This is a genomic window from Glutamicibacter sp. AGC84 (assembly GCF_053543575.1).
Map to the genome: position 1 here is coordinate 63662 of NZ_JBLVOC010000011.1, position 57671 is coordinate 121332.

Annotated in this window: 50 protein-coding genes, 1 tRNA gene and 1 other RNA gene (1 of these 52 cut by a window edge); 19 read left to right on the top strand and 33 right to left on the bottom strand. The window is 60.6% G+C overall.

The features are described 5' to 3' along the window. Positions 1-47: 47 nt before the first annotated feature. The 4 genes from thrC to argS are packed head-to-tail and all read right to left on the bottom strand — an operon-like array spanning position 48 to position 5508. Positions 48-1148 (bottom strand): threonine synthase, encoded by a 1101-nt coding sequence (gene thrC, locus ACNPN0_RS07190; protein ID WP_448938262.1) that lies wholly within the window; start codon positions 1146-1148, stop codon positions 48-50. A gap of 1 nt (position 1149) precedes the next feature. Then, positions 1150-2436: a homoserine dehydrogenase gene (locus ACNPN0_RS07195; protein ID WP_105662581.1), complete on the bottom strand. Its 1287-nt coding sequence runs from the start codon at positions 2434-2436 to the stop codon at positions 1150-1152. Continuing rightward, on the bottom strand, positions 2437-3858 hold the full coding sequence (gene lysA, locus ACNPN0_RS07200; RefSeq protein ID WP_133834471.1) for a diaminopimelate decarboxylase: 1422 nt from the start codon (positions 3856-3858) through the stop codon (positions 2437-2439). Positions 3859-3864: 6 nt separating this feature from the next. Then, entirely contained in the window at positions 3865-5508 is a 1644-nt protein-coding gene (argS, locus tag ACNPN0_RS07205) for an arginine--tRNA ligase (protein WP_105662579.1), read from the bottom strand. 166 nt (positions 5509-5674) lie between these two features. On the opposite strand from argS, the gene ACNPN0_RS07210 reads away from it, so the two are divergent. The 3 genes from ACNPN0_RS07210 to ACNPN0_RS07220 all read left to right on the top strand — a co-directional run bounded on the left by ACNPN0_RS07210 (position 5675) and on the right by ACNPN0_RS07220 (position 7529). Beyond that, positions 5675-5750, top strand: a tRNA-Arg gene (locus tag ACNPN0_RS07210). Positions 5751-5933: 183 nt separating this feature from the next. Then, a complete protein-coding gene (locus ACNPN0_RS07215) occupies positions 5934-6770 on the top strand; it encodes an SDR family NAD(P)-dependent oxidoreductase (protein ID WP_133834472.1) in 837 nt (278 codons plus the stop codon). Positions 6771-7046: 276 nt separating this feature from the next. After that, complete coding sequence (locus ACNPN0_RS07220) at positions 7047-7529, top strand: hypothetical protein (protein WP_332487234.1); 483 nt, start codon at positions 7047-7049, stop codon at positions 7527-7529. 1214 nt (positions 7530-8743) lie between these two features. Here the strand turns inward: ACNPN0_RS07220 and ACNPN0_RS07225 are convergent. From ACNPN0_RS07225 to ACNPN0_RS07235, 3 genes are all read right to left on the bottom strand, one after another. After that, positions 8744-9535, bottom strand: a complete 792-nt coding sequence (locus tag ACNPN0_RS07225) for an ABC transporter ATP-binding protein (protein WP_133834474.1) — start codon at positions 9533-9535, stop codon at positions 8744-8746. Then, positions 9528-10445, bottom strand: coding sequence for an ABC transporter permease (locus tag ACNPN0_RS07230; protein WP_105658396.1), 918 nt, complete (start codon positions 10443-10445; stop codon positions 9528-9530). Before ACNPN0_RS07230 ends, ACNPN0_RS07225 begins: the two co-directional genes overlap by 8 nt. Before the next feature lie 99 nt (positions 10446-10544). Beyond that, on the bottom strand, positions 10545-11540 hold the full coding sequence (locus ACNPN0_RS07235) for an ABC transporter substrate-binding protein (RefSeq protein ID WP_105658395.1): 996 nt from the start codon (positions 11538-11540) through the stop codon (positions 10545-10547). A 398-nt stretch (positions 11541-11938) separates the two neighbouring features. On the opposite strand from ACNPN0_RS07235, the gene hrpA reads away from it, so the two are divergent. Then, positions 11939-15898: an ATP-dependent RNA helicase HrpA gene (gene hrpA, locus ACNPN0_RS07240; RefSeq protein ID WP_448938263.1), complete on the top strand. Its 3960-nt coding sequence runs from the start codon at positions 11939-11941 to the stop codon at positions 15896-15898. Here the strand turns inward: hrpA and ACNPN0_RS07245 are convergent. Next, positions 15893-16216 (bottom strand): branched-chain amino acid transporter permease, encoded by a 324-nt coding sequence (locus ACNPN0_RS07245; protein WP_105658393.1) that lies wholly within the window; start codon positions 16214-16216, stop codon positions 15893-15895. The genes hrpA and ACNPN0_RS07245 overlap by 6 nt on opposite strands. A gap of 194 nt (positions 16217-16410) precedes the next feature. Here ACNPN0_RS07245 and ACNPN0_RS07250 point away from each other — a divergent pair, with 194 nt between their 5' ends. Continuing rightward, positions 16411-17322, top strand: coding sequence for a DUF4238 domain-containing protein (locus ACNPN0_RS07250; protein WP_448938264.1), 912 nt, complete (start codon positions 16411-16413; stop codon positions 17320-17322). 482 nt (positions 17323-17804) lie between these two features. Continuing rightward, positions 17805-21680 (top strand): YobI family P-loop NTPase, encoded by a 3876-nt coding sequence (locus ACNPN0_RS07255; protein WP_448938265.1) that lies wholly within the window; start codon positions 17805-17807, stop codon positions 21678-21680. A gap of 485 nt (positions 21681-22165) precedes the next feature. Here ACNPN0_RS07255 and ACNPN0_RS07260 read toward each other — a convergent pair whose 3' ends face one another. Genes ACNPN0_RS07260 through ACNPN0_RS07275 form a run of 4 tightly spaced genes read right to left on the bottom strand, consistent with a single transcriptional unit; the run spans position 22166 to position 24761 of the window. Continuing rightward, positions 22166-22762, bottom strand: a complete 597-nt coding sequence (locus ACNPN0_RS07260; protein ID WP_448938266.1) for a hypothetical protein — start codon at positions 22760-22762, stop codon at positions 22166-22168. Positions 22763-22765: 3 nt separating this feature from the next. Beyond that, positions 22766-23194 (bottom strand): HIT family protein, encoded by a 429-nt coding sequence (locus ACNPN0_RS07265; protein WP_105658389.1) that lies wholly within the window; start codon positions 23192-23194, stop codon positions 22766-22768. A gap of 29 nt (positions 23195-23223) precedes the next feature. Next, the gene (locus ACNPN0_RS07270) at positions 23224-24060 is read right to left on the bottom strand and encodes a sulfurtransferase (RefSeq protein WP_448938267.1); all 837 of its coding nucleotides are present in this window, start codon (positions 24058-24060) and stop codon (positions 23224-23226) included. Beyond that, positions 24057-24761 (bottom strand): MBL fold metallo-hydrolase, encoded by a 705-nt coding sequence (locus ACNPN0_RS07275; RefSeq protein ID WP_448938268.1) that lies wholly within the window; start codon positions 24759-24761, stop codon positions 24057-24059. Before ACNPN0_RS07275 ends, ACNPN0_RS07270 begins: the two co-directional genes overlap by 4 nt. A gap of 152 nt (positions 24762-24913) precedes the next feature. Here ACNPN0_RS07275 and ACNPN0_RS07280 point away from each other — a divergent pair, with 152 nt between their 5' ends. Then, the gene (locus ACNPN0_RS07280) at positions 24914-25339 is read left to right on the top strand and encodes a Fur family transcriptional regulator (RefSeq protein ID WP_105658386.1); all 426 of its coding nucleotides are present in this window, start codon (positions 24914-24916) and stop codon (positions 25337-25339) included. A gap of 114 nt (positions 25340-25453) precedes the next feature. Beyond that, positions 25454-26914 (top strand): HNH endonuclease, encoded by a 1461-nt coding sequence (locus tag ACNPN0_RS07285; protein ID WP_448938269.1) that lies wholly within the window; start codon positions 25454-25456, stop codon positions 26912-26914. A 45-nt stretch (positions 26915-26959) separates the two neighbouring features. Here the strand turns inward: ACNPN0_RS07285 and ACNPN0_RS07290 are convergent, their stop codons facing one another. From ACNPN0_RS07290 to ACNPN0_RS07310, 5 genes are all read right to left on the bottom strand, one after another. Beyond that, positions 26960-27589, bottom strand: coding sequence for a maleylpyruvate isomerase family mycothiol-dependent enzyme (locus ACNPN0_RS07290; RefSeq protein WP_448938270.1), 630 nt, complete (start codon positions 27587-27589; stop codon positions 26960-26962). 78 nt (positions 27590-27667) lie between these two features. After that, on the bottom strand, positions 27668-28525 hold the full coding sequence (locus tag ACNPN0_RS07295) for a metal ABC transporter permease (protein ID WP_448938271.1): 858 nt from the start codon (positions 28523-28525) through the stop codon (positions 27668-27670). Between the two features lie 9 nt (positions 28526-28534). After that, positions 28535-29368 (bottom strand): metal ABC transporter ATP-binding protein, encoded by an 834-nt coding sequence (locus tag ACNPN0_RS07300; RefSeq protein WP_105662569.1) that lies wholly within the window; start codon positions 29366-29368, stop codon positions 28535-28537. A 130-nt stretch (positions 29369-29498) separates the two neighbouring features. Next, on the bottom strand, positions 29499-30572 hold the full coding sequence (locus ACNPN0_RS07305) for a hemolysin family protein (RefSeq protein ID WP_332594812.1): 1074 nt from the start codon (positions 30570-30572) through the stop codon (positions 29499-29501). Next, the gene (locus ACNPN0_RS07310; RefSeq protein ID WP_448938272.1) at positions 30565-31881 is read right to left on the bottom strand and encodes a hemolysin family protein; all 1317 of its coding nucleotides are present in this window, start codon (positions 31879-31881) and stop codon (positions 30565-30567) included. Before ACNPN0_RS07310 ends, ACNPN0_RS07305 begins: the two co-directional genes overlap by 8 nt. A 429-nt stretch (positions 31882-32310) precedes the next feature. On the opposite strand from ACNPN0_RS07310, the gene ACNPN0_RS07315 reads away from it, so the two are divergent. The 3 genes from ACNPN0_RS07315 to ACNPN0_RS07325 all read left to right on the top strand — a co-directional run bounded on the left by ACNPN0_RS07315 (position 32311) and on the right by ACNPN0_RS07325 (position 37063). After that, on the top strand, positions 32311-36069 hold the full coding sequence (locus tag ACNPN0_RS07315; protein ID WP_448938273.1) for a multifunctional oxoglutarate decarboxylase/oxoglutarate dehydrogenase thiamine pyrophosphate-binding subunit/dihydrolipoyllysine-residue succinyltransferase subunit: 3759 nt from the start codon (positions 32311-32313) through the stop codon (positions 36067-36069). 215 nt (positions 36070-36284) lie between these two features. Beyond that, positions 36285-36890 carry a GDSL-type esterase/lipase family protein gene (locus ACNPN0_RS07320; RefSeq protein ID WP_105662568.1) on the top strand — a complete coding sequence of 202 codons (606 nt, stop codon included), beginning with the start codon at positions 36285-36287 and terminating at the stop codon, positions 36888-36890. 98 nt (positions 36891-36988) lie between these two features. Next, a complete protein-coding gene (locus ACNPN0_RS07325) occupies positions 36989-37063 on the top strand; it encodes a 50S ribosomal protein bL37 (protein ID WP_369299107.1) in 75 nt (24 codons plus the stop codon). Positions 37064-37136: 73 nt separating this feature from the next. Here the strand turns inward: ACNPN0_RS07325 and rsrA are convergent, their stop codons facing one another. Together rsrA and ACNPN0_RS07335 are read right to left on the bottom strand one after the other, a co-directional pair. After that, on the bottom strand, positions 37137-37397 hold the full coding sequence (gene rsrA, locus ACNPN0_RS07330) for a mycothiol system anti-sigma-R factor (RefSeq protein ID WP_105658379.1): 261 nt from the start codon (positions 37395-37397) through the stop codon (positions 37137-37139). A gap of 1 nt (position 37398) precedes the next feature. Next, entirely contained in the window at positions 37399-38052 is a 654-nt protein-coding gene (locus ACNPN0_RS07335; RefSeq protein WP_166650812.1) for a sigma-70 family RNA polymerase sigma factor, read from the bottom strand. 295 nt (positions 38053-38347) lie between these two features. On the opposite strand from ACNPN0_RS07335, the gene aroA reads away from it, so the two are divergent. The 7 genes from aroA to crcB all read left to right on the top strand — a co-directional run bounded on the left by aroA (position 38348) and on the right by crcB (position 43618). Continuing rightward, positions 38348-39664 (top strand): 3-phosphoshikimate 1-carboxyvinyltransferase, encoded by a 1317-nt coding sequence (aroA, locus tag ACNPN0_RS07340; protein ID WP_448938302.1) that lies wholly within the window; start codon positions 38348-38350, stop codon positions 39662-39664. Further along, on the top strand, positions 39664-40755 hold the full coding sequence (gene rsgA, locus ACNPN0_RS07345) for a ribosome small subunit-dependent GTPase A (protein ID WP_448938274.1): 1092 nt from the start codon (positions 39664-39666) through the stop codon (positions 40753-40755). The genes aroA and rsgA overlap by 1 nt, the downstream gene beginning before the upstream one ends. A 14-nt stretch (positions 40756-40769) precedes the next feature. After that, entirely contained in the window at positions 40770-41576 is an 807-nt protein-coding gene (locus tag ACNPN0_RS07350; RefSeq protein ID WP_434693318.1) for an inositol monophosphatase family protein, read from the top strand. Between the two features lie 14 nt (positions 41577-41590). Next, positions 41591-42220, top strand: coding sequence for a metal-dependent transcriptional regulator (locus tag ACNPN0_RS07355; RefSeq protein WP_448938275.1), 630 nt, complete (start codon positions 41591-41593; stop codon positions 42218-42220). Positions 42221-42294: 74 nt separating this feature from the next. After that, positions 42295-42780: a universal stress protein gene (locus tag ACNPN0_RS07360; protein ID WP_448938276.1), complete on the top strand. Its 486-nt coding sequence runs from the start codon at positions 42295-42297 to the stop codon at positions 42778-42780. Next, positions 42777-43238 (top strand): CrcB family protein, encoded by a 462-nt coding sequence (locus tag ACNPN0_RS07365; RefSeq protein ID WP_448938277.1) that lies wholly within the window; start codon positions 42777-42779, stop codon positions 43236-43238. The genes ACNPN0_RS07360 and ACNPN0_RS07365 overlap by 4 nt, the downstream gene beginning before the upstream one ends. Then, positions 43238-43618 carry a fluoride efflux transporter CrcB gene (gene crcB / locus ACNPN0_RS07370; protein ID WP_448938278.1) on the top strand — a complete coding sequence of 127 codons (381 nt, stop codon included), beginning with the start codon at positions 43238-43240 and terminating at the stop codon, positions 43616-43618. The genes ACNPN0_RS07365 and crcB overlap by 1 nt, the downstream gene beginning before the upstream one ends. 48 nt (positions 43619-43666) lie before the next feature. Here the strand turns inward: crcB and ACNPN0_RS07375 are convergent, their stop codons facing one another. The 14 genes from ACNPN0_RS07375 to ACNPN0_RS07440 all read right to left on the bottom strand — a co-directional run bounded on the left by ACNPN0_RS07375 (position 43667) and on the right by ACNPN0_RS07440 (position 54969). Next, on the bottom strand, positions 43667-44140 hold the full coding sequence (locus ACNPN0_RS07375; protein WP_166650814.1) for a DUF2568 domain-containing protein: 474 nt from the start codon (positions 44138-44140) through the stop codon (positions 43667-43669). A 177-nt stretch (positions 44141-44317) separates the two neighbouring features. Further along, positions 44318-44686, bottom strand: a transfer-messenger RNA (tmRNA) gene (gene ssrA, locus ACNPN0_RS07380). A gap of 113 nt (positions 44687-44799) precedes the next feature. Further along, positions 44800-45279 (bottom strand): SsrA-binding protein SmpB, encoded by a 480-nt coding sequence (smpB, locus tag ACNPN0_RS07385; protein WP_105658370.1) that lies wholly within the window; start codon positions 45277-45279, stop codon positions 44800-44802. 54 nt (positions 45280-45333) lie between these two features. Next, a complete protein-coding gene (locus tag ACNPN0_RS07390) occupies positions 45334-46797 on the bottom strand; it encodes a peptidoglycan DD-metalloendopeptidase family protein (protein WP_434693306.1) in 1464 nt (487 codons plus the stop codon). A gap of 52 nt (positions 46798-46849) precedes the next feature. Further along, positions 46850-47764: a permease-like cell division protein FtsX gene (ftsX, locus tag ACNPN0_RS07395; RefSeq protein WP_448938279.1), complete on the bottom strand. Its 915-nt coding sequence runs from the start codon at positions 47762-47764 to the stop codon at positions 46850-46852. Next, complete coding sequence (gene ftsE, locus ACNPN0_RS07400) at positions 47761-48558, bottom strand: cell division ATP-binding protein FtsE (RefSeq protein ID WP_105658367.1); 798 nt, start codon at positions 48556-48558, stop codon at positions 47761-47763. Before ftsE ends, ftsX begins: the two co-directional genes overlap by 4 nt. Positions 48559-48838: 280 nt before the next feature. Further along, positions 48839-49954 carry a peptide chain release factor 2 gene (prfB, locus tag ACNPN0_RS07405; protein ID WP_105658366.1) on the bottom strand — a complete coding sequence of 372 codons (1116 nt, stop codon included), beginning with the start codon at positions 49952-49954 and terminating at the stop codon, positions 48839-48841. A gap of 392 nt (positions 49955-50346) precedes the next feature. Continuing rightward, positions 50347-50745, bottom strand: a complete 399-nt coding sequence (locus ACNPN0_RS07410; RefSeq protein ID WP_332487271.1) for a hypothetical protein — start codon at positions 50743-50745, stop codon at positions 50347-50349. Positions 50746-50794: 49 nt separating this feature from the next. Beyond that, positions 50795-51241, bottom strand: coding sequence for a hypothetical protein (locus ACNPN0_RS07415; RefSeq protein WP_105658364.1), 447 nt, complete (start codon positions 51239-51241; stop codon positions 50795-50797). Continuing rightward, entirely contained in the window at positions 51234-51653 is a 420-nt protein-coding gene (locus ACNPN0_RS07420) for a TadE family protein (protein ID WP_448938280.1), read from the bottom strand. Before ACNPN0_RS07420 ends, ACNPN0_RS07415 begins: the two co-directional genes overlap by 8 nt. Before the next feature lie 6 nt (positions 51654-51659). After that, entirely contained in the window at positions 51660-51893 is a 234-nt protein-coding gene (locus ACNPN0_RS07425) for a hypothetical protein (protein ID WP_448938281.1), read from the bottom strand. Positions 51894-51956: 63 nt separating this feature from the next. Further along, a complete protein-coding gene (locus tag ACNPN0_RS07430) occupies positions 51957-52898 on the bottom strand; it encodes a type II secretion system F family protein (RefSeq protein WP_332502648.1) in 942 nt (313 codons plus the stop codon). After that, the gene (locus tag ACNPN0_RS07435) at positions 52895-53746 is read right to left on the bottom strand and encodes a type II secretion system F family protein (RefSeq protein ID WP_434693295.1); all 852 of its coding nucleotides are present in this window, start codon (positions 53744-53746) and stop codon (positions 52895-52897) included. The genes ACNPN0_RS07430 and ACNPN0_RS07435 overlap by 4 nt, the downstream gene beginning before the upstream one ends. 2 nt (positions 53747-53748) lie before the next feature. Continuing rightward, a complete protein-coding gene (locus ACNPN0_RS07440; protein WP_105662564.1) occupies positions 53749-54969 on the bottom strand; it encodes a CpaF family protein in 1221 nt (406 codons plus the stop codon). Positions 54970-55218: 249 nt separating this feature from the next. Here ACNPN0_RS07440 and ACNPN0_RS07445 point away from each other — a divergent pair, with 249 nt between their 5' ends. Beyond that, positions 55219-57671 carry the 5' portion of an FtsK/SpoIIIE domain-containing protein gene (locus tag ACNPN0_RS07445; protein WP_448938282.1) on the top strand. Its footprint extends 1357 nt past the window's final position, so the window shows 2453 of its 3810 coding nt (coding positions 1-2453); the start codon lies at positions 55219-55221; its stop codon lies beyond the right edge, outside the window.

Below are 57671 nucleotides of genomic sequence, written 5' to 3' on the forward strand. Positions count from 1 at the left end.
TGACGCGGCGGCCCGTCGTGCTGCCGGCGGCTGGCCGGCGAAAGCTGCTAGGCCAGGCCCAGCGCGCCGGCGACCTCGACCACGTCGAAGGCCACCTTCTTCGGCGCAACTTCCGAGCCGTCGGCCTGCTTCAGGGCCCAGTCCGGGTCCTTCAGGCCGTGGCCGGTCACGGTGATCACGATCTTCTTGCCGGTCGGCGCAGTGCCGGCGGCGTGGTGCTTGAGCAGGCCGGCCACGCCGGCTGCCGAAGCTGGCTCCACGAAGACGCCTTCGCGGCTTGAAAGCCAGCGGTGGGCTTCGAGGATCTGCTCGTCGGTGACCGAGTCGATCTGCCCGCCGGACTCGTCGCGGGCGGCTTCGGCCTGTTCCCAGGATGCCGGATTGCCGATGCGGATGGCGGTGGCGATGGTATCCGGTTCGGTGATCGGGTGGCCGGCCACGATCGGGGCGGCCCCGGCGGCCTGGAAGCCCCACATGACCGGGGTCTTGGTGGAGACCGGCTCCAGTTCCTTGCCCGCTTCATTGGTCCACTTGGAGGAATACTCCTTGTAGCCCTTCCAGTACGCGGTGATGTTGCCCGCGTTGCCTACCGGCAGCAGGTGGTAATCCGGGGCGTCGCCCAGGAAGTCGACGATCTCGAAGGCGCCGGTCTTCTGGCCCTGGATGCGGGCCGGGTTCACCGAATTCACCAGGAACACCGGGTAGTTCTCGCTGAGCTTGCGCGCCACTTCCAGGCAGTTGTCGAAGTTGCCGTCGATCTGGATGATGTCCGCACCGTGGGCGATCGCCTGGGACATCTTGCCCATGGAGATCTTGCCATCGGGCACCAGCACCGCGCACTTCAGCCCGGCCTGGGTAGCGTAGGCGGCGGCCGAAGCGGAGGTGTTGCCGGTGGAGGCGCACACCACGGCCTTGGCGCCGGCAGCCACCGCGGCGGTCATCGCCATGGTCATGCCGCGGTCCTTGAAGGAACCGGTCGGGTTCATGCCCTCGACCTTCAGGTACACCTCGTTGCCGGTCAGCGCCGACAGCGCCGGGGCGTAGACCAGCGGGGTGCCGCCCTCGCCCAGGGTGATGACCTTGGTGTTTTCGTCTACTGGCAGGCGATCGGCATATTCGCGGATCACTCCGCGCCACTGGTGAGCCACGTTAATTTCCTTCAACTCGCATAACGGATAGAACAGAGTGCACCGCGTCCAGCGCGGTCAGCGCCTCGACGGTGCTGGCCAGGGCCGCTTCGGTGCCCTGGTGGGTCAGGATGCGCAGCTGCGCGCCGGCTTCGGCGTCCACCTGCTGGCTCATCGACTCGATGGAGACCCCGTGCTCGCCGAAGACGGTGGCGATGGCTGCCAGCACGCCGGACTGGTCCTTGACCGACAGGCCAATCCAGTAGCGGGTGTCGATGGCCTCGAAGTCCAGCATCCGTGGCGCCTGGTTGACCGAGCCGTTGGGCAGCGGGGCTCCGGCAGCGATCTGGCGGGCCACGGCAACGACGTCGCCCATGACCGCCGACGCGGTCGGGTTGCCGCCGGCTCCAGCCCCGTAGAACATCAGGTCGCCGGCGTTCTGCGCTTCGACGAACACGGCGTTGAACGCGCCATGCACGGTAGCCAGCGGGTGGCTGCGGCGCACCAGGGCCGGGTAGACGCGCACCGAAATCCCGGCTTCGGCCTGCTCGGCGATGGCCAGCAGCTTGATCACGTAGCCGGCGGCAGCCGCGGCCGCGACATCGGCGGCGCTGACTTCGGTGATGCCCTGGGTCCAGACCTGGTCCGAGGACACGGTGGTGTGGAAGGCCAGCGAGGCCAGGATCGCGGCCTTCGCGGCGGCATCGTGCCCGCCCACGTCGGCGGTTGGATCGGCTTCCGCATAGCCCAGCGCCTGGGCTTCGGCCAGCACGTCGTCGAACGCGGCACCGGTGGTGTCCATGGCGTCGAGGATGAAGTTGGTGGTGCCGTTGACGATGCCCATCACCTTGGTGATGTGGTCCCCGGCCAGCGAGTCCGCAATCGGGCGCAGGATCGGGATGGCCCCGGCCACCGCGGCCTCGTAGCGCAGCTGGGCGCCGTTGCCGGCAGCGATCGCGTTCAGTTCGGCGCCCTTGAGCGCAATCAGCGCCTTGTTGCCGGTGATGACGCTGGCACCCTTGGCAAGGGCGGCGGCGATGTATTCGCCGGCCGGCTCCATGCCGCCGAGCAGTTCGATGACCACATCGGCCTGGGCGATCAGCCCGTGGGCGTCGGTGGTGAAAAGCTCCTGGGGCAGCACTGCATCGCGCTTGGCATCCGGGTTGCGCACGGCAATGCCGATCAGTTGCAGGCCGGCGCCCGAGCGGGCAGCCAGTTCGTTTGCATCTTCCAGCAGGATCCGGGCCACCTGGGCTCCGACCGTGCCGCAACCCAGCAGGGCTACCTTCAGGTTCTTTTCGCCGCTCAATTAAACTCCCATGTCACGGGCCAACAAGTCTGTTTCCGTTTCCCTGCGCACGATCAGACGGGCTTGGCCATCGCGTACCGCTACCACCGCGGGGCGGGTGAGGTAGTTGTAGTTGCTCGACAGCGCCCAGCAGTAGGCGCCGGTGGCCGGAACGGCGATCAAATCGCCGGCCGCCACGTCATCGGGCAGGTAAACGTCCTTCACGACTATGTCACCTGACTCGCAATGTTTCCCAACTACACGAGAAATAATTGCGTCGTTTTGCGTCATACGGCTAGCCAGCACGGCGGTATATTGCGCGTCATAGAGCACCGGGCGCGGGTTGTCGCTCATCCCGCCGTCCACTGAAATGTAGCGGCGCGGGTGCAGGGCTCCGGCCTCGTCTTCCACCTGGACGTCCTTGCGCACGCCGGCCTCGTAGAGGGTGAAGGTGCTCGGGCCGGCGATGGCGCGGCCCGGCTCGATGGAAATGCGCGGGCATTCCAGCTCGAGTTCGGCGCAGGTCGCCGAGACCACTTCGGCCATCTGCCCGGCCAGCTTGGCCGGGGTGGAGGGGTGGTCCTCGGAGGTGTAGGCAATGCCGTAGCCGCCGCCCAGATCCAGCTCGGGCAGGGAAACACCATGAATCGAGCGGATCTTGGCCAGCAGGCCGAGCATGGTGCGGGCGACCATTGCGAAGCCTTCGGCCTCGAAGATCTGCGAGCCGATGTGGGTGTGCAGGCCCAGCAGGTTGATGTTCTGCGCCTCGATCGCCTGGGCGACCGCACGCAGCGCAGGAGAAGTGCCGGAGGCATCGTCCAGGATGGACAGCCCGAACTTCTGGTCCTCGTGCGCGGTGGCAATGGCCTCATGGGTGGAGGCGTGCACGCCGGGGGTAATGCGCAGCATGACCTGCGCGCTCTGGCCCATGGCGTCAGCGATCGAAATCACCCGGTCCAGCTCGTCCAGCGAGTCGATGACCAGGCGCCCGACGCCCATTTCGATGGCGCGGGTGATCTCAGCAGCCGACTTGTTGTTCCCGTGCAGCGAGAGGTTGGCAGCGGGCACCTTGGCGGCGTTGGCCACGGCCAGTTCGCCCCCGGAGCAGGTATCCAGGCGCAGGCCCTCGTCGGTCACCCAGCGGGCCACCTCGGTGCACAAGAATGCCTTGCCGGCGTAGTAGACGTCGACTCCCCCGCACAGCTGCCTGAACGCGTCGTCGAAGGCGGTCTTGAAACCCCGGGCGCGGGCGCGGAAGTCGTTCTCATCGAGCACGAACAGCGGGGTGCCGAACTCGGCGGCAAGCTGGGAGACGGGAAGGCCCTGGATGGACAGTTCGCCGCCAGCCTCGCGGGAAACCCCCGAAGCCCACTCGATCTGTCGAAGTGCGTTGATGTTTTCCGGGAATTGCAGCCATTGCGGGGCTAGCGGCGATACAGCCATAAGGTCTTACATCCTCTCTGGGGCGGAAACGCCCAGCAGTTCCAATCCATTTGCCAAAACGGTGGTGGCGGCGTCGTTCAGCCACAGGCGGGTGCCGTGCACCGGCGCGACCGCTTCACCTTCGCCCACCGGGGTGATGCGGGTTGCGGCGTACCACGAGTGGTAGGCGCCGGCGACCTGCTCCAGGTAACGGGCAATGCGGTGCGGTTCGCGGAATTCCGCGGCACCGGCAACCACCGACGGGAACTGGCCGAGCACGGCCAGCAGCTCGTTTTCGGTCGGGTCGGTCAGCAGCGCGGCATCGAAGCCGTCACGGGTCACGCCCTTGGCGGCGGCATTGCGGGCCGCGGCGCACGAACGGGCATGGGCGTACTGGACGTAGAACACCGGGTTGTCATTGGTGTTCTTCTTCAGCTGCTCGGGGTCCAGCGCGATCGGCGAATCAGCCGGGAAACGGGCCAGCGAGTAGCGCAGCGCGTCGGCGCCGATCCAGTTGATCAAATCGCGCAGCTCGATGATGTTGCCCGCGCGCTTGGACAGCTTGGCTCCGTTGACGGAGATCAGCTGGCCGATCAGCACCTCGATGTTCTTGTCCTTGTCATCTCCCGCGCAGGCGGCGATCGCCTTCAGGCGGTTGACGTAGCCGTGGTGGTCGGCGCCCAGCAGGTAGATCTTCTCTTCGAAGCCGCGGTCCTTCTTGGAGAGGTAGTAGGCTGCATCGGCGGCGAAGTAGGTCGGCTCGCCGTTGGCGCGGATCAGCACGCGGTCCTTGTCATCGCCGAAGTCGGTGGTGCGCAGCCAAACCGCGCCCTCCAGATCGAAGATGTGGCCCTGTTCACGCAGGCGTGCCACGGCGTCAGCCACCGCACCGCCCTCATGCAAGGTGGTTTCGGAGAAGAACACGTCGAAGCTGACGCCGAAGTCGGCCAGGGTGGACTTGATGTCTTCGAGCTGCGCCTTGTAGGCGGCGTCGCGCAGGGCAGGAATTGCTTCTGCTTCGTCCAGCTCGCGCAGCTGCGGGGCTTCGGCCAGGACCGCGTCGCCCAGTTCCTTGATGTATTCGCCCGGGTAGCCGCCCTCTGGCACTGGCAGGCCGTGGATGCGGTTGTACACCGAACGGGCGAAGACGTTCATCTGGTTGCCGGCATCGTTGATGTAGTACTCGCTGGTCACCGAAGCGCCCGAAGCGCGCAGCACACGGGAGATGGCATCTCCCAGCGCGGCCCAGCGGGTGTGGCCTATGTGCAGCGGGCCGGTGGGGTTCGCGGAAACGAATTCCATGTTGACCACGTGGCCGGCCAGGGCCTCGTTGCTGCCGTAGGCGGAACCCGCCTCGACGATGGTGCGGGCCAGCTCGCCGGCAGCGCCGGCTTCGAGGGTGATGTTCAGGAAGCCGGGACCTGCGATGTCCACGGCGCCGACTCCTGGGACCGAAGCAAGTCGGGTGGCCAGGATCTGGGCGAAGTCGCGCGGGGCCATGCCGGCCTTCTTGCCCAGCTGCAGCGCGATGTTGGTTGCCCAGTCGCCGTGTTCACGGCTTTTCGGGCGGTCCACGCGTACGGTCTCTGGCACCTCGACGGAGATTTCGCCGGCGGCTACGGCTTCGGTGAGGCATGCGGATATTGCTGCGGAGAGTTCTTCAGGAGTCACCGTTCAAGAATACCGGCAATTGCCGTGCTTCTTCAGCATTCATGACTTGCATCGCCTGTGAGACTGGCCCAACCCGGTGACTTTTGCAACACATGCGTGCCAAGGTGCTGGAATTGCGCAGATCAAGTGACGACCTGATAGTATTTTTCCTGTTGCCCAGCAACACGCCTCTGTAGCTCAGTGGATAGAGCGTCTGCCTCCGGAGCAGAAGGCCGAAGGTTCGATTCCTTTCAGGGGCACCACCTAAATTGCAGGTCCTGGTTACCAGGGCCTGCTATTTTTTTCGCTCTTCTTCTCACGCCGCAGCTCGCGCGAGGCCACGAATCTTCTCCGTTCAGCATTTTCTGGCAGCTTCCCCGTCGCCACAACCTTTAGCTTCGGCTAGGCCCTAAACTCGGATAAACCAACAAGCGCTTAAGGGCACCATGAAAAAAACCATTCTCATTACCGGAGCCAGCGACGGGATCGGGGCCGCATCGGCCCGAGAACTTTCACGACAGGGGCACCAGATTGTCGTTGTCGGTCGTTCGCAAACCAAAACCCAGGCCATCGCCCATGAGCTAGGCGCCAGCTATTTCGTGGCAGACTTCAGCCAGCTCGCACAGGTACGCGGCCTGGCCACGCAGTTGCTCCAGAAGTATCCCCGAATTGATGTGCTGGCTAATAATGCCGGCGGGATCAAGGCAGAGCGCGAACTGACCGTGGATGGATTCGAAAAGACTTTCCAAGTCAATCACCTCGCGCCCTTCCTGCTCACGAATCTGTTGTTGCAACGACTAATCGATTCGGGTGCCACGGTCATTCAGACCGCCAGCATGGCTGCGCGTCTCATGGCCAAATTCGACATTGCGGACCTACAGGGCGAAAACAGCTACTCACCGAGGGCCGCCTACGGCAATGCAAAGTTGGCGAACATTCTGTTCACCTCGGAATTACAGCGGCGCTTTGGCGGTTCCGGGATTAACGCCGTGGCGTTCCACCCCGGGATCGTTGGCACCAGTTTCGCCTCGGACTCCAAGGGGTTATTGAAGTTCCTTTACCACGGTCCGCTTAGGCGCTTCTTCACGGTCGACTCGAGCAAGGGTGCCGACCAGCTCGTCTGGCTTGCGGAGGCGAAGCCTGGCGTGCAATTCGAACCGGGCGCCTACTACGAGTCGGGAAAGATCGCATCGAAGGTCAACCCGCTGATCCATGATGAGGTACTAGCGAAGCAACTCTGGGACCGCTCGGCGACCTTGCTTCAAATCCAGAACTGCACATAGGGGATCTCGGAGTCGACCCGACCGGCCTATTCGGGAACTACTGCCGGCATGGACCGGGCTCGTCACCAATCCGAGATGGCGATACCCGCATCAAATTGCCCGCGGCCGCTAACTGCCCACCGCTTGATGGAAAGAGCGATACGCCATCCACTCGACACTGAATTCGCATCGCTGCCATTCAAGAGTTCCTCGGCAAACTACCCGAGCGAAAACGCGGGAAATCGAAGTACTCTCATGAACTCTTGATTTTATCCCGCTAAAAGATAATCTTGACACATGACGAAACGCCTCTTTGGAATCATTTCACTTGCTTCTGTGATTGCTTTGGCACTGTCTTCATGCAGCCCTTCGACTTCCCCTGAGACAGCGCTTGGAGAGATTCCTTCGTCAGATACGTCGGCCAGCACCTCGGAATCGCCAGATCCCCTAAAGAAGCATGCCGAATTCCTCGCCCAGAGCGAAGACTCCTTCCAGATTCTCAATGAAACTCATTCCGTGGGCTCGACCACTCTGCGCCTCGGGGATCTTCCCGGAGGATTTGATTCAGTTGGCTTCATAATTTCATGTGATGCAACGTCCCCTTGGGAGATTATCCTGCTAGGTGGATCAAAAACCGGTGCGAGTGGTTGCGATTCGAATTCAGAAATATATACGAGCCTTTCTACCCCGGCACATCAAATCAACACCAATGAGGTACAGCTCGAATTCAAAGTGCCGGTGGGAGTCTGGGTCACTGTTTATGCCACGAATGAAGAATAAACAGGCGTTTCCGATGTTTCATTTGGACACTAGGCGAAAAGCCTAAAGACATCGCGCGGCAGCTGACTGTCCGCGCTAATGATTCGGCGAAAGCCTAACCGGCATTGCCGAGAGGGAACCAAAGCTCCACTTGGAGCAATAGCCGGGGAAATTTCGCTTTGTATCGCGCTTACGAGATACCCGGATGCCAAGAATCCTGAATCACTAGAATTGCAAAGCTTAGGGATCAACCGTGGATGACTGGGATGCCGGATGCTCGGGCGCAGCAGGATACAGTTCCTCCGGTAGCCCTATAGTGAATCCTTCCTCACGGATACTATGGCCACCGACCCACAGTGAGTGCCGAGCATACTGGTTACCGTCAGTCAGGTGAACGGATACTGCGCTTCCAAACTGCTCTCCAACCACGACCGACACATTTTCAGGTGTAATGCCGTGGTTCTCTAGAATCTGCCGAGTCTGGCTGACCATCTCGTCATCCAGGTTTCCTCCTGGAAATGGCGAAGTAACCCGGCAAACTCCAGTGCGATCGCCAGCATACGCAGCAACTACCAATTCCGTGCCCGCCTGCTCTAACGAGCTGACGGGTTTGCGGCCATCGCAGGTTTCATCGGAGTATTTCCCAGTCAAAGAGCAACCCGACAGCAATCCAGTGATGAGAGCCAGACCGACGACTCCTGTCGCTGCAGCTATGTACGCGCTACGGGTTCTCAATAGTCCACCATTCGTTTCGCAGAAGGTGTTAATCCTAGGCAGGTTTATAGCAATGCATCTTTAACTGCATGAATATTTCTCAAATTCATATTGAGTATCGAAGATCAGCTGCATGAGTAAACCCATTAATGCCACCTACGATGCCAGAGCTGCGGCCGCGCATGTCGCGCTCTCTCATGAGCTAGCAGTTGAAACGGCAGAAATCGAGTCTTCTAGCATGCCGTACCTCGTGAACTAGGATCTTGACAGCGCAGGCAGGCCGACAGGTGTAGAACTGATCCATCCTGCTGGTCACTGCCCCAGCCATCTCCAGTCTGCTGATCGCCGGCAATGCACGTGCCGAGGGGGCTCTATCGCCGTTGCGGGTACCAATGGACAGGACAGCAAGTCATCGACCGGAGCTCGGGACGCGTCGAGCACCGCCTGCGCAAACCGCTGCCTTAAACCCGACAGGCCCCGCACCCATCGGGTGCGGAGCCTGCACGGATACTGGCCAGCTGCTACTGCAGCATGGTCTTGTCATCGAGCTGTGCGCCCTTGATCTTGCTGAATTCCTCCAGCAGGCCCTTGACGGTCATCTTGGACTTCTCTTCCTGGTCCAGGTCCAGGATGATCTGCCCGTCGTGCATCATGATCAGCCGGGTGCCCAGCTGCAACGCCTGTTCCATATTGTGCGTCACCATCAACGTGGTCAGCTGGTGGCGTTCGACAATTTCCTTGGTCAGGCGCGAGACCAGCGCGGCACGCTGCGGATCCAGGGCCGCGGTGTGCTCATCGAGCAGCAGGATCTTGGGCTTGGAGAAGGTGGCCATCAGCAAGCTCAGCGCCTGGCGCTGGCCGCCCGAGAGCAGGCCCACCTTGGTCTTCAAGCGGCCTTCCAAACCGAGTTCCAGGCTCTTGAGTTCCTCGACGAACAGCTCGCGCCGCTTGGAGCCTACGCCCAGGCCCAGGCCGCGGAAACGGCCGCGGGCGTAGGCCAGAGCCATGTTCTCCTCGATGGACATGGTCGGCGCAGTGCCGGCCATCGGGTCCTGGAATACCCGGCCGATGTACTTGGCGCGGGTGTAGTCGGCCATCCTGGTGACGTTCTTCCCCGCGATGGACACCGAACCGGCATCGGGCTGCAGCTTGCCTGCAACCATATTCAGCACGGTGGACTTGCCGGCGCCGTTGGAGCCGATGACGGTGACGAATTCACCGTCCGACAGGTTCAGGTTGATGTTGCGCAGCGCCTTGCGCTCGTTGACAGTTCCCGGGAAGAACGTGCGCGACAGGTTCTTGATTTCAAGCATTGGTGCGAACCTCTTCCTTGGTTTCAACTGCTGCTGGGGTGCGCTTGAAGTTCTTGATGATCTTCTGGAAGCCCTTCCACTTCGGCAGCAGCAGGGCGACGACGACGAGGACCGCGGAGATCAGCTTCATGTCGTTGACCTCCAGGCCTGCCGACAGGGCCATCTGGATCACCAGGCGGTAGATCACTGCGCCGAAGACCACCGCGATGGCGGCCAGCCAGATGTAACGCTGGGTGAAGATCGCCTGGCCGACGATGACCGAGGCCAGGCCGATCAGGATCAGGCCGATGCCCATGCCGATATCGGCGAAGCCCTGGTACTGGGCGATGACCGCACCGGACAGCGCCACCAGTCCGTTGGACAGCGCCAGGCCCAGGATCTTCTGGTTGTCGGTGCTCACGCCGAAGGAACGGATCATTTCCTGGTTGTCGCCGGTGGCCCGCATGGCCATGCCCAGCTCGGTGTGCAAGAACCAGACGATCGCTGCCACGAAGACCAGGCAGACGGCAAAGAGGATGGCCACCGACGCCCATGAGCCGAGCAGGCCCGAGACGCGCATCGGGCTGATCAGGGTCTCCTCCCCCAGCAAGGGGGTGTTGGCCTTGCCCATGATGCGCAGGTTGATCGAGTACAGCGCGATCATGGTCAGGATGCCGGCGAGCAGGCCGTCGATCTTGCCCTTGGTATGCAGCAGGCCGGTAATGACACCGGCAACCATGCCGGCGAAGAAGGCCAGCACGGTGGCCAGCCAGGGATTCATCCCGTTCACGATGCCCACCGAGGCGACGGCGGCACCGGTGGTGAAGCTGCCGTCGACAGTCAGGTCGGGAAAGTCCAGGATACGGAAGGTCAGATACACCCCGAGCGCCATGATGGCGTAAATCAGGCCGAGTTCAACCGCTGTGATCATGTGTGGATCCTTGAGTTGTAAGTTTTGCAGGTAATCACGACGAAAGGCGAGGCACCAGGTTATGCGCCTCGCCTTGCGTCGGTAAGTTGTTGCCGGGGCTTAGTAGACCTCTACGGCTTCGGACTTCATCTCGTCGGTGAATTCGATGCCTGCCTTCTTGGCGGCATCTTCATTCAGGTAGAGATCGACCTCGGAGATGGTCTCCACCGGCAGGGTTGCCGGCTCGGCCTCGCCCTTGAGCAGCTTCACGGCCATGGCAGCGGTCTGCGCGCCCAGCTTCTCGTAGTTGATGCCGTAGGTTGCGGTAGCGCCGCGCTTGACGGACTCGCCGTCAGCCGAAATGACCGGCACGCCGTTCTTCTCGGCAACCTGCAGCAGGCCTTCCAGGGCGGAAACGACAGCGTTGTCAGTCGGAACGTAGTACGCGTCGACATCCAGCGAGCTGGCGGCCTGCTGGACTTCGCTGGACGCCGAGACTGCGGCTTCTTCAATGGTCAGACCCAGGCCCTTGGCTGCTTCCTTGGCCATCTTCACCTGGACTGCGGAGTTGGCTTCACCCGAGGAGTAGACAATGCCGACCTTCTTGGCATCGGGCACCAGGTCCTTGAGCAACTGCAGCTGCTCGTCGACCGGGTTCATGTCCGACGTGCCGGTGACATTCGCGCCCGGAGCTTCATTGGAGGCGACCAGCTTGGCATCAACCGGGTCGGTCACAGCGGAGAAGAGCACCGGAACCTTGGTAATCGCCTGCGCCGCAGCCTGGGCCGATGGGGTAGCAATTGCCAGCACCAGGTCGATATCCGAATCAGCGGCGAGCTTGCCGGCAATCGAGGTGTTGGTAGCCTGATCGGTTTCGGCGTTGTTCTCGTCGTAGCTGATCTTCTCGCCGGTGTAGCCGGCTTCTTCCATGCCTGCCTTGAAGCCGGTGACCACTGCGTCCAGCGAAGGGTGCGAGACGAACTGGGAGATGCCGATCTTGACGGCCTCGTCGCCGCCCTCCGCGGTGCCCTGCTCGCCACTGCCGCCGCAGGCGGTCAGGGCCAGTGCGCCAGCTGCTGCGATGGCAGCGAATTTCATGGCGGTGAAGCTCTTCATTGAAGTTCCTTTCAAAGTTCCCTTGCGAGTGATTCCCACCGATAGCGCGGAAGCCTGGTTATGAAGCGCAACTGGTGCGCAGCATGCGGGAACCGTCCAGGCATCACATCGATGATTACCCCCGATCTTACATGTGAACGACCTCACCTTGCCTACAATCAAGGTCGATTCCTAGACGTTTGCATCTTGATACGGATTCTTGTGGACACAAATGCTCCGCCGGGAAGCAGAATCTGGAAGTTTTGTATTTACCGGCCCGAACTTGTCGACAATTGCTTGGACAATCTGAAAATTTGACTCATGGAGCAATGCGTCCGGGAGCACATTTCCTACCCCGAATCGGGCTTCGGCCCGGCGGCCACCACGAAAATGCGTGGCGCGAATAGAATGGGAACATCATGGCGCTCAGCATTACATATCCCGAAGCCCTTCCCGTTTCAGCCCGCCGCGAGGACATCCTCGCCGCGGTCCGCGAAAACCAGGTCGTGGTAATCGCCGGCGAAACCGGTTCGGGCAAGACCACCCAGCTTCCCAAGATGCTCATCGAGCTCGGCCTGGCCGAGAAGGGCATGATCGGGCACACCCAGCCGCGCCGCCTGGCCGCGCGCACCGTGGCCGAGCGCATCGCCGAGGAAATGGGCACCGAAATCGGCGAGGAAGTCGGCTTCCACGTGCGCTTCACCGGCGAGGTTTCGCGCAAGACCAAGCTGAAGGTGATGACCGACGGCATCCTGCTAGCCGAGATCAAGCGCGACAAGCTGCTCAAGAAATACTCGGCGATCATCATCGACGAGGCCCACGAGCGCAGCCTGAACATCGATTTCCTGCTGGGCTACCTCAAGCAGATCATGCCCAAGCGCCCCGAGCTGAAGATCATCATCACCTCCGCCACCATCGACCCGCAGCGCTTCGCCGAGCACTTCGGCAAGCCGCTGCCCGGCGGCGGCGTCGAGCCTGCCCCGATCCTGGAGGTTTCCGGGCGCACCTTCCCCGTCGAATTGCGCTACCGCCCGCTGCAGGCCGAGCTCGATGTCGACGCGGACGAGGCCGCGGAGAACACGCTGGAGGAAGAACGCGACCCACTGGATGCGGTCACCGACGCGGTCAAGGAACTGAGCGGCGAAGCGCCCGGGGACATCCTGATCTTCTTCTCCGGCGAGCGCGAAATCCGCGACGCGGCCGAAGCCTTGCGCGCCATGGTCACCGCCAATAAGCGCCTGCCGCGCTATGAGGTGCTCCCGCTGTTCGCCCGGCTGTCGCTGGCCGAGCAGCACCGGGTCTTCCACCCCGGTGGCGCCCCGCGCATCATCCTGGCCACCAACGTCGCCGAGACCTCGCTGACGGTGCCGGGCATCAAGTACGTGATCGATACCGGCACCGCCCGCATTTCGCGCTATTCGCACCGCACCAAGGTGCAGCGCCTGCCCATCGAGCGCGTTTCGCAGGCCAGCGCCAACCAGCGTTCGGGACGTTGCGGCCGCGTGTCGGAGGGCATCGCCATCCGCTTGTACTCGGAGCCCGACTACGAGGCGCGTCCGGAGTTCACCGACCCGGAAATCCTGCGCACCAACCTGGCCAGCGTGATCCTGCAGATGATCTCCATGGGCGTGGTCGCTTCGGCCGCCGAGGTGGCCAGCTTCCCGTTCGTCCAGCCGCCCGAAGCCAAGGCCATCACCGATGGCGTGAACCTGCTGCGCGAGCTCGGTGCGCTGGAGCAGGACAAGGCCGCGAAGCTGACCGAAACCGGCAGGGCGCTGGCGGTGCTGCCGCTGGATGTGCGCCTGGGCCGGATGATCGTCGAGTCCGCACAGCGCGGGGTCGCCAAGGAAGTGATGGTGCTGGCTGCCGGGCTGAGCATCCAGGATCCGCGCGAGCGTCCCAGCGAGGAAACCGGGCAGCGTGATCGTGCGGTGGAGCTGCATAAGCGCTTCGCCGATGACAAGTCCGACTTCATTGCATTGCTGAATTTGTGGGCCTACCTGCAGGAGCAGCAGAAGGACCTGTCCTCCTCCGCTTTCCGCCGGCTGTGCAAGAACGAGTTCATCAACTACCTGCGCGTGCGCGAGTGGCAGGACCTGTTCACCCAGCTGCGCCAGCTGGCCAAGCCGCTGGGCATCACCATGGCGGCCGCCCCGATCGACCCGGCGGCCAATGAGGACCAGGTGCACAAGTCGCTGCTGTCGGGCCTGCTGGGGCACATCGGGCTCTACGATGAGCGCAAGCGCGACTACCTGGGCGCGCGCGGCACCCGTTTTGCGATCTTCCCCGGCTCGGGCCTGTTCAAGAAGTCCCCGACCTGGGTGATGTCCGCCGAGCTGGTGGAAACCTCGCGGCTGTGGGCCCGCACCAACGCGGCCATCTCCCCCGAATGGGTGGAAGAGCTGGCTCCGCACCTGCTCAAGCGCACCCACTCCGAGCCGCACTGGTCCAAGCGCACCGGTTCGGTCATGGGCTACGAGAAGGTCACGCTTTTCGGCCTGCCGATCATCCCGCGCCGCCAGTTCCACTACTGGCGGGTGGATAAGGACCTGGCTCGCGAGCTGTTCATCCGCCACGCGCTGGTGGAGGGCGATTGGCGCACCCACCATAAGTTCTTCGCCAAGAACCGGGCGCTGCTCGAAGAAGTCGAAGAGCTCGAAACCCGCATGCGCCGCCATGACCTGCGCATTTCCGATGAAGACCTGTTCGCCTTCTACGATGCCCGGGTGGGCGCCGAGGTCTACTCGGAGCGCCACTTCGACCGCTGGTGGAAGAAGGCCCGCGCCACCGATCCCTCGCTGCTGGACTTCGACCCCGAGGCGCTGCTGGCCGAGTCCGATGCGGTTGACGAGGCCGCGTTCCCCACCACCTGGCAGCTGGGCAGCATCCACTTGCCGCTGTCCTACGAGTACAACCCGGCGGCCGCCCCAGGAGAAGGCGATGGCGTGTCGCTCACGGTCCCGGTGGTGTTCTTGAACCAGCTGGATCCCGCGCGCTTCGCCTGGCTGATTCCGGGGTTGCGCCACGAGCTGCTCACCGCGCTGATCCGTTCGATGCCCAAGGCCATCCGCAAGAACTTCGTGCCTGCCCCGGACGTGGCGGCCAAGGCGCTGGCCATGCTGGAGGCGGACTTCGATCCGGCGGCCGATGACCTGGCCGATTCCCTGGCCTTGGTGCTGCGCCGGCTGCGCGGCATGGTCGTCGAGCCTTCGGTCTTCGACTTCTCGACCCTGCCTGCGCACCTGCGCTTCGGCTTCACCGTCACCGATGCTTCGGGGAAGGCGCTGGGCAGCGGCGATGACCTGGCCGCGTTGCAGTACAAGTTCGCCGCGGCCAACCGCGCCGCGCTGGCCAGCGGGGTCAACTCCCCCGGTGCCGCCACCGGCAAGCCGGGCATGCCTGGCAAGCCTGCGGCCGCGTCGAAGGCGCAGTCCAAGAAGAAGGGTGCCGCGGCCACCGCAGCGGCGGCCACCGGCGCCTGGGACCAGAAGTCGCTGGATCATTGGCCGCAGCTGGAATCATCGGGCGATACCCTGGGCGATACGCTGCCTGCCAAGGTCACCACTACGGTGATGGGCCAGCAGATCACCGCCTATCCGGGGCTGATGGACACCGGCGAAAAGGTCGACCTGAGTGTTTTCCGCACCCAGGCCGAGCGCGATGCGGCGCACCGCACCGGTGTCATCCGGTTGCTGATGCTGCGCTTGCCGCCTGCCGGGAAGTTCGTGATTTCGCACCTGAAGAACGCTGAGAAGCTGGTGTTCACGCAGAACCCGCACGGGTCCATCGAGAAGCTGATCGCCGACTGCACCATGGCCGCGGTAGACCAGCTGGTGCCCGAGAAGCTGCCGATGAACCGCGCCGAATTCGAGGCGCTGTTCGAGACGGTGCGCGCCGAGCAGATCGACACGGTCTTCACAATCACCGCGATCGTGGCGAAGGTCTTCGGCTCCTCGACCCGGATCAACAAGGATCTGAAGAGCACCAACTCCCTGGCGATGTTCGCGGCAGTCACCGATATCCGCTCGCAGCTCGAGCAGCTGATCTATCCGGGCTTCATCGCGGCCACCGGGGCAGCGAACCTGATGCGCCTGCCGCGCTACGTGCAGGGCATCGAGAAGCGCTTGGAGAAGCTGCGCGCAGGTGCGGTCACCCGTGATTCCCAGGCCCTGGTCGTGATCCAGAAGCTGGAAGACGAATACGATACCGCCCTGGATCGGGTTCCGCCCGGAGCCCGGGTGCCGGCGGACTTGGCCCAGGTGAAGTGGATGCTGGAGGAAATGCGCATTTCGCTGTTCGCCCAGGAGCTGGGCACCGCCTATTCGGTCAGCGAAAAGCGCATCCGCAAGGCGATCAAGGATTCGCTGGCGCAGCTATAGCGGCCAGCTGAGGATCCCAACGTAGACGGCGGTGCCGCCCAGCACGCTGAGCACCGCATTGGACTTGAGCAGGTGCAGCACCACGGTGGCCGCCAGGGCGGTGGCCACCGGCCACGCCACGGCCGGATCCGCAATGCCGGCAGGCACCGTGGAAGCAACCAGCACCACCATGATTCCCAAGGGCATGCGCAGCGCCAGGTAGTTGATGAACGCGTTGCTGCGCAATTTGGCGATGAAGGCGAAGGGCAAGGCGCGCAGCCCGAAGGTCACTGCGGTGCTCAGCGCGATGGCCGAGAAGAGGTAGAGGCTATCGGGCATCGGCTGCTTCTCTCGCCTGCTGCCCGCCGGCCTGCTGAGCGGTGCCGGTGCGCCGGCGCAGCAGGTAGGCCACCAGCCTTCTAACCAGATACCAAGGTCAGGCCCCAGCTTTGTAGGCAAGTGGCTAAGGCGGCGAACTGTAGAATTTCGTAGCAGATACAGCTGGAGAACGATAGAACCATCCTGGGGAGACAGTGAACGAACCCATAAAGCACCACTACGTGCCTCAATTCCTGCTTCGCAATTTCGCGGATTCAAAAGAGAAACTGTCTGTCCACCGGATTGCAGATGATAAAAACTTTACGTCTGTAGTTTTAAAGACAGGGCAAATCACCGATGGCCATACTCTGTATGGTGATCATTTCGGCCCGTCTGGACGAGACAGAGTGACGTTGGAATCAGCCATGAGTGCTCTAGAAGGCGAAGCCGCAACAGCAATTAGGGATATTGCGGATTCCAAAGCACTAGAGGTCACAGGCGAGCAGAAGCTAGCGATTTGTTGGCTTGTAGGGCTACAGATTCGCCGTAACCGATTCCAACTTGGATATATTGCAAGTGAAGTTCGGAAGCAAAGCATGGATCACATGTCCGACAAGGACTTCCAAACTGGAATGCTCGTTGCGGCCCTGTTCTCATTTCTGGAGGGATGGAAGAATAGGAATAACCCCCTCGCAAGACCGAAAGAAAAATGGAATCCCTTCGCTGGCTATGTCCATGAATTTCGTTGGGACATAGTGAGGTATCAAAAACCTAGTCTCGTCGTTTCAGACACTTTTGCCGCCCAGAGTGGGATCCGGCATGAAATCCGCAAGGACTACAGTCCGACCCATCAACGCTGGGGACAGCACGGTTTCATTGTCCCCCTCGGAAAATGCGAGCGAATCACGATTCCGCTCAGCCCAACCGTGGGTCTCTACCTGCACCGCTCTGAGGATCGCAAGAGACTTAAGGCTGATGATTTCAATCGATACACAGTGTACTCATCCCGAGATTTCGTTGCACACCATGTTGATTGGAACAGTTCTAATGCCCATCTTTACAAGTTGATGACTGAACACCTTTGGATGCAACGGATTCTCAGACAGACTATGCCTGACTCTTTCTAAAAGGCGTCATTGACCTCTAGCCGCCAGCTTCCCTACCTGGACCGTACCGCAGTTATACCGTTAAAAAATCCGTGCGCGGTAGTGGTAAGCAACGCCCGCGGCCATTATCCAACGGCCTTTAGAGGAGAAAAGCCAGCCCTGGCTACGGAATCCACACAACGGGGCGGGCAGTTCCCGCTCGACGTCGGAGAGAACGATGGAAGGGAGTCTTACCTCTTCCGGCGACCCATACATACCCAGTTGCCTGGCAACGTAAGGATGCGGGCGCTTGCTGTGCGGCCGGTAATTTCAAACATGCGGTTCCTCCGATGATACTTGCGGACCTACGGAAACAATCATCCGGAGTTGTGAGAAATGTTGTGCATAAACTGTCGTCTCTGTCGACGTCCGTGAGAGTCTGACGAAGAAATGTATATTCCGCATCAGCACAGATAGATTCAGTTGCATAACTAGCTGTAGCTAGGCTGCTGAGAGGGAACACATTGTCAAAGAGACGTAGTGAGTCATCATCGGACCCATCGCCAGAAACAGCTGGCAACGCTGTTCCGGCACAATTAAGCTGGCGTACACTTCAAGACCTATCTCCCCGTTACGTTCCCTCGCTGCATTCAAGCTACCTACGTGCACTTTTGGAAGGCGTCGAATCACGGCGCGCAACGAATATTGCACTTTCAGGGCCTTACGGTGCAGGTAAGAGTAGTGTCTTGGAAGGTCTAGCGAGCCGCTACCCTGAGCAGACAGTCCAGGTGTCGCTGGCGACCGTGCGATCTGCGTATGCAGGCACTACCGAAAAGCCAGCTCCTGATGTTTCTGTGAACGACTTGCAGAAAGAGATCGTCAAGCAGATTCTCTACGTCCTTGATCCTGCAAAGACTCCAGCTTCTCGCTTTGCACGGACGAGTAAATTCCGTTGGTTCAAGAGCAGTGGCATGGCGCTTCTAGCAGGAGCTGTTGGGGTAGCCGTGCAATGGGCAATCACACTCGCTGTGGCATTGATCAAGCAGGATACGACACTGACTTGGCGTCCTGACATCTATGTCCCCACCTTCATTTGTGTTGCCATGGTCACCCTCCTTCTCCTGAGAGTCACAAACGGTCGATTGCGCATAAGCGATCTTTCGGCAGGCTCTGCCAAGCTCACACTCGCCGACAAAGACGGCAGCTATTTCGACGACTACCTTGACGAGATCGTCTACTTCTTTCAAGTGTCGAAAACGCGCATCCTCATTCTTGAAGATATGGATCGATTCAACAATGTCGAAGTCTTTGAAGATCTTCGTGCGCTTAATGTGTTGCTCAACCATTCAGCACAGCTGAATAATAAACGACGTCGCGGAAAATTTGGGGTATTTTGGGATCGGCTATTGAGACGCCGTCCCTGGAAAGAAAATAAGCTCGATCTTGAAGGATTGGAAGGGCTAGAACCGGTACCTTCTGGTTTTTATGAGGGGCCGATCGTCTTCGTCTATGCCATCCGCGATTCCCTGTTTGCGAATACTGTAGAAGCTACTGACGACGTAAAGCATGACGCGTTTGCGCGAACAAAGTTCTTTGACTTGATCATCCCTGTCGTCCCGTTCGTTACTGAGCAAAACGCGAGAGGTGCACTCAAATCAGAGCTCGAATTACTCGTTGGTTCCTCTGAGGAGGAGTCTGCGGGCAGTCAGGCGCGTCCTACTGATGATCTAGTACGTCAGATTGCGCAGTACTTTCCTGACCAGCGACAGATCCGCAATATACGTAACGAGTTCGCGATGTACCGGGACCGGCTCTTGCAACCGGGAAACCACCCTGAAGAACTCACACCTGACAGGCTTCTCGCACTCGTTCTCTATAAGAATCTCGAAGTTGCGGACTTTGAACGGATTCGATTGGGCAAGAGCAAACTCCATGCGGTTCAAACTCTTGGAAATGCCTTGATTGAGGAGAACCTGGCACGTATTAATCTTCGGCTTAGTCACCCATCTGAAGAAGCCCAACGTGCCCAGGCTGCTGCGTTGGCCGAGCGTTTAGCCAAGAGGGGCGGAGCCTTAGGAATAACGTTTGTTAACGTTGTTCAGGGTAACGGCTACAGGCATACGACTTACCCGCCAAAGTCAGCCAAAGAACTCAGTTCTATCGACCTATGGAGACGTGTCGCTGCTGGCGAGGGAATTCACATCAACAATGGAAGTACGTTGAATCGTGACCAACTCGAAACTGCATTCGACGTGTTGTTGGACTTCGCAGAGAAGACGGCTGTACCGCTCACGTGTGAGGAGCGGACGAGACTGGAAAGGGACCGTGAGGAGTTGGAAGCTGCTACGTGGCGGCGGCTCTGGGATCTTCCGCGGTTTACGCTTAGATCCGATTCAGTCCCATGGGACAAAACCGAAGCTGCCGTAAACAAAGACGACTTTTCCAATGGGCCCCTATCTTTCGCGCAGATGGTTCGCGTCGCCCTTGGGGAAGGACTAACATCAGAGCTCATTGCTGATGGGCAACTTACGAAGAACTTCGCGCTCCTCAGCGCCCACTTCGACCCTCAGTTCCTTGGTGTAGGGGCACAAAACTTCATCCAGACCTCCATAGGGAGTCCGCGCCGCTCTCCGTTAGCACCTGTGTCTGCTCAAGCTATTCGAGAAATCATTCGAGACCGTACACCGCTGGTACTTGAACGCGCAGGTATGGTCAATATCCATGTCCTACACCATCTGCTACTCGAAGCTCCTAAGGAAACGCATCGAGTGATTAACCAGTTGCGGAGCTGGACACCAGATGACGCTACTTTCATCCGCGACTACTTCACCCGATACGGAACCGACACGAATCTTGTTGCGCTGAAAGAAGCTATCGCGTACCTTGCTGGACTAACAAGCGAGATGATTCCAGCCATCGTGAACGACGAATCGCTCGCTGAAGACCGAAAGATCGCACTGTTCGATAGCGCACTCGGACAAGTCCAGGAGGAGGACTTTTCGGATTCTGTCGCAGGGAACGAGCAAGTGCGACGTTTCGCGCAGCAAAACCACGACGGATTGAATTGCTTGACGCAAAATGACTCCGTCAGCGTCGCAGGAGCCATGCGCTTGGCAGAGCTGCAAGTCAAGATCGACGACCTTAGTCGGCTTTCAACTCCAGCCCGCGCCATTTTTGTTGAACGTGGGCTATTCTCAATGACAGCTTCGAATCTCAGAGCCGTTACTGGGGCTGAAAAGACGGCTTGGGTGACCCTGGAAAGGCTGACTTTGGTTCCTACTGCCTATAGGTCGATCTTGCCAAGAATAGAGGAGTACCTTGGACTACTTGAGCGTCTCAGGAAAGATGAAAACGCGGTGGAGCTTTTTACTGTAGAGAACGCTTCAGCGCTGGCAAAGGTCCTGAGCGACCTGGAGAGTACTTTAGGTGAAGATTCGCTACCTGTGCTCCGCCGAGTAGCATTCTTTGCTTCGGCATCGGTCAATGTCCCGGACATCGCAAGCTGTTCTACCACCATTCAGGAAGCGTTACTTCTCGAACATCGCGTAGCCATCAGTACCGGTAACCTGTTGGCTCGGTTGCAGTCGAGCGAAAACCTCTCCGAAGGGGTTGCGACAGCGCTTCATGATCAGCCGACGATCGAGATCAGTGATGACTTAGATCTTTCCAAGTTCGTGGCAGCTGCGCTTGCCTCAACCAAGCAATATCCGACGTTGTTGACTAGTGAAGTTATGATCTCGGTCCTTGAGCATCTGCGTGAGCAGTTCGAGTTTCCAGTTGAAGCACTACTAGAAACCGCATCGGGCGTTGCGGTTCAAATCATCAACGACGAATGGGCAGATCTCACGGTACTCCGTGCTGTCTCAGATAGCTCGCTTGATTGGAGCGTCCGAGAAGCCATGCTCGCGGGAGAACCGGTCCCAAATGATGCGGAAGTTGGAACGCTGGTTGGTCCTCAAGACCTAGCCGTCTTCCTAAACTGCCAATCAATTAAAATCGAAGTGCGAACATTCGTGAAGTACCACCTTCAGGGCCTCCTTACTGCGCCGCGTGCTACTCAGAACGCTGAAACCATCGTGGAATTTTTCAACGATCATAACCTCGGTCTAGAACTCAAATACATTCACGAACTCGCAATTGCTGGTGCTTCACGAACTGGCTTGCTTTCACTATTAGTGAGGAATCCGGCGCGAGTAACTTTCTCGGCGGATCCAGTAACGACCCTCAAATGTCTAGGTGGCGAATACGCTGCGATCACTAACAAGATCGGGCCGTCACCCAAGTTTGCTCCCACTCCGGAGAACGACGCATTTCTCGAGATGCTGGCAGAATTTGGTTTGCTGAGGCGCCTTGCACCTACGCAAGACGGAATGCTGAGCATTAGACGTATCGGTCAATAGGTCGAGGCTCCCCACACAAAAGATGTTGTTGTCCCTTTCGCTGGGCTCAAAAACTATTTTGTCCACACGGAGCCAAGGACTTGCACTTCGCTCCAGATGGGTCCGCCGTCAAGTTCCGTTGTCATGCGGACTTCCAGCCTCCTGCGCACACGCTCTGAACCGTCAGCTTCGTCGCACGCGATCACCAGCGCATCATGAGCTGGGAGCCACAACCGTGCTGTCGGGAGATTCTGATCCAAGCATCGTCAATGTCCAGAGCCGTTTCTACAAATAAGTCGCCTGTAGACAGGAGATCGGTCAATTTTCCAGTGAAAAAATCGAGACTGCACGCAGTCTAGATGAGAGCCCACCGTTCTTCCATACCGGTCGGGGCGACCGCTTCGCTGATCATCTGCCGGAAGAAAGCCACTTGACCGGAGGGGCGCATGGGCAACTGGTGCCATTCCGATCAGTGCCATAGCTTCGCCGCTGAAGGTTTGGCGGCGTCAAAGCCGAGCTTGTAACGGACTGTACCTAGCTTGCCTGACCGCGTAGACGGCCTGTTGTGGTCTGCGTAGCGCCCGTTTCGCGCTTGAAGTCGCCGTATCCCTATCCTGCCAACGCCAAGCCTGCTCGACGTCCATCCTGGTCCATGCTACGTCAGAGCGGTCATCCGTGAAGAATCCGCAGGTCCGGCGAGCGGTTTCCGCCGCCAAGAACTTCGCCGTAGCTGCGGGTGTGGCGATCACCTGCACGTCATCTTCGTAGATGATGGTGCCCGGAGCACTGCTTTCCAGCTTCTCCCAGCCGATCAGGTGCGCGTCGAGCAACCGCAAATACGGCTCGACGCGCTCCAGCAGGTGCTGCGCGCTGCCCTTGAACCACGCCACGGCCCCGGGGTTGACCGCATGATCGTAGATTGCCCGATGGGTGCGGCTCGGGTTCGGATAGGCAGCGTCGTACCAGTCATTGCCCGCACGCCAGATGGCGTGTTCGGCGGCGCTCAGCTTCCCGCCGTGCCCCAGGGAATTGGCCAGCGCGAAAATCCCCAGGTGCACGCCGCGGTGATTGGGCTCGGTGCCCTGGTAGCGGATGAATTGCACCGGCTAGGCCTCGGGCACGAATTCCCCGTGGCCATCTTCGCGCAGGCCCGCGCGAAGCGCTTGCGCGTTCTTGTCCATGGCCGCCGGATCCGGGTTATCGGCCGCATTGGACAGGTCGAAGTCCGCCAGCGAGTTGGTCGGCCAGACATGCACATGCAGGTGCGGCACCTCGAATCCGGCGATCATCAGGCCCGCGCGCTGCGCGGAGAACACGCGCTTCTGGGTGCGCCCGATCTTGGCCGCGACCAGGGTCAGATGCGCAACCAGCTCGTCGGAGGCATCGGTGAACTCGTCGATTTCCTCGCGCGGAACCACCAGTGCGTGCCCGTCGGAGAGCGGCCCGATGGACAAGAACGCCACGCAGGTTTCGTCCTCCCACACGAAGCGGCCCGGGATCTGCCCGTTGATGATCTTGGTGAACAGCGTACTCATTGCTGCCTTTCTTGCTCGATGGCTGAATTCTAGTGGCGGTGCTTCTCGTCGCTCGTGGCGACCGGCGCATCCGGGTAGGAGCAGTATTCGGACCAGCTGCCGGGGAAGAGCCCCAGCGGGATCCCGGCACTTGCCGCGGCCAATACCTGGTGCGCCGCGGTGATCCCCGAACCGCAGTAGGCGGCCGACCCCGGCCTGTGGGCACCCAGCGTCACGAAGCTGGAATGCAGCACCTCCGGCGCCCGGAAACGCATCTGCGCGTCGAGGTTGTCAGTGGTGGGACGGTTCAGCGCACCGGGAATATGCCCGGCCACCGGGTCGATGGGCTCCTCGATGCCCAGGTAGCGCGCGGTGGCCCGCGAGTCGATCAGCGTGCCGGGCAAGGTGTCCAGCTCCTCGTACTCCACCACCGGCATCCGGCCCCACGACAGCGAAACGCTGCCCTTGGCGGCCTGCTCGTAGCCCAGCGCCAGCTCTCCGCCGGCGTCCGTCCAGGCCCCGAGCCCGCCGTCGAGCACCTGCACTCGGTCGAATCCGGCATGGCGCAGCAGCCACCAGGCCCGGGCCGCGGCGAGGGCTCCGGAGTTGTCGTACGCCACCACGTGGCTCTGGGCGTTGATGCCCCAGCCGCGCGCGGCCTGCTCGAAGTCCGCCGGCAAAGGCAGCGGGTGGCGGCCGGTATGCTCGCCCGGCGCACCGGAAAGCTCTTTTTCCAGGTCAGCGAACACCGCGCCGGGGATATGCCCGGCAGCGTAGCTCTGCGCCCCGTCGTCGCGGCCCAGGACCCACCGCACATCGAGCAGCACCGGCTGGCGCCCGGCGTCCAGGATTTCGCGAAGCTGCGCGGCGCTTATCAAGGGGTTCATTCGTTGGTGCCTCCCAGCAACTCGTCGAGATGATGTTCGATTCCAGGTTCCAAGCGCACATAGCTGCATCCTGCCCGCTGGGCGATCGCGCCGAGCTGGCGATCGAAAAGCCCCAGCCCGTTGGCGTTGAGCAGCCCGTCGTGGATCGGCATCCAGCACTTAGCATCCACGGCCACCGCGAAGTCGGCAGCCTCGGCCATCTTGCCCCACGGGGCCATCACCGGCAGCAGCAGCACATCCGGCTGCGCCCCCACCGGCACCTGGTAGCTGTCGCCCGGGTGGAAGACCTCCAGCTGGCCTACCGCGCGGTCCCCCAGGAGGTAGCCCACGTTGGCAACCACTGCAATGGAATGGTGGATGGTGGCGTGGGTGCCGCCGAAAGTCCGTACGCGAATGCCGCCGACAATGAAGTCGGCCCCGGCTCGCACCGTCACCACCTGGGATTGGGCCGCTGGCGGCAGCTGGTCGCGCATTGCCTGCGCCAGCGCGGCCGGCGCGTAGAGCTCCAGGATGGAATTCGCCTCCAGCGCGGCGGCAATGGCCGGCTGGTCGGCATGGTCAGCATGCTCATGGGTGACCAGCACGGCATTGATGCCGTCGAACGCGTCGTCAAGCTGCGAAAATCCGCCCGGATCCAGCAAGACCTTGCCGTCGATCGTGCTCGCTTCCAAGGAGGAATGGCCCCTAAGTTTGATGCGCATATCCTTAGCGTAGGCTCAGCGCCCCGCCCATGCCAGAGCCAGACACGCATTGCAACGCAAAGTTGGCTAAAATTGAGGGAAACCGCAGGTGATTGGCCCAGTTCGCTGGCACATCGCCGGTCCGCAACAAACTCAAGGAATGGTGCACGTCGATGTCCCAGCCAGAAACCCGGGTCACCAAGCAGCGCCTGGCCGTCACCGAGGCACTGGGCGAGGTCGATGATTTCGCCACCGCCCAGCAGCTGCATCGCTGGCTGCAGGATTCGGAGAAGAAGGTTTCGCTGGCCACCGTGTACCGCCTGCTGCAGTCCATGGCCGACGATGGCCTGGTCGATGTGCTGCGCAGCGGAGATGGCGAAGCCCGCTTCCGCCAGTGCGTCACCGAGGTCCACCACCATCATCTGGTCTGCCGCGTTTGCTCCAAGACCGTCGAGGTACTAGCCCCTTCCGTCGAGCGCTGGGCCGCTCGGGTTGCCGCGGAGCACGACTTCTCCGATCCCGAGCACACCGTGGAAATCTACGGCCTCTGCGCCGACTGCCGTGCCAAAGCCAAGGCTGGCGCCCCCGCTGCCTCGTAGCCCTTTCCGCTGCCTGGACCTGGGTCCAGCGGACTGTTCGGCACCCCAAGAATTCGGCAATCCCCAGCTGAATTATTCGAAGACATATTCGAACAATGGGCGTATACTAGTACTATGTTCCAAGCAAAGGCGCACGGAAACAGCCTAGCCCGCCCAGCAGATCAGCCGGATTTCGAATCCCACCTGATCCAGCTGCAGAACGACCTGTCTTGGTTCCATGACCACGGCGGCAAGGCCGCGTGCGCCCGGGTGATCGAGTCCGTCGAAGGACTGGTCTCATCCTTGCGCTATCAGCAAGCCGGCCTGGCTCACCAGTTGGAGAAGGAAGTCCTGCGCGAGAATGAAGAGCGCGGCACCAACATCGATGACCAAGTCCGCGGAGCGGCCAGCCGCGTTGCCATCGCCCGCAAGCAGACTCAACGAGGTTCCAGGAACTACCTGGCCAATTGCCGCATCCTCTTCGAGGACACCCCGAATATCGCTGCCGCATTTTCCCGTGGTGAATTCACCGAAGCGCAGATCAATGCAATGCTCACCCCGCTGCAGGAAGTCCGGCCATTGCGCCGCACCGAGTTCGATGCGATCTACGGGCAGAATCCAGACATGTTCGAATCCATGGGCCCCAAGCGCATCAAGGAAACGGTCACCAGCTTCACGATCAAGTACGCATCGGATCGGGAAGACAAGAAGCTGAAGGAAGCCAACCAGCAACGCTACGTTCGCTTCCGCACCGATCGGGAAGCAGGGTGCGTCTTCCTCCAGGCCCGTCTGCCGATCGTTGGCGGAACCGGATTGCAGATGACGCTGCGAAACCAGTCATGCAGGATCAAGCGCAAGGGCGATGCCCGCACCCGCACCCAGATCCAGGCCGATCTGCTGGCCCGCTACATGTTCTTCGATGAAAACAATGAGCAGAAGATCCACGTCCAGCTCGGACTGGTCATGACCGATAGAGCGCTGTTCATGGGTGATCGCGAACCGGCCTACTTGGAAGGCTACGGCTTCATCCCCGCGCAGACCGCGCGGGAACTCATTGGCGGCCACCAGATTCCCAACGAGCTAACCTTCGCGGAAATGGAAGCCGAACTCACCCCCGAGAATATTGAGCGGATCGAAGTAATGACGGAGATAACTCGCCTCTACACCGCTCCCGGGGACCAGGAACTGATCGCGATGGATTCCAAAGCCCGGATCTTCCCGGATAAGCTCAAGAGGTTCATCGGGATTCGCGATCGGCATTGCCGAACGCCCTTCTGCGACGGGCTGGTCGAAGAAACAGACCACGTGCTCCAGTATGCACGTGGCGGCAAGACGACCGTGGCCAATGCCTCGGGCCGTTGCGCGACCTGCAATAAGGCGAAGCAGGCCGACGGCTGGTACGAGTACACCGCTTTCCGCGATCGGCACTCGATGATGATCTGTCCGGGCTCGGCGATGTCCTACCGATCCACTGCGCCACCGGCAACTGGATTCATGCACAAGCCATTCCCGCAACTAATGCGCGACTCGAAATGGTTCGCTGATTTCAAGGAACGGCTCACCAGGCCCGACGGACCAGGAACTACTGAAACCTAGGCAGCGGCGCGGGTTCTGCCGCGCAGCCCCTCACCTTTGTGCAATTTACCGCACGAGGGCCAGCCCCGGACCCGACAGGCCAACCGCGTGCTTGCCTCGGCCTGAAACCAGCATCAGCAGTTCCAGGCGCGGTCCTGCAATCTGCGGGCCGATGCCCAGCCGGAAGCCTTCGTCGTCGCTGCACAGCTGGACCTTGCTCGCTAATCCCTTGGCACCCCCAACACCTTGCGGGGTGGCTGCCTGGTATTCGATTGCTGGCTCCAGGGATTCTGGAGGATAGGCCCGTTTCAGGCCCACAGCACGACGGATGTCTTCCCCATGGGCAATTTCCTCCACCAACCTGCTGGCAAGCGGAACCGGTGGAGTGGCCCGCAAAGCCGCGACCTCGACGAGCCGGCGCAATGTCCCATCGGGAGTTGCGGCCTTCTCGGCGGCCACGCCATTGTCGTTCTGGCGGTCCAAGCTGAATCCGGCCTTGGCCATCCCGGCAAGCAGGCGGAAGAAAGTCGCACGCGCGTTATCTGCCAAATGAGCAGCCACGTCATGGACGCTCCACCCATCGCACAGGGAGGGAACTTCCCACTGATCCAGATCCAAAGTTCCCAGATCATCGATCAGGGCCAGGCGTTCGGCATGCACCAATGGCCAGATCTCACTGGCTGGAATTTTGCTCATGCTCCAGCTTGGAGGTTCGGCTGCCGGCTAGTCAACCGGGCCCGGAACCAGCGGAGGCGTGCTGGCCGAATGCAGCTCCTAGACTTGGTGGCGGCGAGGGGAACGCACCGCTTCGATTCCGCGGCAGACCACATAGATCACGAACGAAATCGTGGTCACATACGGACTGATCGGCAAGGAACCAGCCAGGGCAAGAAGGATGCCGCCCACGACAGCCAGTTCCGCGAACACGATGGAGAGCACGACGGTGATGACCGGATTGGAGCTCACGCGCATGGCGGCTGCGGCAGGCGTGATCAGCAGCGCCAGCACCAGCAAGGCACCGACCACTTGAATCGTCACCGCTACAGCCAGCGCCAGGATCATCATGAAGACGATGGACAGGCCAGCAGTGCGCACGCCCCGGGCATTGGCAACCACCGGGTCCACCGAAGCGAAGGTCAGCGGACGCCAAATAACCAGCAGCGCGATCACTACCACCCCCGAAAGGACCAGCATTCCTGTCAATTGCACGTCATCCACGGCCACGATCTGGCCGGTCAGCAGGCCAAACTTATTGGCGCTCCGCCCCTCATACAGCGAAAGGAACAAGATGCCCAGGCCAAGGCCGAAAGGCATCAGCACGCCGGTGATGGAATTCCGATCCCTGGCCCGGGTTCCGAGAATGCCAAGGATCAGCGCCGCGATCATGGACCCGAACACCGAGCCAGTCACCACGTCGGCGCCGATGAGCAAGGCGAAGGCCGCCCCCGCAAAGGACAGCTCAGCGATGCCGTGCACGGCGAAAGCCATGTCCCGCATCATGATGAAGATGCCGATCAGACCGCCAACCACGCCCAAAACTGCACCGGCAATCAGGGAATTGGTCACCAGCGGAAGCAGCAGTCCGTAATCCTGGAAGTTGAACGCCTTCTCGATGAGATCCGAAAAGTCCATGTCCTGCTCCTACTTTCCGGTCTCTAGATCGATTTCTTCAACGTGGTCGTGCCCATCGGCTGGCAATGCCCGATTGCCATCGCCCGAGACCACCACGATGCGGCCATTGACCCGCAGCACCTCGACCGGAGCACCGTAAAGTTCGGTGAGCACCGCAGACTGCATGACTTCATCCACGCTGCCCAGATGGAAGCGGCCTTCGGCCAGGTACAAGACGCGGTCGACATAGGGCAGGATCGGGTTGATCTCGTGCGTCACGAAGACTACCGCGCTGCCGCGCTCTGCGGCCTGGCGGTGAATCACTTCGCTGATCGCCTGCTGGTGATTGAGGTCCAGGGAGAGCAGCGGCTCGTCGCATAGCAGGACCCGGGGATCACTGGCCAAAGCCTGCGCTGCGCGCAGGCGCTGCTGCTCGCCTCCGGAAAGGTCGGACACCGCACGGTTGGCGTAGGCGGTAGCGCCGACCAGTTCCAGCAGTTCGTCGACCTTGTTGCGCACGGCCCTGCGGGCCACGCGAATTCCGGGCCGGGTTCCATCCAGTCCCAGTGCGACCAGGTCGCGAGCGCGCAGGGGAACGTTGTCCCCGAAGGGGCGCTGCTGCGGGATCAACCCTACGGCAGCCGATCCCCGGCGCACGGCCTCCCCTGCAATCGAGACCCTGCCTCGATTAAGCGCGGTGGTGCCGAGCATCGTGTTGATGAAGCTGGTCTTGCCCGAGCCGTTGGGCCCTAGAACTGCAAGGAACTCCCCCGCCGCTATGGATAGGTTGAGTTCATCCCAGAGCACGCGGGAGCCATAGGCAAGGCGCGCGTCTTCAAACCTGACGATGGGGGTTTCTGTCATTGACTGCTTTCTGGATTGCGCTGGCTGAGGATGGGCCGGCAACGAAAAACTGCGGCACCCGCAATGGGCGCCGCAGTCAATCGTATCAGTTGCGAGTCATTCGCAATATGCACTCTGGGGTGAGCTTGAGCTAATTTGCCCTTTTTTCGCTGCGAGGCGGGTTGACGCGTTTTCGCGTGGTATCGGTGATTTCACCGACCAGCACCTCGATCACGTCCTCCAGGAAGAGCACGCCGAGCGTTGCCCCCGACTCGTCGACAACCGCCGAAAGGTGGTTGCCTTCCTGCCGCATCGCTTCCAGGGCGGCCTCGATTTCGGTGTCCTGCTCCAACCGGCCCAGCGGGTGCAATGGCAAATCAAGCAGTGGCTGCGTGGAGTGGGCATCATCGATGAGCATCACGTCCTTCACATGCCAGTAGCCCACCGGAACCTCGTTCTTGGTGATCACCATGCGCGAGAAACCGGTCTTGCCGACCTTCTTCTCGAAGGCGCGCGCGGTGGTCTGCCCGTATTCCAAGGTGAACAGGTCATCCAGCGGAACCATGCAGCTGCGCGCGGTAACCGAGGAGAATTCCAGCGCTTTGGTCAAGCGTGCGGCATCGTCCTCATCCAGCGCGCCTTCCTCGGATGAAGCATCGATGATCGATCGGACTTCAGCGGCGGTATACGAGCTGGCCACCTCGTCCTTCGGTTCGATACCGAAGGCGTGCAGCACCAGGTTCGCCACGCCATTGAGCGACGCCGTAATCGGCTTGAGCACCTTGGACAGGCCGACCAGTGGCATGGCCAGCAGCAGCACGGCCTTGTCCGCAACGGAAACCGAAATGTTCTTCGGCACCATTTCGCCGAAGGTCACGTGCAGGAAGGTCACCACGATCAAGGCAATCAGGAACGCTACGGTGTCCGCAGCTGATTCGGCCATGCCGATCATGGTCAGCGGTTCGGCCAGCAGGTGGTGGATCGCCGGCTCCGAAATATTCAGGATCAGCAGCGAGCAAACGGTAATGCCCAACTGGCAGACCGCGAGCATGATCGAAACATGCTCCATGGCGTACAGCGCGATCTTTGCCCGCTTATTGCCCTCGTCGGCCAAGGGTTCAATCTGCGAACGACGCGCACTCATCACCGCGAATTCGCCGGCAACGAAGAAGGCATTGCCAGCCAGCAGCACAATCAGCCAGACCAGGCCCATGAAGTCATTCATTGCCATCCTCCTGCACTGCTGGTTCGAAACGAACCTGCGAGATGCGGCGGCCATCGAGCTCGGTCACCGTGAAGGTGCCATGCTCGGTGGCGACGCGGTCATTGAGTTCAGCCAAGCGGCCCAGTTCGGCGAGCATGAAGCCGCCGATGGTTTCGTAGGTCGACTCTTCCGGGATGACGTCCGTATCGAAGTTCTCGTTGATCTGGTCCGGGCGGTACATGCCCGGGAACAGCCAGTTGCCGTCGGGCTGGGTGACCGCTTCTTCCTCGTCCTCGTCGTGCTCATCGGAAACTTCGCCGACGATTTCTTCGACCAGGTCTTCAAGGGTCACCAGTCCAGCGGTTCCACCGTATTCGTCCATCACGATCGCGACCTGGAACTCGGCGGCGCGCAACTGCTCAAGCAGCACATCCAGGTGAATGGTTTCCGGAACGTACAGCGCGTCGCGGGCGAACTCGCCCACCTGCAGCGCTGCGCGGCGTTCACGGGGCACCGAGACAATTGCCTTGACGTGGCAGATGCCCTGGATTTCATCGGTGGATCCGGTGGTGACCGGGAAACGCGAGAATCCGGTGTCCGCGCTGACCTCGATCAGCTCGGAAAGGGCCGCCTCGGAATCGATGGTGGACATCGAGGTTCGCGGGGTCATCACGTCGGCGGCGGTGCGCTCGGAGAATTCAATGGTGGATTCCACGAAGCGAGCGGTCTGCACATCCAAGGTGCCCAGCTGAGCCGAACGGCGGACCAGCGATGCCAGTTCCTGCGAGGAGCGGGCCGCGGAGATTTCTTCCTTGGCTTCGAGTCCGAAGAACTTGCGCAGTACCGCATTCGAGAAGCCGTTGAGCACGATGATGGCCGGCCTGAAGACGGCGGTGAAAACCAGCTGCGGGCGGGCCAGCAGCTTGCCAACCTTCATCGCCTGGGCGATTGCCATGTTCTTCGGGACCAGTTCGCCGATCAGCATCGAAAGCAAGGTGGCAACGACCATCGAGATCACCACGGCAATGGCCAGCGAACTTGCGGCCGGAATGCCGAATTGTTCCATCAACGGCTCGAGCAGCGCACTCATTGCGGGTTCAAGCACGTAGCCGGTCAGCAGCGTGGTCAGCGTAATGCCCAGCTGGCAGCTGGACAGCTGGGTAGAAAGGGAGGTGAGGCACTGCAGCAGCGGCTTGGCGCCACGCTCGCCGTCATTAACGGCACGCTGCACGGTGCTTTTATCCAGGGCGACCAGGGAGAATTCCACGGCCACGAAGAAGCCGGTGCCGAGAATCAGCAGCAGGCCGAAAAGTATTGAGAGCCATTCCATAGGCGTTTACCGCCGCCTATTCACTGGCGTGCGAAGTTCAGTTCCAGTGCCGACAGGGCGGCAACTAGAAGGCTCCAAAAGGGAGGCGGAACTTCCTGAACATGGACTGTTGTGGCCGGCACTGCGCCCTTGGGCGGCACACCGGCTTGGAGAGTGGGATTCCATAGTGCGAATTAGTCTATCGAACGAAGGGCCATTGCGCACCACTTCGACACATGCTCGCCCAGCGGTGCTTTGGATACGCTGAACGGCATGTTAGGCGCAACACTTTCGTGACATTACATACGTGCCGTGGCCAAGTGGGCGGAAAAGTCACTAGACTGGTGCGCAGGTCTAGAAATCTTGTGGGCCGCAGTGGTCGTATCACGTCCTCGAAAGACCACCGGCTCAAGCTAGAACAACGTAGAAATCAGGGAAGAGGCGTTGCACGTGCCAGAGCAAGCACACCACCGACTTACTGAAGAGTTTGGTGGAAACGAGTGGCTAGTAGACGAGCTGTTCGAACAGTATCTCGTCGACAAGAACTCGGTAGATGAGAAATGGTGGGATATTTTCGAATCTCTCGCCGCCGAAAAGAAGGCACCAGCAGCACCGGCAGCGCAGCCGGCGCCAGCAGCGGCAGCACCTGCCGCTGCGTCTGCAGCCAACGGGCAGGGCGCGCCACGCGCCGCAGCCCAGGCCCGTGCCTCCGAACCAGCACCGGCTGCCAAGGCAGCACCAGCTCCGGCCGCTGAAGCCAAGAAGGCCGAGCCAGCACCGAAGACTGCGCCGATCCCGGCACAGGCTCCGAAGGCTACGCCGTCCACCGAACTTTTCGGTGAGGAAAAGCGCACCCCGCTGCGTGGACCAATGAAGGCCATCGCAACCAACATGGATGCCTCCCTCACCGTGCCTACCGCCACCACCGTGCGTGCCGTACCGGCCAAGGTGATGATCGACAACCGCATTGTCATCAACAACCACCTCAAGCGCGCTCGCGGCGGCAAGATCTCCTTCACCCACCTGATCGGCTTCGCTGTGATCCGTGCGCTGAAGCAGATCCCGTCGATGAACGTCACCTACGACGTGATCGACAAGAAGCCAACTGCGATCCAGCCAGCCCACGTGAACTTCGGCATCGCGATCGACATGCCGAAGCCGGATGGCACCCGCATGCTGGCCGTGCCGAACATCAAGGCTGCCGAGACCCTGAGCTTCAACGAGTTCTGGGCCACCTACGAAGACCTGATCAAGCGCGCCCGCGGCAACAAGCTGACCGCTGACGACTACGCAGGCACCACCGTTTCGCTGACCAACCCAGGCGGCATCGGCACCGTTCACTCGGTTCCACGCCTGTCCAAGGGCCAGGCCGCGATCATCGGCGTTGGCGCACTGGAATACCCGGCAGAGTACCGCGGCTCCTCGGAGAAGACCGTGGCCGCCCTGGGTATCGGCAAGCACATCACCCTGACCTCCACCTACGACCACCGCGTCATCCAGGGTGCAGGTTCGGGCGAATTCCTGAAGCTGGTCGAGTCGCTGCTGCTGGGCGAGCAGGGTTTCTACGACGAGATCTTCGAGCAGCTGCGCATCCCTTACGAGCCGGTTCGCTGGGCCGTTGACAACCAGGTCGACATCGACCTGCAGGTCAACAAGGTTGCCCGCATCCAGCACCTGATCAACTCCTACCGCGTGCGCGGCCACCTGATGGCCGATACCAACCCGCTGGAATACGTCCAGCGCAAGCACCCGGACCTGGACATCAATTCCTACGGCCTGACCCTGTGGGATCTGGACCGCGAATGGCTGGCCGGCGGCCTGGGCGGCAAGGACCGCGGCCTGCTGCGCGACATCCTCGGCGTGCTGCGCGATGCCTACTGCCGCACCATCGGCACCGAGTACATGCACCTGCAGAACCCCGAAGAGCGCGAATGGTTCCAGGCCAAGCTGGAATCCGGCTACGCCAAGCCAAGCCGCGAAGAGCAGCTGCGCATCCTGTCGAAGCTGAACTCCGCCGAGGCTTTCGAGACCTTCCTGCAGACCAAGTTCGTCGGCCAGAAGCGCTTCTCGCTGGAAGGCGGCGAATCGCTGATTCCACTGCTGGATGCTATCATCTCCGACGCAGCCGACGAGCAGCTGGACGAGGTCGCGATCGGCATGGCCCACCGCGGCCGCCTGAACGTGCTGACCAACATCGCCGGCAAGACCTACGCACAGGTCTTCCGCGAATTCGAAGGCACCGCAACCCCGGGCTCGGTCCAGGGTTCGGGCGATGTGAAGTACCACCTGGGCACCGAGGGTTCGTACACCTCGGATGCGGGCAACCAGACCAAGATCTACCTGGCTGCCAACCCATCGCACCTGGAAGCAGTCGATCCAGTGCTCGAGGGCATCACCCGCGCCAAGCTGGACCGCCTGAACCAGAAGAACACCGTGCTGCCGATCCTGGTCCACGGCGATGCCGCATTCGCCGGCCAGGGCGTGGTCTCCGAGGTACTGGCCATGAGCCAGCTGCCCGGCTACAAGACCGGCGGCACCGTCCACGTGATCGTGAACAACCAGATCGGCTTCACCACCGCGCCGAGCTCCTCGCGCTCCTCGGTGTACGCAACCGACGTTGCACGCACCGTGCAGGCTCCGATCTTCCACGTCAACGGGGATGACCCGGAGGCAGTGGTGCACGTGGGCCAGCTGGCCTTCGAGTACCGCCAGAAGTTCGGCAAGGACGTCGTCATCGACCTGGTGTGCTACCGCCGCCGCGGCCACAACGAGGGCGATGACCCTTCGATGACCCAGCCGATCATGTACAACCTGATCGAAGCCAAGCGCTCGACCCGCAAGCTGTACACCGAGGCCCTGGTGGGCCGCGGCGACATCACGCAGGAAGAAGCCGAGAACGTGCTGGCCGAGTACAAGGAGAACCTGGAGCGCATCTTCGCCGAGACGCATGCCGCCCAGACTTCGCCGATCCCGATCATCACCCCGGGCTCGACCATCAACGACCTGGAGAAGCCCTTCGCCCAGGCTGCCGACGAGAACACCGTCGACGGCGCACGCGGCTCGGCCATCACCGCCCAGACGCTGGCGAAGATTGGTGCCGCCCACCTGGATATCCCGGCCGGCTTCACCATGCACACCAAGCTGAAGTCGCTGCTCGAGCGCCGCGAGAAGATGTCCCGCGAAGGCGGCATCGACTGGGGCTTCGCAGAACTGGCAGCCCTGGGCACCTTGACCATGGAAGGCGTGCCGGTCCGCCTGGCAGGCCAGGACTCGCGCCGCGGCACCTTCGTGCAGCGCCACGCAGTCTTCCACGACCGCGAGAACGACACCGAGTGGTACCCGCTGCACCACCTGGCCGAAGACCAGGCACCGCTGTGGATCTACGACTCCCTGCTCTCCGAATACGCCGCGCTCGGCTTCGAGTACGGCTACTCGGTAGAACGCCCGGATGCACTGGTCATGTGGGAAGCGCAGTTCGGCGACTTCGTCAATGGCGCGCAGACCGTGATCGACGAGTTCATCTCCTCCGCAGAGCAGAAGTGGTCGCAGTCCTCCTCGCTGGTCATGCTGCTGCCGCACGGCTACGAAGGCCAGGGCCCGGACCACTCCTCGGCCCGCATCGAGCGCTTCTTGCAGCTGTGCGCCGAGAACAACATGGTCGTTGCCCAGCCTTCCACCGGTGCAAACCACTTCCACCTGCTGCGCCGCCAGGCCTACGCCCGTCCGCGCAAGCCGCTGATCGTCTTCACCCCGAAGCAGCTGCTTCGCCTGAAGGCCGCGGCCAGCTCGGTAGAGGACTTCACCACCGGAGGCTTCCGCGAGGTCATCGGCGATGCGTCGATCACCGATGCGAACGCCGTGGACAAGGTGCTGCTGTGCTCGGGCCGCGTCTACTACGATCTGCTGGCCGCTCGCACCAAGGCGAACGACACCAAGACCGCACTGGTACGCGTCGAGCAGCTCTACCCGGCTCCGGCCGAGCAGATCGCTGCCGAACTGGCCAAGTACCCGAACGCCGAGGTGGCTTGGGTCCAGGACGAGCCTGCGAACCAGGGTCCATGGCCGTTCTTCGGCTTGTACGTTGCACCGGCACTGGAGCAGAAGATCACCTTGATCTCCCGCCCGGCATCGGCTGCGACCTCCGCTGGCAATGCAAAGCGCCACGACGCAGAAAACGCAGTGCTGATCCAGCAGGCTTTCGCCCGCTAGACCGCATCGCCTGAACGCTGCTGGCCAACTGTTGCCGGCGAACTATCCGGGGGTTCCACCTCGGAGGTTCGCCGGCAACAGCGCTTTAACCCCGGTGCTGGTTTTTCGCAGGGAATTGTGGGGTTTAACCAATGACCGCCTCCCCCGATGCCAGCGTTCCGACTGCTAAGGTGGGGAGCGATTCATCATTTTTGAGCCAACGAAAGGTCGCCCAGTTGGAGTTACGCACAATCCGAATTACCGCAATCGGAGATGAGCTACTGGCCGGGCATGGCGACCCGCGGGGCCTGGGCTGGTTCGGCCGCGTCATGGCCCGCACCCAGGATCCGGCCCTGCGCCTGCAGTCCTTCGTCCTGGCTTCCCCGGCCGAGGGATCCGAAGCGCTGGCCGAACGCTGGCTGGGGGAAGCTTCCCGCCGATTCAGCGACCAATACGAAAACCGCCTGGTCATCGCGCTCTCGGACCGCGACGTCGATCTGGATGTCACCACCGCGCGCAGCCGGCTGAACCTGGCCAACATCCTGGATTCGGCCTCGCAGATGAACATCAAGGCCTTGCTGGTCGGCCCGGCCCCGGGCCTGGATGATGCGCGCAACCAGCGCGTGGCAGAACTGAACCGCGTCTACTCGGATGTGGCGCTGCGCCGCAACCACCACTACGTCGATACCTTCACGCCCCTGCGTTCCCATGCCCAGTGGCGTGCCGATCTGAACGCTTCCGGCGGGGTGCCCGGCCAGGCAGGCTACGGGCTGATGGCCTGGCTGGTGCTGCACCGCGGCTGGTATTCCTGGCTGGAGTTGCCTGAGCCAGGCGAGGGCTAGGGACCGCCGGTCCGTTAGGAAAATGGGCCGGAAGTGTGAAAGACTATGAGCCGGCCCGAATTTTCGGGAAGCAATATTGTTCCCTCTAAGGAGTCACCATGTCGAAGCGCGCTCGTAAGCGTCGCGATCGCAAGCGTGGCGGTGCCAACCACGGCAAGCGCCCAAACAGCTAAGCGAAGCGAACAAAAAAAGAACCCCGTACCCTTCGAGACCAACTCGGAAGATACGGGGTTTCTCTTTGCCGTGCTAGTGGCCTGATTCCACGCGGATCTGCGAGATCCGCGCGATGATGCTGGCCTTCAAGGTCTGCGGGGCATGCTCCTGGCAGCTGCGGCGCACCACCGAGCGGATGATGCACTCCAGATCGTACTGCTCGGTGCATTCCGGGCAGCCATCCAGGTGGGACTTGACCTCCTTGAGGTCATCGAGCGTCAGCGCTCCGTCGAGGTACTCGTAGATGCGGACGATGCGGTCATCGGCGCAATCACCCATTGAATTGCAATCCATCTTATTTCGCTCCTCGGTCAGCCTTGGCGGCACTCTTGCTCTGGGTGCCGGTGGCGATCCCACGATCTGCTGCGTAATCGGCCAGCAGTTCCCTCAAGTTCTTGCGTCCGCGATGCAACCGGGACATCACGGTGCCGATCGGCACGCCCAGGATCTCGCTGGCTTCCTTGTAGCTGAAGCCCTCGACATCCACGAAGTAGACGGCCATGCGGAAATCCTCGCCGATCGACTGCAGCGCGGCTTTCACATCCGAATCCGGAAGGTGGTCCAGCGCCTCGGCCTCGGCCGAGCGCAAGCCGGTCGGCGAATGCTCCATCGCCTGGGCCATCTGCCAATCCTCGACCGTATCGGTGGAAGTGCGCAGCGGCTCGCGCTGGCGCTTGCGGTACAAATTGATGTACGTGTTGGTCAGGATGCGGTACAGCCAGGCCTTCAGGTTGGTGCCCGGCTTGTACTGGTGGAAGGCGGAATAGGCCTTGGTGTAGGCCTCCTGCACCAAATCCTCGGCATCCGACGGGTTGCGCGCCATGCGCAGGGCAGCCGAATAGAGCTGGTCCACGTACTGCATCGCGTCACGCTCGAAGCGTTCGCGGCGCTGCTGCTCGGACTCGGAGGCCACATCGGGCAAATTCTCGTCCACACTCTTGTTGTTCATCACTGCCGAGTCTACGCGTTCGAACGGCTTTATGCGCGTGCCAGCGCGGGCCCGGGCCGGCCGCGGTTGCTCGGCGACGGCGCAAGCGGTGCCGCCGGCGTTTGAAGTGTCCTGTCGTATCGTCACAGTAGGTATAACCAGCGGAGCTAAAGCCTTATTCCCGCACCGATCTCGGCTAGAATTAGGCAGTGGGCGCACAGTACTTGCGGTACTGCCAGCGGCCCCGAATTGAAGCCTCGAGCCTAAGGATCTACCAATCAGCACTGCAAGCGCCCCCGGGAGCCCCCTCGATCAGCTGCACGACGCAGAAAAGAACTGGTGGGCAGCGCCCTATGCCGCCACCGGACTGGATGCAACCGTCCCGGTGCCAGCTTCGAAGTCGCTGACCAACCGGTATCTGATCCTTGCGGCCCTGGCCTCCTCGCCCTCCACGATCCACAACACGCTGATCAGCCGCGACACCGAGCTGATGCTCAGCGCCCTGGCCGGATTCGGGGTCGGGATCAAGCGCACCGAGCAGGCCGACGGCTCCACCACCGTGGACATCACCCCGGGCCAGCTGGCCGCCGGACCGCTGGCGATCGACTGCGGCTTGGCCGGCACGGTCATGCGCTTCGTTCCCCCATTGGCTGCCGTCGCCGGCGCCAAGGTGGCCTTCGACGGCGACGCCGCGGCCCGCGTGCGGCCCATGGCCCCGGTACTGGACGCGCTGGCAGCCCTGGGCGCCCGCATCGACTACGCCGGAACCACCGGCATGCTGCCCTTCACCATTGACGCCAGCGAGCTGAAGCAGGATGCCGAAGTGGTCATCGACGCGTCGGGCAGCTCCCAGTTCATCTCCGCGCTGCTGCTGGTTGGCCAGGCATTGCCCGGCGGGCTGAAGCTGCGCGCGGCGCCGGGGCCTATCGCTTCCCCGGACCACATCGCGATGACCGTCCAGACCCTGCGCGATTTGGGCGTAGAGGTAAGCGTCGATGCCGATGCGCGCGGCTGGAGCATCGCCCCGGGCCAGCTGGCGGGCTTCACCGTCACCGTGGAACCGGACCTGTCCAACGCCGGACCGTTCCTGGCCGCCGCGCTGGCGAGCCACGGCACCGTGCGCGTGCCCTTCTGGCCTGCCAGGACCACCCAGGTCGGCGGCAAATGGGTAGAAATACTGGCCGCGATGGGAGCGGAAGTCAGCCACAGCGGCGACGGCGTGCTCACCGTGCGCGGAACCGGAGTCATCCGCGGCATCGACTACGCCGATGCCTCCGAGCTGGCCCCTACCCTGGCAGCACTGTGCGTGCTGGCCGATTCGCCGAGCAAGCTGACCGGCATCGGTCACCTGCGCGGCCATGAAACCGATCGGCTGGCCGCGCTGGAAACCGAATTGTCCAAGGTAGGCGCCAGAGTCACCGCCACCGCGGACGCGCTGGAAATCGTTCCCGGAGCCCTGCAGGCAGCGGATATCGATTCCTACGAGGACCACCGCATGGCGACCGCCGGTGCCCTGCTGGGCCTGGCCATCGACGGGGTGCGCGTGGAAAACATCGCCACCACGGCCAAGACCATGCCGGATTTCCCGCAGCTATGGTCCCGCATGGCGGCTACCGCAAAGGGCCAGGGCTAATGCGCTACTCCGACTACGACGAATCCTCGGTCCGCGTCCGCCCCAACAAGAAGGGCAGCCGTCCGCGCACCAAGGACCGCCCGGCCTACGAACAGGCGGTCATCGGCCGCATCATCACCGTGGACCGCGGCCGCTACACCGCAATCCTGGATGAGGACACCGCCACGGAGCGCATCGTCATCGCCGCCCGGGCCCGCGAGCTGCGCCGCCAGGCGATCGTGCCCGGGGACCTGGTGGGACTGGTGGGCGACACCTCCGGAAAGCCCGATACCCTGGCCCGGCTGATCCGCATCGAAGAGCGCACCACGCTGCTGCGCCGCAGCGCCGACGACACCGACGCCACCGAGCGCGTGGTCGTGGCCAATGTGGACAAGCTGGTCATCGTCGTGGCCGCCGCGAATCCCGAGCCGCGCACCGGCTTCGTGGACCGCGCGCTGGTCGCCGCCTTCGACGCCGGCATCCAGCCGGTGCTGTGCGTGACCAAAGCGGATGTGAAGGATCCGGCCGACTTCCTCAAGCACTACGAGGGACTGGAGTTCCCCGTGGTCATCTCCCGTACCACCACTGCCGACGCCTCCGGTGTGGACGCGCGCGGCGCCGACGGTTCCAGCGCCCGGCTGGATGCCGGCGCGCTGGCCGAACTCGAAGAGATCCTCTCCGGCTGCGTCTCGGTAGTGCTGGGCCACTCCGGAGTGGGCAAGTCCACCCTGGTCAACGCCCTGACCGGTTCGACCCGCGCCACCGGGCACGTCAACGCGGTCACCGGCCGCGGACGCCATACCTCATCCAACGCCCTGGCCCTGCGCCTGGGCGAAACCCCTGGATCCTGGCTGATCGACACCCCCGGCATCCGTTCTTTCGGGCTAGGACTGGTAGACCGGGACAATATCCTGGCCGCCTTCGAGGACCTGGCAGAAATCGCCACCGGCTGCCCGCGCGGTTGCACCCATGCCGCCGGCGAGGCGGGCTGCGCGCTGGAAGCCTGGGCCGAAAATGCCGAAGGCACCCAGGCCGCTGACCGGTTGGCCTCCTACCGCCGGCTGGTCACCACCGAGGAAACCACGCACGAAAAGGAGCTCGGCGCGCTCTAGGCGCCCGCAACACCATGGCTGAATACACCCTGCAGCAAGATCTCGACTTCGCCCTGGCCCTGGCCGGGAAGGTCGACGCCTTCACCCTGGCCCGCTACGGCGCCAACGACCTGGTGGTCGAATCCAAGCCGGACATGACCCCGGTCTCCGACGCCGACCGCGGCGCCGAGCAGCTGATCCTGGCCGAGCTGGCCGCCCACCGCCCCGATGATTCGGTGCTCGGCGAAGAATTCGGCGTGCACGGCACCGGCTCCCGGCGCTGGGTCATCGACCCGATCGACGGCACCAAGAACTTCGTGCGCCGCGTACCCGTCTGGGCCACGCTGATCGCGCTGGAGATCGACGGCGAACCGGTGCTGGGAGTCATCTCCGCCCCGGCCATGACCCGCCGCTGGCATGCCGCGAGCGGCCTGGGCGCGTTCGTCACCGAACCGGGTGCCACCGCCGGTACCACCGCCACCCGCCAGATCAAGGTCTCCTCGGTGAGCGAGCTGTCTGACTCCTCGCTGGCCTACGCCTCGCTGAACGGCTGGAAGGAGGCGGGCAAGCTCGAGGGCTTCCTGGAACTGCTGGATACCGCGTGGCGCACCCGCGGCTACGGGGATTTCCTGTCCTACGCGCTGCTGGCCGAAGGCGCGGTCGATGCGGCCTTCGAACCCGAACTGGAGCTCTACGACATGGCCGCCCTGGTGCCGGTGGTACGCGAAGCCGGGGGCCGCTTCACCTCGGTGGCCGGGGAAGAGGGCTGCCATGGCGGCAACGCCCTGGCCACCAACGGCAAGCTGCACGAGGCGATCCTTCCCTACCTGAACCGCAGCTAGGCAGCGCGAGGACGATGGCAACTGCACGACGCGGGCCGGCCGGGCTGACCACCAGCGAAGAGGACTACCTCAAGGCGGTGTACCTGCTCACCGAATGGGAAGACACCGAAGTGGGCACCGGCGCGCTGGCCGACCAGCTGGGCTTGTCCCCTGCCTCGGCCACCGCCATGGTGCAGAAGCTCGCAGCCAAGCACCTGGTCCATCACGTGCCGCGCGGAGCCATTACGCTCAGCGGCACCGGCCGGCGCGAGGCCTTGCGCATGGTGCGCCGCCACCGCCTGCTGGAAACCTTCCTGCGCGATGAGCTGGGCTATGGCTGGGATGAGGTGCATGACGAGGCCGAGGCCCTGGAGCACACCGTCACCGACCGCTTTATCAACGCCCTGGAAGCCCGGCTGGGCCACCCGCGCCACGATCCGCATGGCGACGCGATTCCCAGCGCGGAAGGGGAACTGCCGGTCTCCGGGGCCATCCGGCTTGACCGCTACTCCGGTACCCGGGCCGTCATCGACCGGATCAGCGATGAAGACCCCCAGTTCCTGCGTCGTGCCGCCGCCCAGGGGCTGGTTCCCGGGGCGGTCATCGAATTGCCGCATCAGCTGGATTTCATTGAGGCTTCGCTGATCTGGGTGCGCAAAGCCTAGCTGCGTGCCGGCTGTGCAAGAATGAAAAGCAGCGACGCGCTGCCAGGTGCGCCCGGCTGCCAAAGGGAGGGCCATTGGAGACACGACCGATCATCCTGGGCATCCCGGATCGCCTCGATCCCCACGTTCTGGACGCAGCCGCAGACCTCGCCGGCGCGCTCGGAGCGCGGTTGCTTTGCGTCCACGTGGATCCCACCCGCTATCCGCTCGAAGAGCTTCCCGATGGCACCATCCGCAGCGCACCGCTGGATCCCGAATCCGGGGACGAAGCAATTGAGCGCTTCCCGGCACGCCTTCTGCTGCAGCTCGAAGCCCAGCTCGGCGGATCGGGGCTGGAATGGCAGGCGCATGCCGCGGCCGGTGGCCCCGCTCAGCAACTGTCGCATCTTGCCCTGCAGCATGATGCGGCGCTGATTGTGCTCGGGGTTCGGGAGCGTTCCATGGCCAACACCATCCGGGAACTGCTCAACGGTTCGGTAGCGGTGCATCTGACCCATCGACAGCGCCATCCGGTGCTCCTCATCCCGCCACGCCGCGCAGAACAGATTCGCAATTCATGACCCGTCCGCTAACACCCATGGCCCAGCGCACCGCGCAGGGTTCCTTCCTCAACCCGCGTTTCCTGCTGCTGGTATTCCTTGGCGGCGCTGCCGGTACGGCCTGCCGCCAAGGCCTGGGCCTGCTGCTGCCAGATCCCGGCGGTTTCCCGATCGCGATTTTCCTAGCCAACATGCTGGGGGCGTTCCTGCTCGGCCTGCTGCTCGAGGCGCTTTCGCATCCCGGCCACGACGAGCGCAAGCATCACCGGCTGCGGCTGCTGCTGGGCACCGGTTTCCTGGGCGGCTTCACGACCTACAGCGCGCTGGCCACCGGCAGCATGCAGATGTTCGCATCCGGCGCAGCGCTCCATGCCCTGGGCTATGCACTGTTCACGGTGTTCTTCGGTGCATTGGCAACCTGGTGCGGAATCGCCGCTGGGGCTAGGCGCATGGCCCGGAAATCGGGAGGGCTTCACTAGTGCTCTCCCCCGGCTTATTTCTTATCGTTGCGCTCTGCGGCGGCCTTGGCGCCTGCCTGCGTTTCGTGCTCGATGCCCTGATCAAGCGGTGGCTTCCAGCCCCGCTGCCCTGGGGCACGATCCTGGTCAATCTCTCCGGCTCCTTCGCGTTGGGTGCGCTGACCGGGCTGATGGCCCAGCAGTTGTTGTCGGCGCAATGGCTTGCGGCCATAGGTTCAGGACTGCTCGGCGGCTACACGACGTTTTCGGCGGCCAGTTTCGAAACTGTCCGGCTGCTCCAGGCCGGCCGCCTCGCAGCCAGCCTGGCCAATGCATTGGGGACCCTCGCTGGAGCGGTGCTCGCGGCATTGCTCGGCTACCACGTCGCTGGGCTCTTCTAGCCGCAAACGAAAAAATGCCAAGCCTTTCGGCTTGGCATTCCATCAGTTCTAGCGTGCTGCCCGGCGTCCCTTGGGAGCACCCGCTCGTGCCCGGCTCGGAACTTGCTTCGGTGGCTGCTTGGTTCGATCGTGCGGGACCACGTATCCGCCAGTGGCGATGACCAGAATGGCGCTGATGCCGGTCAACGCAAGCATTCCGATGGCCCAAATCTGCGATTGATCGTAGAAGGAATGGTCGACGCTCAGCCACAGCACGTAGGCTCCGATGAGGTAAATGATATGGACCAGGAGCAGACGGGTTCGCAGCCTCAACTTGATGACGGCTTTCGGCGAGAAGAAGATCGACCAGAGGATCAGCAGCGGGACAACTACTACAAGGATTGCTGGGATTGTCGGCCATGGGATGAAAGCGATAGCGGCTAGTGCCGCGGCGAAAAGCAATCCTACTTCCAAGAGGAAGGCAACTGCCGCATAGCTTGCTGAAAGGAAAGGCGATACCCGCTGGGAACTGTTCTTACCCATCGACTTCAATCTCACTCCGTTTCTGCACACGCTGTCGTTTCGAAAGCCTTGGACTTTCATTTCAAGTCTATGTGTAAATTCTCCATCCTGCGAACAGGCTCGCGATGTGACTGCGGACTCCGAAACAAACAAAAAGCTCCGGAGCCAGACCTATTGGCCTGGCTCCGGAGCTGGATATTGTGGAGATGGGGAGAATTGAACTCCCGTCCGATGTGGTGTTGCCAGGTCTTCTCCGGGCGCAGTTTGCTGCGGATTTTCTCTGCCCCAACCATCACGCAAACATGTGGTTGATCCGGGCACAGTTGCCTAAATGTGTATCCAGAAGCGGCAACATCCGCTGGATACATTGGCTATCTAAATGACGTTAGGAACAGGGGCGATAGCGTCCCCTGGCTAACGGACCGTCTGGCTGCTTAGGCAGCGAGAGCGAAGTCAGTGCGCTTTGATTCGGCACTTATTGGTTTGCAAAGGGCGTTTACGAGATAACTTTGCGTCCTCGGCCCGCTTCATCTGTCGCGACTCACACCGTCGAAACCGATCATCCCCGTATTTTGTTGTCAGTCCCGGTCTCCCGGGTACAACCACACCCTAGGGCGTGTCTACCAATCATAGCGCACTGCCCGGGTTTCCCCCAATGCGAAATGCGCCACAAGCTAGCCTTATGCGTTTCCGCGGTTGCGTTCGCGCATGGCACGCAACGCCTCGCGGTTATCCTGCTTTTCCCTCAAGGTCTGCCGCTTGTCGTATTCGCGCTTACCGCGGGCAACGCCGATCTCCAGCTTCGCCCGACCGGATTTGAAGTACAAGCTCAGCGGGACGACGGTCAGGCCGGCTTCACTGATTTTGCGTTCGATCTTGAGCAGTTCCTGGCGGTGCAGCAAGAGCTTGCGGCGACGACGGGCCGCGTGATTGGTCCACGATCCATTGAGGTACTCGGGGATGTAGACGTTCTCGATATACAGCTCGCCACGGTAGAACTGGCCGAAACCGTCAACCAGCGAGGCCTTGCCTTCGCGAAGCGACTTCACCTCAGTACCCGTGAGCACCATGCCAGCTTCGAAGGTGTCGAGTATTTCGAAATCGTGGCGCGCCTTGCGGTTGCTCGCGATTACTCGATCTTCTTGATTCTTCTTAGCCACGTTACTCCTTGCATGTCGCGGGCGGATTCCCGCGCACAGATTACAAGTCTAGCGCTAGAGAAGTCCCAAGGGGTTCACATGTGAACCATTGATGATCGTTTCGAAGTGCAGATGGCAGCCGGTCGAATTGCCGGTGGTGCCAACGTAGCCTATAACCTGGCCCTGCTTCACATGCTGGCCGACACTTACCGCGATGCGGGACATGTGGTGATAGTTGGTGGCCAGGGCCTTGCCCTTGATGACGCCGTGAGAAACGGTGACCTTGTTACCCGAGGATCCGCCCCAACCGGCCATCCACACTTCACCGGAGGCAGCAGCCGTGATTGGCGAGCCGCACTGGCCGCCGAATCCCCAGTCAATGCCTGCGTGGACATAGCCGCCACGGCCGCCATAGTCGATTGTTCCAGCTGGAGTCGGGCGCCAGCCGAAGGTCGAGGTCAATCGGTTACTGGTAGTGGGCTTAACCAAACCCCAGCTGCTTGGCTCGGCATATGTCGGTGCCTTTGGCTCGGATTTCGGTGCTACATAGGCCTTCTTCTTGTAGGCCTTTTTCTCTGCGCGAGCTTCCGCGGCCTTGCGCTCCTGCTCAGCTTCGTAGGCCGCCTTTTCCTCAGCGATGCGCTTTCGCTCGGCTGCCGCCTCGCGGCGCGCTTTTTCTTCTGCCTTGCGCTTGCGTTCGGCAGCTTCCCTGATCAAGCGCTCCTGGCGTTCCTTGATCTGCTGGTTGACCGCGGCGTATTCCTTCTGCTGCGATTGCAGTTTCGCCTGGATACGCGGCTTCTGCGCTTCAAGTTCAGCACTGAGTTCTTCGGTGCTGGCAACCAGCGCATCCAGTTCGTTCTTGGCGTTCTGCGCAGCATCTCGCGCCGCCTGCTCCTGCGCCAAGGCTTCCTCAGCCTGGGCTTTCAGGGAGGAAATTTCCTTTTCAACAGCAACCAGGCGAAGCTTGTTGCTTTCATTGCTGGCTTGTTCCTGGGCCAGGTCATTGTATGCGGCATTCTGGGATTCCATGGCGCGGTTGGCCATGTCCAGGCCATCTGCCATCTTGGTCGCCGAATCCATGTTGAGGATCATGTCCAGCCCGCCAGAAACGCCGCCGCGCTTATACGCCTCAGAAGCGATCTGCGCCATCGCATCTTGAGCGTCGGAAAGCTTAGCCGCGTTTTCCTCGATCTGCTTAGCCACTTCATCACGAGTAGCTTGCGCGCTGATTAAGCGGTTGTTGAGATCGGAAAGGGTGGCCTGTGCATTGGCTACGCGGCTTTGCGCGTCAGCCAATGCCTGCTGGGCTACAGGAACCTGTGCTTGCTGGTCACGCAATTTCCTGTCGGTTTCTTGAATGTCGGCATCCAAGAATTCCATGTCGTTCTCGAGGGTATCGATGTTCTTTTCGACTTGAGCTTTCTTGTCGTCCAGCTCATCGGCGGCTACCAGCCCTGCGGGCAGCGTGAGCGCGAGAGCCATTGCTCCACCGATGGAGGCGCGTAAGAATTTACGTCGCACTGCGTTCGACAGCATAAAGCTCCTTTTAGAAATTGCGTACTTCAGTTCAAGCCTAGATAACGTTCAGCTAAACCTTCAGGTAACGCTTCAACGTTACCACTGATGAAATTGTGGCCAAAACGATACCAATAATCAAGAGTATCGGAGCAACAAGCCATATTTCACTGGTGGAGATGAACGCTACACCGACGTTTTCATTGGCCAACTTATCCTCGACGAGGAACTTCAGCAGCATCCACAAGGTTCCAGAAGCCAGCAATCCACCAATCAGCGACGCGATGACTCCTTCGATAATGAACGGCAGCTGAATCGTTGCTTTCGATGCACCAACCAGTCGCATGATCGTTGTTTCGAGTCGCCGGTGCATGGCTGAGAGCTGGATAGTCGTACCGGTCAGCAGCACCGCGCAAACAATCATCACGATTGCAACGACAGCAGCGGCGGCGGACGCCACGCGCACCAACTGGAAGACCTTTTCAAGCAGTTCCCGTTGATCAATGACCGAGTCAACGCCTTGTACCGTGGAGAACGCTTCGTTGATCACCGGATACTTCTCCGGATCTACCAGTGCGACGCGGAATGATTCAGGCAGCTGCTCAGCAGTGACCTGGTCAACCAACGCCGAGTTCTCGTATTGGTCGAGGAAGTTTTCGTATGCCTGGTCCTTCGACTCGTAGGCGAATTCCTTGATATACGGCGCGAGCTGCTCTGATTCGAGCATCTCTTCAATGCTCTGACGCTGCTCTTCGGAAACCGCGCTACCAGCGCAGTTGGGCGAAGTGCTCGTGTCATCGCAGAGGTACACCGCAACTTCCATGCGGTCGTACCAGTAGCCCTTCATCTGGTTGATCTGGAGCTGCAGTAATACCGAGGCACCGACGAAGGTCAACGATACGAAAGTCACCAGCACCACAGAGACGACCATGACGACATTCTGCCGCAGGCCCTTCGCCGCTTCGCGGAGAATAAATCCTAGTCTCACTGGTCCTCGTCTTTCTTGTCCTCAGCAACCTGTGACTCTTCGTCGTACTCCACGGCGGAATCGCCGACGAGCAGTTCGCGCGAACCGTCCTGGTTCACCACGGTGGTCATCGGGGCGTACTGTCCATCAATTTCATCGCGGATGACCTGCCCGCGACTCAGTTCAATAACGCGGTGGCGGTATTCGCTCACCAGTTCATGTGCGTGCGTAGCCATCAGGACAGTCGTACCATTCTGGTTAATGCGGTTGAGCACGTTCATGACTTCGATGCTGTTCTTGCGGTCGAGGTTACCCGTAGGCTCATCGGCAAGCAGGATCGAGGGCCTGTTCACAATGGCGCGGGCAATGCCGACGCGTTGCTGCTCGCCACCGGAAAGTTCAGTTGGCTTGCGACGCGCCTTATCTTCAAGGCCGACCATTTTAAGTGCATCTGGCACACGCTCGCGGATCTGGGCCCGTGAAGCTCCAATGACCTCCATGGCGAACGCGACGTTGTCGAAGACCGTGCGCTCGCGCAGCAGGCGGAAGTCCTGGAAAACGAAACCGATATCACGGCGCAGCTTAGGCACACGGCGGCTCGGAATGCGGTTGAGGTTCTGTCCCGCCACGTAGACGGATCCGTCGGTGGAGCGCTTTTCGCGCAGCACCAAGCTGAGGAAGGTCGACTTACCCGAACCGGATTCGCCAACCAAGAAGGCGAACTCGCCACGGTCTATCTCGATGTTTATATCGTCCAAAGCTGCATTCTGCTGCTTTGGCTCGTAAACCATCGAGACGTTTTCGAATTTAATCATGTCTTCAATCGCTAGTCTTCGTCGGGGCGCGACCCACGAATACCAATCTCGAGATCAAACGTCTTTTGGTGCGCCAGTCTTCCAAACACTATCGGTGCCAGGTAGCTAACCAGCCGAAATATAAGGTGTGTTGCGAGATTCATGCCGTACATACAGCTAACGCAGAATGCCCAGCTTAGGCATGACTAGCTGGAATTAGCGAAACGGAGTTCGTAACGGTGACGATACTTACACCCTCTGTGGCAAAAGCGTTTAGACCAGCTGGAATTCGCGATTTCGCTTACTTACTAGGGCGACGCTGTCCTGCACGCCAGCGGATGCCTGCATCAATGAAATCGTCAATTTCACCATCAAGTACTGCCTGGGTATTGCCGACTTCATGTTCGGTACGCAGGTCCTTGACCATTTGGTACGGATTAAGCACATAGGAACGCATCTGATCGCCCCAAGATGCCTTCACATCTCCGGCGAATTCCTTCTTCTGGGCGTCTTCTTGTTCTTTCTTCAGAAGCAGCAACCGCGACTGCAGAACTCGAAGTGCGGCAGCACGGTTCTGGATCTGCGACTTTTCGTTCTGCATCGAGACGACAACTCCGGTAGGAATATGCGTCATGCGTACTGCAGAGTCGGTGGTGTTAACGCTCTGTCCGCCAGGGCCAGAGGAACGGAAGACGTCCACGCGAATTTCAGATTCAGGGATTTCAATGGTGTCAGTCTGCTCAATCAGCGGCACGACCTCCACCGCGGCAAACGACGTCTGGCGACGTCCCTGATTATCGAATGGTGAAATGCGAACCAGACGGTGCGTGCCGGCTTCTACCGAGAGTGTGCCGAAGGCATACGGTGCGTCGATTTCGAAGGTTGCCGATTTGAGGCCGGCCTCCTCGGCATACGAGGTATCCATAACGGTGGCCTTGTAACCACGGCGTTCAGCCCAGCGCAGGTACATGCGCAAAAGCATCTCTGCGAAATCGGCGGCATCAACGCCGCCGGCACCGGAGCGAATCGTGACAACCGCTCCGCGAGCATCGAATTCACCGTTGAGAAGGGTAACAATTTCGAGTTCGGCAAGGGACTTCTGGACGCTGACGAGCTCTCTGTCCGCTTCGTGCAACGTATCATCGTCGTCTTCAAGTTCAGCAAGCTCAACCAAGACTTCCAAATCGTCGATGCGGGTCTTCAGCCGGGTCAGCCGTTCCAGCTCAGACTGGCGATGCGATAGCTTGCTGGTAACGATCTGCGCGGCGGCCGGATCATCCCAGAGGTTCGGAACGCCAGCTTCCTCCGAGAGGACTGCGATGTCAGCTTTGATCTGCTCGACATCGCTCACGTCTTCAATTGCGGAGAATGTAGAACGCAGTGAGCGGATTTCAGCGGAGAAGTCAGTTTTTGCCATGGTCCTCTAAGACTACGTCATTTAGCCATTGATCCATGAGTCCGGTGCTATCGCCGAAAAGAAGTTCCAATAGAGGTATTCACTGAAAATCACGCTGTGGAACCCCTAGCCAACGTGCAAGGCTTGCATCCACGGGTCGATCGGGAAGCCGGCCAGTCAGTTCTCGAACAGTGTTTTCTGAACTGGGATTTCGAGGTGGGGTCCGCAAGCTTCCAATGAAGCCCGAACTACCGCAAAAATGATGGATCCGGTTGCGCTGGATCCATCCTTCCTGAATTCCGCTCCTGGGGCATGCAGCAGCGTTGCTCGCTGACACGTTCTTTCTCTTGCTTCCCCGTACTTGTGCGTTTCCCGCTTCCCTGGAACATCCATGCTGCTCTGCGCGGATGTGTTCACCTGCTCAGTACAGTTCTTGCTGATGAATCTACAGATATTGGTACTCCGTCTGGAACGATCCACCCCACTATCGGCGGTTGCACCGAACCCTGCAGCACGAGATTCGCACCTTGCCCATCAGGCGTGATCTGCACCCGGCCAATGCGTAGATTGTCGACGCGGCCGGCCGCACCCACATCCGAAAGGTACTGTTGCACGGCTTGTTGCACGCGTTGCTGGTCCAACTGAATCCTCGGGTCGCCATTGTCCGCAACAAATTCGAATTCATCCACGGCAGCCACGACGGCCCCGTCGGCAATTGACAACAGCTGCCGCGCTTTGAGGTTGACTGCGCTGACTGCTAGCACCACTGAAATAGTCAGCAAAGTGATGGCGCACAAGCCGATTGCCAGCACTAAGGATTGCCCATCCTCGTCCCGTGGATTCAGGGCAGTGCGTTTTGTCCTAGCCAAAGCGATCAGTCCTTTGCGAGGCTGAAGAATCCACGGTGAAAGCAGATACCTCTGCCCAGTCGGAAACGAAAGGAAGGGGAACATCCAACGCTACCGTCACGGTGACGACACTGCCCGGACTCAAGCATTCCTTGTCGCAACTAATCGATGTGCGAGCGTCGGCATATCCAAAGTTGTTCATGGTTCTTCGTACGACTGCGTGCGCATCTGACCTTGCCTGGGCGGGGTTATCGGCGGCGGCGAAAACCTTCGCTGCATGATCAGCAGCTCCAACCACGGCATAGCTACCGCCTTGCAGCTGTCCGACGGCCAGGATCAGGTACACCATGGGAATCAGCAAGACAGTTGAAGCAAAAATAAACTCCACTATCGCGCTGCCGCGATCTTCGGCCCGGATTCTCTTGTGCATCGCGGCAGCGAGATACTTGGCTCTACCCATAACGCACAGCTTCTCCCTGAACCTGCAAATCCCACCCGTTGGGCATGAACCCGATTAAGGGCACCCTCGTGTTAACCGATACGGTTACCAACTGGCTATCACCAACGCGGGTTGTGCTCACAGCAATGTCACGGGCAAATCCGCCATGCAAGCTTTCGGTGATCAACATCCGAGTTCTGCTTCGAGCGTCGGATACTGACCGATTGGCCAAAGCACCGTAATGGGCGCCGTTCGATGCTGCGTCAATCAGGGTGTTGCGCACATGCAGTACCAACGCGAGTTGGATGAGCGTCATTGCGATGAGCACAAGCAACGTTGTGACCATGACAAATTCGGCTACAGCAGACCCGTTCTCGCCATCTACAAGTTCCGCAGATTCCGAATTTTGAGGAGACCCCGCACTCGACCACATGCGCGGTTATCCCAATCCGGAAACTCGATCGATCGCTTGGTTGAACAGGTCCTGCAGCCTAGGCCCCGCAATGGCCAGCAATGCGGCAACCAGCAACGCGGACATGAGGGTAATCATGACCCATCCGGGCACGTCGCCTCTGCTTTCCCTGAGTTTCGGGGAAACCTTACGAAAGAGTAGTTCACCGGTTGCAGTGATTTGCAATACCAGTTTGAGCATCATTTCTTGTATGTGATTCATGACGGCCCTTCTAACTTGCTAAAGGATTTCAAAGTGGGAGATTCAAGCTTTTCTATGCTCCGATCAATAACTCATCTCCAATAACGCCAGACCGGGGAATACGGCGAAAACGATCGTGAGAGGAAGAATTCCGAACACGACCGGGACCAGCATGGAAATCTCGCGTTTTCCTGCAACTTCCATAAGTTCTCGTTTGGACGCATCGCGGACGTCTTGTGCTTGGTCTCTGAGCACTTGAGCCAATGGTGTGCCTCGCTCTGTTGCAACAACGATTGCATCGACGAAGCGCGTCATGGCTCCAACTTGCATCCGGTCGGACATATTCTGCATCGCTTGGACCATCGGTGTGCCTGCGTGAATGTCGTTCAAAGTCTTGGTGAATTCGTCACCGATCACCCCGTGGCAGATTCGTGAAATTCTTTCGATGGCCCCGGTGGTTGATTCGCCTGCGCCGACAGTTAGCGCCAGCACTTCGGCCACGGTTGGAAACTGAGTCAATATTTTCCTGGCCCGCCGATGGATCTGTTCGCCAAGCCACCAACCACGCAATGCATAGCCAACAATCCCGAAACCAATAACGACTAGCACCGATAGGATCAAAGAGACATGATACTGAACGGCGGCAAAGGCCATGAACGCAGAACCTGCTACTAGGCCTGCCAGAGCATAAACAATTTCTTGAGACCGGTAGTCAATCACGCTCATGTCCAATCCGGCAGCGTTCAGACGCTTCCGAAGAGTACTTGCCGAAGGACTGTGCAGGCTAGCCAGCTTCTTGATTTGCAGCAGCATGGGGGCAGCGAGTTGGCCTAAAGCCGAGTGCCCGGAGTCAGAGTGCCATGAGTCTTCCAGCATGCGTGAGCTTCGAACGCCAACGCGAACATGGGGCGCAATACGATCAGCGAAGGCCATTCTTCGCCAGCCCGGCAGATTCACAAAGACCAGCCAAAGGCCTATGCCAAGTCCCAAACCGCAAAGCGCCGCCCACGGCGTATAGCTGTTCATGCCAGGACTCGTTCTTCTACTGGCAAGGTGCCCAGCCGGAGCATGATTCGATAGCAAACGAGGGAAACCACCATGCCCAGGCATAGCACTATCACTCCCCCGACCGTCATATATGCATCCTTCGCAGCTTCCTGGGTGCCCAAGACCAACAGCAAAATCCATGGCGCGGCGACTGCCAAACGCGCTGCCGAGACAATCCATGATTGGCGGGCCGCGAGTTCCCCTCGTGTTCTCACGTCATCGCGCAAGAATGCCGACAAAGTTGTGAGCGTATGCCCCAAGTCGGTGCCCCCGACTTCACGAGTAATCCGCAATGTCGTGAGAATCTTGTCGGCTACCGGGTCTGCCAAGCGTTCGCCCAGCTGGTCCAGCGCCACGGAGAAGTTCGCTGTGGCTCGATAGTCCAACGCGAAATCCCGAAATAGCGGACGCAATACCTGCGGGCCGACGACAGCCAATTGGCTCAATGCTTCGGGAAGAGATAGGCCCGCCCGGATGGCACTTCGCAAGTGATCAACCACCTCTGGCCATTGTTCTTGCAATGCTGCGCGGCGCTTGGTGGCTTGATGGCGCAGGTAGACCCATGGTGCGAATGAACCGAAGATGCTAAACACCAAGGCGAAGAGCCACGAAGCGGTGAGTCCCAACGTCACCAACGCGGAAGCCAGCCCGCAGACCAGGCAAATCACGATGAATTTTGCCGGAGCCAGATTGCTCATTCCTGCATGCAAAAGAGCGTTCTTGATGGCCGAGCTACGTTTGGGCGATTTTGCCCACGGGGCGAAGAGCAACCAGTCAACCATGAGAGCAATGCCTAGCCCGCCAAGGAGAGCAAAGAAAGCAACCACCGCTACACCGCCATCAATTCGGCAATATTGATTCCAGCGACATCAAACTTTTCATGGGACCAATCGGCTCCCCGAGCCGGCAGCAGGCGATCGGCTTGCCGCTCGAATAGCGTCGAGGACTCAATTTGCCCTTCCTCCACGCGGTTGCGCACGCTGAGAATCTCGTTGACATAGCGATGGCCCTGTGGACTCCGCACGCAATGAACCACAAGGTCAATGCATGCAGCCACGGTCTTGATGGTGAAGTCGCTGGTGATATTTGGTCCTGCAAGCAACGGCAAAGTGCAAATTTTCGTGATGGCGTCACGGGCAGAATTCGCATGCAAGGTACATAGCCCCGCGATTCCCGAGTTCAGGGCAATAAGCATATCCAAGGACTCTGCTTCGCGGACCTCGCCGATAATGATCCGTTCCGGGCGCATGCGCAAGGCCTCCTTGACCAGCCGGCGCATCGTGATTTCACCGGTGCCTTCAAGATTGGCGAGGCGAGTTTGCATTGCAACGACATCTCTTAGTGAAAGATTCAGCTCAAAGATTTCCTCGATGGTGATAATGCGTTCCCTGGGGCCGATCGCTGATGCCAGACAGTTGAGCATTGTCGTTTTGCCGGCTTGCGTAGGGCCGGTAACGATGACATTCAGACCGGCACTGATCGCCGTAGAAAGGAACCTCGCTGCTTGTTCGCTCAAGGCTCCCAGCTCAACTAGATCTTCAAGTTTTCCCGCGCGAGCAATGAACTTACGAATGTTGATGGCCCAATGCTCATGGGTGATGTCTGGAATCACGACGTGAAGACGAGACCCATCAGGCAATTGGCAGTCGACGAATGGCTGGGAAAGGTCCAGACGCCTGCCCGACGTTTTGAGCATGCGTTCTACTAGAGCCGCGATTTCTGCCGATTCCATGCGTATGTGGGTCAGTTCGCTTTGGCCGCCTCTGGCGCAAAATACTTGATGTGGAGAATTTACCCAGATCTCTTCAACAGAAGGATCATCCAACAAGGGTTGCAGCGCTCCGAACCCGGCCACATTATCGAATACTGAACGTTGGGCGGCCTCTAGCGATCCAAGTGAAGGCACGGCGCCAAGCAATGCGCGTTCGTCGTAGTCGCGAATGACCTCTTCAATCAGTGATCGGATCATCGCTGGCTGCTTTGCCGGGTCCAATCCACGCCGGCGAACCAGCTCGCGTACTTCGTCTTCGACAATGGACAGCGCATCCACGACTGACTCCTTTGGCTTCCCTACTGGAGGATCCCGATCTCGGGGACTATCGGCGAGCGCGTCGTCGGTGCAGCATACCTATTCGTATGACAAGGGATGCTATCTGCAGCAGAGACCGCTTTCAAGAGGTTCCCGAAGTTGTGGATAGTTCTTGGTACTTTCTCCACACCAAGATTCTTATCTTCCAGCGCCGCCCTCAATGCTGGTTTAGATGGGAGCGACAACATTCCATTACATTCAGGAGACCTCATGGTCCGCTATGAATTACTTCTGATTTCCCGAAAATTCCAGCATCCGCGGCAATTCGAACTTGTCATGTCCGGACGAATATCGGGCGAGCAGCTCGCCGCACTGCTGCAGCAGCATTTCCCGAGACAACGATGGTATTCGGGAATAACGCGGATAGAAGAGTTGGGGGTCCTGCATGCGTCTGAACGTCTTCTGCTCAATGAATTGCCCCAACCTGTTCGCGCCACAAGCACCACAGCTTCGTGCCTCAAGTTATATGTAGTTCGCGGCCCCGACGCTGGTGCCTGGATTCCGCTCACAAAGGGAGAACATGTCATTGGCAGAACCGCCCCATTATGGTTAGAAGATCCGCTGGTTTCCCGGGTTCACGCGAAGTTATTCGTGACAACCCGGAGCCTGCGCCTAGTAGCCTGCTCTGAGCAGCAACTTGCCATGCCAGATGGCAGCCGCTGCGAGTCCGTGGAATTGGAGCACGGATCGCGCTTCTTTCTGGGCAACACTGAATTCGCTGTCGGTGATCCATTAACCGCCCAATCCGGTCAATTGGTAACCCCCGAACAATTGGAAATCCAAGCACCTTCCAAGCCCGAGCTGTCCCGCTTAATTGCTCTGGTCCTCGCAGCATTCGTTCCGATCATCTCCGGCGTCTTGCTTGCCTTGGTTACCGGTTCGATGCTCTTTCTGATCTTGAGTGGCGTTTCGGCCCTTATGGGTATGGTGCCTGCCGGTCAACTGTTCGTGGAGCGTCGCGAATGGAAAAGGGAAATGGAAGTGCAACGAGCTTCCGCCATTATCGCGAGAAGTAAATATTCTCCGGCTCTCGGAGAATCGTTCGTAGCCGGACTGGATTCCGCTTCTTTGGGACTGTCGCATGCCCGGATACCACCATTGGTTTGGGGCGAGGGACTGTGGTCTCCGCAGGACACCTCTCGTTCTGATCCCACGGGGATCCGCAAAGTATTTCGTAGCCTCAGGAAGACGAAGTCGGACGCGCCCTGGTTCGGTCCAGTATTTTTCCCGAGTACCCCGAGCGTCTGGCAGCTGAATTCTGCACAAGGGCAAAGCGCTGGGGCTATTCTGGCCGCAGTACTTGCACGCTATCTCCCGGCCATACATTCCGGCCAGATACGGCTCGTGCTCGATCCCAGTGTCAGGTGTCTTCCGGCGTCGCTGCTTTTGATGAGCAACGTTTCCGTGGCCCACCTGTCGATTCCCGAAGAATCGAGCTTCACCAGGAAAGAGGAAACCAACCTGGCGACGTTGTACGTCACTGCCCAGGAACCTCAACCTATTTCCGGCGCCCTGGTGCTGGGCGTTTCTCCGGTGCTAGCCGAGTCCGTGGAGAATTGGATTGTTCCAAGCCCCGTGTCCTCGCGTTTGCCCGACGAACGCTTAGTGCTGCAGAACCTAAGCACGCTGAGCCTTTCGCGGTTCGACAGGATGGTGCAGCAGTATGTGCAGCTGCAAAAGCAGGCAATAACCAAGAACGCAGAAGCCATTGCATCCCCATCACTAGCCGTACGGGCACATCTGGGCCTCGATGAACAGCAAGAGGACGTGTTCCTTGATCTTCATGAGGATGGTCCGCACGTACTGATTTGCGGCACTACAGGGTCAGGCAAGTCAGAAGCGCTCAGGCGCCTGATTGCTGATTTTGCCCGGAACTACCCGCCGACTCAGCTTGCCTTCGCACTTATTGATTTCAAGGGTGGAGCTGGACTAGGCGTCTATGCAGGTTTGCCCCATGTCCAGCTCTTCGCAAGCGACCTCGATGAGGCAGCGGCTCAGCGCACGTTGGAACAACTAGAACATGAGGTGCGGCGGCGCGAGGAGCTTCTGGCAGCACAAGGCTGCAGCGACATTGCGGAATATCAAGATCTCGACGAATCAGGCCCGATTCTGCCTCGCTTGCTGGTAGTCATTGACGAATTTCGTGTTTTCGTCGAAACGCTTCCTCAAGCCAGCGCCAGAATTGATCGTTTAGCTGCGGTGGGTCGAGCTCTAGGAATCCATCTGATTCTCAGCACGCAACGTCCGGCTGGCGCTTTGACGGGACAAACCAAGGCGAACTTAAACACGACAATCGCATTGAGGGTAAACGACCCGGGTGAGTCCGTGGAACTGGTGGGCTCTACCGAGGCGTCCAAACTCCTCCACCCCGGACAGGCGATCATCAAGGGCGCTTCCAAGCCCACTAGGAACATGCAATTCCAGCTGGCCATCGAGCCGCCACTGCACGGCGAACTATTCGAGCGGAATCGTCAAGATCTCAGCCTTCGTCCGTTGTGCCGATTCGAAAAGAGCATCGCGTCAGTCGCCGGAGATCGCTTGCAAAACCATGCAGCAGAACTTTCCTCACAGTGGTCCACTTCGGAGCTCCCGGTATCTGGTTTTGCTCCAGCGTTGCCTCGGCCAGCAGAACCAACGCACTCGCCAGATACGTGGGATGGGAA

Coding starts and splice junctions, on each gene's coding strand:
- ACNPN0_RS07420 (WP_448938280.1), bottom strand. CDS start 51,653: ATGTGGTCGAGTGCGGGGTCTCCTCAAAATTCGGAATCTGCGGAACTT.
- ACNPN0_RS07220 (WP_332487234.1), top strand. CDS start 7,047: ATGACGAAACGCCTCTTTGGAATCATTTCACTTGCTTCTGTGATTGCT.
- ftsE (WP_105658367.1), bottom strand. CDS start 48,558: ATGATTAAATTCGAAAACGTCTCGATGGTTTACGAGCCAAAGCAGCAG.
- ACNPN0_RS07280 (WP_105658386.1), top strand. CDS start 24,914: ATGTCCCAGCCAGAAACCCGGGTCACCAAGCAGCGCCTGGCCGTCACC.
- ACNPN0_RS07245 (WP_105658393.1), bottom strand. CDS start 16,216: ATGCCCGATAGCCTCTACCTCTTCTCGGCCATCGCGCTGAGCACCGCA.
- ACNPN0_RS07305 (WP_332594812.1), bottom strand. CDS start 30,572: ATGAATGACTTCATGGGCCTGGTCTGGCTGATTGTGCTGCTGGCTGGC.
- ACNPN0_RS07430 (WP_332502648.1), bottom strand. CDS start 52,898: ATGAACAGCTATACGCCGTGGGCGGCGCTTTGCGGTTTGGGACTTGGC.
- ACNPN0_RS07275 (WP_448938268.1), bottom strand. CDS start 24,761: ATGCGCATCAAACTTAGGGGCCATTCCTCCTTGGAAGCGAGCACGATC.
- ACNPN0_RS07350 (WP_434693318.1), top strand. CDS start 40,770: ATGGCTGAATACACCCTGCAGCAAGATCTCGACTTCGCCCTGGCCCTG.
- ACNPN0_RS07390 (WP_434693306.1), bottom strand. CDS start 46,797: ATGCTGTCGAACGCAGTGCGACGTAAATTCTTACGCGCCTCCATCGGT.
- ACNPN0_RS07295 (WP_448938271.1), bottom strand. CDS start 28,525: ATGGACTTTTCGGATCTCATCGAGAAGGCGTTCAACTTCCAGGATTAC.
- ACNPN0_RS07225 (WP_133834474.1), bottom strand. CDS start 9,535: ATGCTTGAAATCAAGAACCTGTCGCGCACGTTCTTCCCGGGAACTGTC.
- ACNPN0_RS07265 (WP_105658389.1), bottom strand. CDS start 23,194: ATGAGTACGCTGTTCACCAAGATCATCAACGGGCAGATCCCGGGCCGC.
- ACNPN0_RS07365 (WP_448938277.1), top strand. CDS start 42,777: ATGACCCGTCCGCTAACACCCATGGCCCAGCGCACCGCGCAGGGTTCC.
- ACNPN0_RS07355 (WP_448938275.1), top strand. CDS start 41,591: ATGGCAACTGCACGACGCGGGCCGGCCGGGCTGACCACCAGCGAAGAG.
- ACNPN0_RS07290 (WP_448938270.1), bottom strand. CDS start 27,589: ATGAGCAAAATTCCAGCCAGTGAGATCTGGCCATTGGTGCATGCCGAA.
- ACNPN0_RS07425 (WP_448938281.1), bottom strand. CDS start 51,893: ATGAATCACATACAAGAAATGATGCTCAAACTGGTATTGCAAATCACT.
- ACNPN0_RS07235 (WP_105658395.1), bottom strand. CDS start 11,540: ATGAAGAGCTTCACCGCCATGAAATTCGCTGCCATCGCAGCAGCTGGC.
- lysA (WP_133834471.1), bottom strand. CDS start 3,858: ATGGCTGTATCGCCGCTAGCCCCGCAATGGCTGCAATTCCCGGAAAAC.
- rsgA (WP_448938274.1), top strand. CDS start 39,664: ATGCGCTACTCCGACTACGACGAATCCTCGGTCCGCGTCCGCCCCAAC.
- ACNPN0_RS07215 (WP_133834472.1), top strand. CDS start 5,934: ATGAAAAAAACCATTCTCATTACCGGAGCCAGCGACGGGATCGGGGCC.
- ACNPN0_RS07270 (WP_448938267.1), bottom strand. CDS start 24,060: ATGAACCCCTTGATAAGCGCCGCGCAGCTTCGCGAAATCCTGGACGCC.
- ACNPN0_RS07375 (WP_166650814.1), bottom strand. CDS start 44,140: ATGGGTAAGAACAGTTCCCAGCGGGTATCGCCTTTCCTTTCAGCAAGC.
- ACNPN0_RS07335 (WP_166650812.1), bottom strand. CDS start 38,052: ATGAACAACAAGAGTGTGGACGAGAATTTGCCCGATGTGGCCTCCGAG.
- ACNPN0_RS07230 (WP_105658396.1), bottom strand. CDS start 10,445: ATGATCACAGCGGTTGAACTCGGCCTGATTTACGCCATCATGGCGCTC.
- rsrA (WP_105658379.1), bottom strand. CDS start 37,397: ATGGATTGCAATTCAATGGGTGATTGCGCCGATGACCGCATCGTCCGC.
- ACNPN0_RS07415 (WP_105658364.1), bottom strand. CDS start 51,241: ATGGGTAGAGCCAAGTATCTCGCTGCCGCGATGCACAAGAGAATCCGG.
- ACNPN0_RS07285 (WP_448938269.1), top strand. CDS start 25,454: ATGTTCCAAGCAAAGGCGCACGGAAACAGCCTAGCCCGCCCAGCAGAT.
- prfB (WP_105658366.1), bottom strand. CDS start 49,954: ATGGCAAAAACTGACTTCTCCGCTGAAATCCGCTCACTGCGTTCTACA.
- ACNPN0_RS07300 (WP_105662569.1), bottom strand. CDS start 29,368: ATGACAGAAACCCCCATCGTCAGGTTTGAAGACGCGCGCCTTGCCTAT.
- hrpA (WP_448938263.1), top strand. CDS start 11,939: ATGGCGCTCAGCATTACATATCCCGAAGCCCTTCCCGTTTCAGCCCGC.
- ACNPN0_RS07310 (WP_448938272.1), bottom strand. CDS start 31,881: ATGGAATGGCTCTCAATACTTTTCGGCCTGCTGCTGATTCTCGGCACC.